This is a genomic window from Marinicrinis sediminis (assembly GCF_042685085.1).
Taxonomy (GTDB): domain Bacteria; phylum Bacillota; class Bacilli; order Paenibacillales; family KCTC-33676; genus Marinicrinis; species Marinicrinis sediminis.
Window position 1 is genome coordinate 173,014 of the sequence record NZ_JBHUMM010000002.1, and the last position, 57,671, is coordinate 230,684.

The 57,671-nt window shown below is 50.2% G+C and carries 55 protein-coding genes and 2 other annotated features (2 of these 57 only partly in view); of the genes, 4 read left to right on the forward strand and 51 right to left on the reverse strand.

Annotated features, from left to right (window positions below; translation table 11 throughout):
* The 17 genes from ruvC to ACFSUC_RS02510 all read right to left on the reverse strand — a co-directional run.
* Window positions 1–147, reverse strand: the beginning of a protein-coding gene (gene ruvC, locus ACFSUC_RS02430; RefSeq protein WP_379927849.1) for a crossover junction endodeoxyribonuclease RuvC. 357 nt of this gene lie to the left of the window's left edge; the window shows 147 of its 504 coding nt (coding positions 1–147); its start codon is at window positions 145–147; the stop codon falls past the left edge of the window.
* A gap of 221 nt (window positions 148–368) precedes the next feature.
* Window positions 369–998, reverse strand: a complete 630-nt coding sequence (locus tag ACFSUC_RS02435; RefSeq protein ID WP_379927850.1) for a BofC C-terminal domain-containing protein — start codon at window positions 996–998, stop codon at window positions 369–371.
* 71 nt (window positions 999–1,069) lie between these two features.
* Window positions 1,070–2,068 (reverse strand): LysM peptidoglycan-binding domain-containing protein, encoded by a 999-nt coding sequence (locus ACFSUC_RS02440; protein WP_379927851.1) that lies wholly within the window; start codon window positions 2,066–2,068, stop codon window positions 1,070–1,072.
* 137 nt (window positions 2,069–2,205) lie between these two features.
* A complete protein-coding gene (ilvE, locus tag ACFSUC_RS02445) occupies window positions 2,206–3,084 on the reverse strand; it encodes a branched-chain-amino-acid transaminase (protein ID WP_379927853.1) in 879 nt (292 codons plus the stop codon).
* Between the two features lie 5 nt (window positions 3,085–3,089).
* Window positions 3,090–3,959 carry a prephenate dehydratase gene (gene pheA / locus ACFSUC_RS02450; RefSeq protein WP_379927854.1) on the reverse strand — a complete coding sequence of 290 codons (870 nt, stop codon included), beginning with the start codon at window positions 3,957–3,959 and terminating at the stop codon, window positions 3,090–3,092.
* Complete coding sequence (gene thrB, locus ACFSUC_RS02455; protein WP_379927856.1) at window positions 3,953–4,924, reverse strand: homoserine kinase; 972 nt, start codon at window positions 4,922–4,924, stop codon at window positions 3,953–3,955. The genes pheA and thrB overlap by 7 nt, the downstream gene beginning before the upstream one ends.
* Entirely contained in the window at window positions 4,921–5,988 is a 1,068-nt protein-coding gene (thrC, locus tag ACFSUC_RS02460; protein ID WP_379927857.1) for a threonine synthase, read from the reverse strand. Before thrC ends, thrB begins: the two co-directional genes overlap by 4 nt.
* Before the next feature lie 97 nt (window positions 5,989–6,085).
* Window positions 6,086–7,372, reverse strand: a complete 1,287-nt coding sequence (locus tag ACFSUC_RS02465; RefSeq protein ID WP_379927858.1) for a homoserine dehydrogenase — start codon at window positions 7,370–7,372, stop codon at window positions 6,086–6,088.
* Window positions 7,373–7,506: 134 nt separating this feature from the next.
* Window positions 7,507–7,968 (reverse strand): ACT domain-containing protein, encoded by a 462-nt coding sequence (locus tag ACFSUC_RS02470; protein WP_379927859.1) that lies wholly within the window; start codon window positions 7,966–7,968, stop codon window positions 7,507–7,509.
* A 132-nt stretch (window positions 7,969–8,100) separates the two neighbouring features.
* Window positions 8,101–9,405, reverse strand: coding sequence for a GTPase ObgE (obgE, locus tag ACFSUC_RS02475; protein ID WP_379927861.1), 1,305 nt, complete (start codon window positions 9,403–9,405; stop codon window positions 8,101–8,103).
* Window positions 9,406–9,414: 9 nt separating this feature from the next.
* Window positions 9,415–10,182 (reverse strand): Spo0B domain-containing protein, encoded by a 768-nt coding sequence (locus ACFSUC_RS02480; RefSeq protein ID WP_379927862.1) that lies wholly within the window; start codon window positions 10,180–10,182, stop codon window positions 9,415–9,417.
* 276 nt (window positions 10,183–10,458) lie between these two features.
* Entirely contained in the window at window positions 10,459–10,755 is a 297-nt protein-coding gene (rpmA, locus tag ACFSUC_RS02485; RefSeq protein WP_379927863.1) for a 50S ribosomal protein L27, read from the reverse strand.
* Window positions 10,749–11,102, reverse strand: a complete 354-nt coding sequence (locus tag ACFSUC_RS02490; protein WP_379927864.1) for a ribosomal-processing cysteine protease Prp — start codon at window positions 11,100–11,102, stop codon at window positions 10,749–10,751. The genes rpmA and ACFSUC_RS02490 overlap by 7 nt, the downstream gene beginning before the upstream one ends.
* A 9-nt stretch (window positions 11,103–11,111) precedes the next feature.
* The gene (gene rplU, locus ACFSUC_RS02495; RefSeq protein ID WP_379927865.1) at window positions 11,112–11,423 is read right to left on the reverse strand and encodes a 50S ribosomal protein L21; all 312 of its coding nucleotides are present in this window, start codon (window positions 11,421–11,423) and stop codon (window positions 11,112–11,114) included.
* A gap of 11 nt (window positions 11,424–11,434) precedes the next feature.
* Window positions 11,435–11,515: a sequence feature (ribosomal protein L21 leader region), on the reverse strand.
* Window positions 11,516–11,544: 29 nt separating this feature from the next.
* Window positions 11,545–12,801 (reverse strand): Rne/Rng family ribonuclease, encoded by a 1,257-nt coding sequence (locus tag ACFSUC_RS02500; RefSeq protein WP_379927866.1) that lies wholly within the window; start codon window positions 12,799–12,801, stop codon window positions 11,545–11,547.
* 158 nt (window positions 12,802–12,959) lie between these two features.
* Window positions 12,960–13,844: a M50 family metallopeptidase gene (locus tag ACFSUC_RS02505; protein WP_379927867.1), complete on the reverse strand. Its 885-nt coding sequence runs from the start codon at window positions 13,842–13,844 to the stop codon at window positions 12,960–12,962.
* The gene (locus ACFSUC_RS02510) at window positions 13,837–14,688 is read right to left on the reverse strand and encodes a peptidoglycan DD-metalloendopeptidase family protein (RefSeq protein ID WP_379927868.1); all 852 of its coding nucleotides are present in this window, start codon (window positions 14,686–14,688) and stop codon (window positions 13,837–13,839) included. Before ACFSUC_RS02510 ends, ACFSUC_RS02505 begins: the two co-directional genes overlap by 8 nt.
* A 149-nt stretch (window positions 14,689–14,837) precedes the next feature.
* Here ACFSUC_RS02510 and ACFSUC_RS02515 point away from each other — a divergent pair, with 149 nt between their 5' ends.
* Complete coding sequence (locus ACFSUC_RS02515) at window positions 14,838–15,161, forward strand: YbjQ family protein (protein WP_379927869.1); 324 nt, start codon at window positions 14,838–14,840, stop codon at window positions 15,159–15,161.
* A 1-nt stretch (window position 15,162) separates the two neighbouring features.
* Window positions 15,163–15,393, forward strand: a complete 231-nt coding sequence (locus ACFSUC_RS02520; RefSeq protein WP_379927870.1) for an HD family phosphohydrolase — start codon at window positions 15,163–15,165, stop codon at window positions 15,391–15,393.
* Between the two features lie 93 nt (window positions 15,394–15,486).
* Here the strand turns inward: ACFSUC_RS02520 and ACFSUC_RS02525 are convergent, their stop codons facing one another.
* The 9 genes from ACFSUC_RS02525 to ACFSUC_RS02565 form a co-directional block, all read right to left on the reverse strand.
* Window positions 15,487–16,638, reverse strand: coding sequence for an FtsW/RodA/SpoVE family cell cycle protein (locus tag ACFSUC_RS02525; RefSeq protein WP_379927871.1), 1,152 nt, complete (start codon window positions 16,636–16,638; stop codon window positions 15,487–15,489).
* A gap of 7 nt (window positions 16,639–16,645) precedes the next feature.
* Complete coding sequence (gene minD, locus ACFSUC_RS02530) at window positions 16,646–17,440, reverse strand: septum site-determining protein MinD (protein WP_379927872.1); 795 nt, start codon at window positions 17,438–17,440, stop codon at window positions 16,646–16,648.
* 5 nt (window positions 17,441–17,445) lie between these two features.
* Window positions 17,446–18,111, reverse strand: a complete 666-nt coding sequence (gene minC, locus ACFSUC_RS02535; RefSeq protein WP_379927873.1) for a septum site-determining protein MinC — start codon at window positions 18,109–18,111, stop codon at window positions 17,446–17,448.
* Between the two features lie 124 nt (window positions 18,112–18,235).
* A complete protein-coding gene (mreD, locus tag ACFSUC_RS02540) occupies window positions 18,236–18,757 on the reverse strand; it encodes a rod shape-determining protein MreD (protein ID WP_379927874.1) in 522 nt (173 codons plus the stop codon).
* On the reverse strand, window positions 18,754–19,632 hold the full coding sequence (mreC, locus tag ACFSUC_RS02545; RefSeq protein ID WP_379927875.1) for a rod shape-determining protein MreC: 879 nt from the start codon (window positions 19,630–19,632) through the stop codon (window positions 18,754–18,756). Before mreC ends, mreD begins: the two co-directional genes overlap by 4 nt.
* A gap of 61 nt (window positions 19,633–19,693) precedes the next feature.
* Window positions 19,694–20,728, reverse strand: coding sequence for a rod shape-determining protein (locus ACFSUC_RS02550; RefSeq protein ID WP_379927876.1), 1,035 nt, complete (start codon window positions 20,726–20,728; stop codon window positions 19,694–19,696).
* Between the two features lie 77 nt (window positions 20,729–20,805).
* A complete protein-coding gene (gene radC, locus ACFSUC_RS02555; RefSeq protein ID WP_379927877.1) occupies window positions 20,806–21,495 on the reverse strand; it encodes a RadC family protein in 690 nt (229 codons plus the stop codon).
* Between the two features lie 45 nt (window positions 21,496–21,540).
* On the reverse strand, window positions 21,541–22,119 hold the full coding sequence (locus ACFSUC_RS02560; RefSeq protein WP_379927878.1) for a Maf family protein: 579 nt from the start codon (window positions 22,117–22,119) through the stop codon (window positions 21,541–21,543).
* A 22-nt stretch (window positions 22,120–22,141) separates the two neighbouring features.
* The gene (locus tag ACFSUC_RS02565) at window positions 22,142–22,387 is read right to left on the reverse strand and encodes a DUF4321 domain-containing protein (protein WP_379927879.1); all 246 of its coding nucleotides are present in this window, start codon (window positions 22,385–22,387) and stop codon (window positions 22,142–22,144) included.
* A gap of 171 nt (window positions 22,388–22,558) precedes the next feature.
* Between ACFSUC_RS02565 and ACFSUC_RS02570 the strand changes: the two genes are divergently transcribed.
* Entirely contained in the window at window positions 22,559–23,986 is a 1,428-nt protein-coding gene (locus tag ACFSUC_RS02570; RefSeq protein WP_379927880.1) for an N-acetylmuramoyl-L-alanine amidase, read from the forward strand.
* Window positions 23,987–24,033: 47 nt separating this feature from the next.
* On the opposite strand, the gene ACFSUC_RS02575 is transcribed toward ACFSUC_RS02570, so the two are convergent.
* The 4 genes from ACFSUC_RS02575 to ACFSUC_RS02590 all read right to left on the reverse strand — a co-directional run bounded on the left by ACFSUC_RS02575 (window position 24,034) and on the right by ACFSUC_RS02590 (window position 30,940).
* A complete protein-coding gene (locus ACFSUC_RS02575) occupies window positions 24,034–25,308 on the reverse strand; it encodes an SPOR domain-containing protein (RefSeq protein ID WP_379927881.1) in 1,275 nt (424 codons plus the stop codon).
* A gap of 162 nt (window positions 25,309–25,470) precedes the next feature.
* Entirely contained in the window at window positions 25,471–26,862 is a 1,392-nt protein-coding gene (gene murC / locus ACFSUC_RS02580; RefSeq protein ID WP_379927883.1) for a UDP-N-acetylmuramate--L-alanine ligase, read from the reverse strand.
* 7 nt (window positions 26,863–26,869) lie between these two features.
* A complete protein-coding gene (locus tag ACFSUC_RS02585; protein WP_379927884.1) occupies window positions 26,870–28,207 on the reverse strand; it encodes a bifunctional folylpolyglutamate synthase/dihydrofolate synthase in 1,338 nt (445 codons plus the stop codon).
* 60 nt (window positions 28,208–28,267) lie between these two features.
* Entirely contained in the window at window positions 28,268–30,940 is a 2,673-nt protein-coding gene (locus ACFSUC_RS02590) for a valine--tRNA ligase (RefSeq protein ID WP_379927885.1), read from the reverse strand.
* Between the two features lie 87 nt (window positions 30,941–31,027).
* Window positions 31,028–31,265: a binding site (T-box leader), on the reverse strand.
* A 249-nt stretch (window positions 31,266–31,514) separates the two neighbouring features.
* Here ACFSUC_RS02590 and ACFSUC_RS02595 point away from each other — a divergent pair.
* Window positions 31,515–31,679 carry a hypothetical protein gene (locus tag ACFSUC_RS02595; protein WP_379927886.1) on the forward strand — a complete coding sequence of 55 codons (165 nt, stop codon included), beginning with the start codon at window positions 31,515–31,517 and terminating at the stop codon, window positions 31,677–31,679.
* Window positions 31,680–31,689: 10 nt separating this feature from the next.
* On the opposite strand, the gene ACFSUC_RS02600 is transcribed toward ACFSUC_RS02595, so the two are convergent.
* The 21 genes from ACFSUC_RS02600 to lon form a co-directional block, all read right to left on the reverse strand.
* Entirely contained in the window at window positions 31,690–32,013 is a 324-nt protein-coding gene (locus tag ACFSUC_RS02600) for a hypothetical protein (RefSeq protein WP_379927887.1), read from the reverse strand.
* Window positions 32,014–32,249: 236 nt separating this feature from the next.
* Entirely contained in the window at window positions 32,250–33,509 is a 1,260-nt protein-coding gene (locus tag ACFSUC_RS02605) for a serine hydrolase domain-containing protein (RefSeq protein ID WP_379927970.1), read from the reverse strand.
* 214 nt (window positions 33,510–33,723) lie between these two features.
* Window positions 33,724–35,742, reverse strand: coding sequence for a carbohydrate-binding module family 20 domain-containing protein (locus ACFSUC_RS02610; RefSeq protein WP_379927888.1), 2,019 nt, complete (start codon window positions 35,740–35,742; stop codon window positions 33,724–33,726).
* 414 nt (window positions 35,743–36,156) lie between these two features.
* Window positions 36,157–37,419, reverse strand: a complete 1,263-nt coding sequence (locus ACFSUC_RS02615; RefSeq protein WP_379927889.1) for a LysM peptidoglycan-binding domain-containing protein — start codon at window positions 37,417–37,419, stop codon at window positions 36,157–36,159.
* A gap of 154 nt (window positions 37,420–37,573) precedes the next feature.
* The gene (locus ACFSUC_RS02620) at window positions 37,574–38,416 is read right to left on the reverse strand and encodes an RluA family pseudouridine synthase (RefSeq protein ID WP_379927890.1); all 843 of its coding nucleotides are present in this window, start codon (window positions 38,414–38,416) and stop codon (window positions 37,574–37,576) included.
* 13 nt (window positions 38,417–38,429) lie between these two features.
* A complete protein-coding gene (gene hemG, locus ACFSUC_RS02625; protein ID WP_379927891.1) occupies window positions 38,430–39,869 on the reverse strand; it encodes a protoporphyrinogen oxidase in 1,440 nt (479 codons plus the stop codon).
* Window positions 39,870–39,872: 3 nt separating this feature from the next.
* Window positions 39,873–40,802, reverse strand: a complete 930-nt coding sequence (gene hemH, locus ACFSUC_RS02630) for a ferrochelatase (protein WP_379927892.1) — start codon at window positions 40,800–40,802, stop codon at window positions 39,873–39,875.
* A gap of 182 nt (window positions 40,803–40,984) precedes the next feature.
* Complete coding sequence (gene hemE / locus ACFSUC_RS02635; protein WP_379927893.1) at window positions 40,985–42,034, reverse strand: uroporphyrinogen decarboxylase; 1,050 nt, start codon at window positions 42,032–42,034, stop codon at window positions 40,985–40,987.
* Between the two features lie 220 nt (window positions 42,035–42,254).
* Window positions 42,255–43,556: a glutamate-1-semialdehyde 2,1-aminomutase gene (hemL, locus tag ACFSUC_RS02640; protein WP_379927894.1), complete on the reverse strand. Its 1,302-nt coding sequence runs from the start codon at window positions 43,554–43,556 to the stop codon at window positions 42,255–42,257.
* Between the two features lie 26 nt (window positions 43,557–43,582).
* The gene (gene hemB, locus ACFSUC_RS02645; protein ID WP_379927895.1) at window positions 43,583–44,581 is read right to left on the reverse strand and encodes a porphobilinogen synthase; all 999 of its coding nucleotides are present in this window, start codon (window positions 44,579–44,581) and stop codon (window positions 43,583–43,585) included.
* 67 nt (window positions 44,582–44,648) lie between these two features.
* On the reverse strand, window positions 44,649–46,202 hold the full coding sequence (gene cobA / locus ACFSUC_RS02650; RefSeq protein ID WP_379927896.1) for a uroporphyrinogen-III C-methyltransferase: 1,554 nt from the start codon (window positions 46,200–46,202) through the stop codon (window positions 44,649–44,651).
* 4 nt (window positions 46,203–46,206) lie between these two features.
* Window positions 46,207–47,151 (reverse strand): hydroxymethylbilane synthase, encoded by a 945-nt coding sequence (gene hemC, locus ACFSUC_RS02655; RefSeq protein WP_379927897.1) that lies wholly within the window; start codon window positions 47,149–47,151, stop codon window positions 46,207–46,209.
* A 2-nt stretch (window positions 47,152–47,153) separates the two neighbouring features.
* Window positions 47,154–47,879 (reverse strand): precorrin-2 dehydrogenase/sirohydrochlorin ferrochelatase family protein, encoded by a 726-nt coding sequence (locus tag ACFSUC_RS02660; protein ID WP_379927898.1) that lies wholly within the window; start codon window positions 47,877–47,879, stop codon window positions 47,154–47,156.
* Window positions 47,880–47,903: 24 nt separating this feature from the next.
* Entirely contained in the window at window positions 47,904–48,725 is an 822-nt protein-coding gene (gene ccsA / locus ACFSUC_RS02665; protein WP_379927899.1) for a cytochrome c biogenesis protein CcsA, read from the reverse strand.
* 20 nt (window positions 48,726–48,745) lie between these two features.
* The gene (hemA, locus tag ACFSUC_RS02670; protein WP_379927900.1) at window positions 48,746–50,191 is read right to left on the reverse strand and encodes a glutamyl-tRNA reductase; all 1,446 of its coding nucleotides are present in this window, start codon (window positions 50,189–50,191) and stop codon (window positions 48,746–48,748) included.
* A 174-nt stretch (window positions 50,192–50,365) separates the two neighbouring features.
* A complete protein-coding gene (locus tag ACFSUC_RS02675; protein WP_379927901.1) occupies window positions 50,366–50,905 on the reverse strand; it encodes a hypothetical protein in 540 nt (179 codons plus the stop codon).
* Window positions 50,906–51,019: 114 nt separating this feature from the next.
* Window positions 51,020–51,421, reverse strand: a complete 402-nt coding sequence (gene speD / locus ACFSUC_RS02680; RefSeq protein ID WP_379927902.1) for an adenosylmethionine decarboxylase — start codon at window positions 51,419–51,421, stop codon at window positions 51,020–51,022.
* 249 nt (window positions 51,422–51,670) lie between these two features.
* On the reverse strand, window positions 51,671–52,267 hold the full coding sequence (locus tag ACFSUC_RS02685; protein WP_379927903.1) for a non-ribosomal peptide synthetase module: 597 nt from the start codon (window positions 52,265–52,267) through the stop codon (window positions 51,671–51,673).
* A gap of 338 nt (window positions 52,268–52,605) precedes the next feature.
* On the reverse strand, window positions 52,606–55,668 hold the full coding sequence (locus ACFSUC_RS02690; protein WP_449288685.1) for an efflux RND transporter permease subunit: 3,063 nt from the start codon (window positions 55,666–55,668) through the stop codon (window positions 52,606–52,608).
* A 244-nt stretch (window positions 55,669–55,912) separates the two neighbouring features.
* Entirely contained in the window at window positions 55,913–56,506 is a 594-nt protein-coding gene (gene yihA / locus ACFSUC_RS02695; protein WP_379927904.1) for a ribosome biogenesis GTP-binding protein YihA/YsxC, read from the reverse strand.
* A protein-coding gene (gene lon, locus ACFSUC_RS02700) for an endopeptidase La (protein WP_379927905.1) crosses the window boundary here: on the reverse strand, window positions 56,503–57,671 show its final stretch. It continues 1,192 nt past the right edge of the window; the window shows 1,169 of its 2,361 coding nt (coding positions 1,193–2,361); the start codon falls outside the window, past its right edge — the gene reads right to left on this strand; the stop codon is at window positions 56,503–56,505. The genes yihA and lon overlap by 4 nt, the downstream gene beginning before the upstream one ends.

Consider the following 57,671-nt stretch of genomic DNA (forward strand, 5'->3'; position numbering starts at 1 on the left):
ATAGATTTGCTTGAGCCGTTCTCCCGACTCTGTATGCGCTTCGGTCTGTATGCACCCATACTGCACTGGAGAGAGCTGATTCCCTTTTTTATCGACAAAGCCAAATCCAACGATGGCAATGCCGGGATCGATGCCTAATATCCTCATGCCTGTCCCTCCCTCTCCCTGTCCACAAGCGAACATATGTATCCTCCCTAACATTATAGCAAATAAGTCTATAAGGGGTCGAGGGTTAAGTGACCTAGTGCCAAGAATCTAAACAGGCAGCAAAAAAGAGTACGTTGCGCAGGAATCGTTCCTCTCACGCAATCGTACTCTTTCTCAGCTTGTATGCTAACGATCATGCTCTACCTTCCGGTCCTTGTTTCTCACAGCTCTTCCTCGGGAAAAACCTCTACGGCATAATCACTGAAAGTCGAGAGCACACTCTCATATTCCTCCAGATCCCGAACCGGAATCCCGTCATAGAGCTGCAAAACGGTGGCTTGCGGCAAACTGCTCTCCAGATATTCAATGTCAATCTGGAAAAAGGTCCGCATCACTTGCTCATCAGAAGGAGGACCATAGAACAGTGACAGGTTTCCCTCTTCATCGATGCCAAAAAAACCAAACTGCTTGCAAGCTGGGGACAGGGCCTCTACTTTCTGCCTGAAGATGATCTCCCCACTCTTGGTTTCCATCATCTCCCAATCGTCATGAGCCTGCCTGATTTCATCCATTTCCGCTTCGTTCAATTGGCCAAGCAACTGTTTTTCTTCTCCGCATACATACTCCTTATGTAAATATACGGTCTTCTCTTCTGCAGATGAATAAGGAGCCATGACAGCCCGATCACGATCCATCGCATCAGAGGCTGACCATACCACAAACCCGCACACGAGCAGACAACCACTAACGCCAATCATGAGTGCCCAGCGGCGTCGTTTGTTTTTTAATTTCTTTTTCAGCTGCTTCAGCCATCTGGAATCAAACACCTCAATCACCTTCCATCCACCCATGACCTGCTCGGTCTGGTCTAAGGTATTTGATACGTATTTTTACCAGAGTGGAGGAAGGGTATGCATGTGATTCATATATTCATCCAGGGTTGGCTAGCTTTTCGTTTCCGATCCTGGTCAATCAAATCCGTGCGGATGTGCCAATTTTTCTTCGCCTTGCTCTTTCGATGCGGCTTCTTTTCTGAGGAAGAGAGTTTGCTGGTTTTTCCAGATTTTTTGCCTTTTGCATCCTTGGATTTATGAGCTGAATGCTCCTCCTCACCCTCTGATTCTGCCGCCCCCTCTTCCTCCTGGTTGAAGGGAGATTGCGATGGATGGTGCGGAGCATAGCCCGGAGCCCAGGACCATTCGTGAATCGGCTGCGGCGTTGGTGGCATCATGAAGTTCGGTACGGAAGGAGGCTGTCCGGGTCCCCCTGTACCTGGCGGCGCCGTGAACGGATACACAGGATGTCCAGGCGGGTTGGCTTGCATGGGAAATTGATGATCGACTGGATATGAGGAATAGGACTGACCCGCTTCGCTCCCTGTCGGTTGGTGAGATGACTGGGCACGGGGCTGAAGCGGAGCAGGCGCCCACGAAAAGAACGAAGGGGCCTGCTGCCTGTGCTGACTGCCGTCGAGCACCCAGGGAAAATCATAGAACGAAGTCGGTGGCGTCGCATAACCCTCTCCCGGGGACGAATCAGATGCTTCTTGCTGATCCTTGTCTGAAGGCTTCTCTTTCGGTTTTACCGCTGAGGCTTCCTCCTCGCTGTCGGCTTCCTCATCCTGATGGTGCTCATCGTATTCTTCATCAAGGGATTCGAATGCATACAGTTCCTCATCCTGTGCATCCGAGTCCGCATCGTCTGAGTCCCGATCCGACGATGCAGTGGACTGAATGCGAGCGCGCTGGGTGCTTTTTGTCAGGACAAGTTGTTCGGAAAAAGCAGGAATTTTCACCTTCATTCCCGGAGCCAGACCATCCCGCACATGCGGATTATAGGTCAGCAGGCGTTCGCTCTCTATTCCGTACTTTTCACTCAATTGCGCCAAGTGTTCTCCGTTTTTCACAATATGAATTTTCAAGGTATACGACCTCCTGTTCGATGCATAGATCCTTCTAATCCATATCTATGCACGAACCGGGCATTTGACCTCAAAAAAATAAAGCTTCATCGGTTTGATAGCCGAGAAGCTTTGATCGATCCCTGGCGGGCTCCAAATTAATACGGTACTTTGACCCCGTCTACATGAACAATTTTGCGGAATTCCTGCAACAGGTGCGTCGTAATCGGGCCCGCTGCTCCTTCACCGATGATGCGTGCATCGACCTCGCGAACGGCAATGACCTCCGCTGCCGTTCCGGTCAGAAACACCTCATCCGCCACATACACGTCATGCAGAGCAAATGGTTCTTCCTTCACTTTATAGCCAAGCTGCTCACACAGTTCCATTATCACGGCCCGTGTAATTCCTTCTAACGCTCCGACATAGCTAGGCGGAGTGGTGAGCACACCATTTTTCACGATGAAAATGTTGTCTCCAGATCCTTCTGCCACATAACCCTGGCTGTTCAGCATCAGCGCTTCCCCGACACCAGCAAGGTTTGCCTGAATTTTAACGAGGATATTGTTCAGGTAATTAAGTGACTTGATCTTCGGGTTCAGGGCATCCGGGACATTGCGCCGCGTTGACACCGAGACGATCTTCAAGCCGTTCAAGTAGTCCTCTTCCTTGTAAATGGCCAGCTGCTCGACAATGATGATCACATTGGCTACAGGGCATCGGCGAGGGTCAAGACCCAGGTTGCCCGCTCCTCTGGAAACGATCAGACGGATATACCCGTTTTTCAGCTGATTGCGCTTCACGGTTTCAACAAGTGCCTGCTCCATCTCTTCGTAGCTGAGCGGAATGTCAAGCATGATCGATTTGGCAGAGTCATACAACCGCTGCAGATGCTCATCACATTTGAAGATGTTGCCCTCATAGATGCGAATCCCTTCGAAAATGCCGTCCCCGTATAAAAAACCGTGATCATACACGGATACCTTTGCATCCTCTTTGCTTACAAATTCTCCATTTAAGTAAATAACCTGTGCCATGGGCACTACACCTCCGATTGTTCTCTTTCATAGCGATAACTCATATAGGAGCCAAATATGCGCACCTGGCACCCAATGGCTTCAATTTCCTGAATCGCAGCCGGGAGCAGAACCGAGTCCAGCGTTTCTTCGATGTCAATGAAGAAGAAGTAGCTGCCCAGTTTCTTCTTGGTAGGTCTGGATTCGATGCGCGACAGGTTGATTCTCCTCCAGGCAAAGGCCGACAGCACCTGGTGCAATGCTCCCGGGTAATCTTCTGGCAGTGTAATCATGATCGTCGTTTTTACCTTTCCCTGCGAATCTCGTTTCGGAGGCTTGCTGCCCACCAGCAGAAACCGGGTGAAGTTATTATGATGATCCTGAATGGTCGGCTGCAGAATGGACAGGCCATATTTTCGCGCAGCCAGCTGGGTCGCAATAGCCGCGATGTCCGGCTGTCCGTATTCCTGAACCATCCTCACGCCTTCAGCGGTACTGCTGACGGTCTCAATCTCGGCATGAGGCAGATGTTCCTTGATAAAAGCGCGACACTGACCGACGGCAACCGGATGAGAGATCACCCGCTTGATTCGCTGCATGTCCCATTCACCATCCTGGGCAATGCCAATCAGGTTCTGGATAGACGGATACACCCATTCTGCGGCAATCGGCAATTCATTGTCGTGCACCAGCATATCCAGATGAAGACTGACCGAGCCATCAATCGTATTCTCGATCGGGATGACACTCAGATCGGTTTCGCCTTTGGAAGTAGCGGCGAAAACATCTCCAATAATTTTGTACGGAATGAAGGCAACGTCCTTGCCTTGAAAAAAATAGCGGGCAGATTCTTCGGACACCGTTCCCTCAGGACCTAAATAAGCGACCTTCAGCATGAATGAATCTCCCCCTTGCTTGCATCAAATGGATGCGGCTCAGCGCTCGGATCTTCCACCACGTACACCCCTTGACCATCAGGTCGGAGCAAGTACGCCTCTGCCGCAATGCCTTCCTGATGCAATCTCCCCAGCATAAAGCGCTCCAGCTCCTCACGTCGGGAACTGTCTGCACGCAAAAAGGCGATCAAGGTAGGTCCTGCACCGCTCAGGGCTACGCCAAGCGCCCCATAGGAGGTCGCCGAGCTCAGGATCTCTTCCATCCCGGGGACGAGTGAAGACCGGTAAGGCTGATGCAAGCGATCTTGCATGCCGGTTGCAATCAGTTCCAGCTCTCCGGTAGCCATAGCGGCAACCAGCAGGGAAGCGTGACTGACATTATAGACCGCATCTTCCCGCGAGAATTGAGCCGGAAGGACGGTTCTGGCCTTTTCGGTTGAAAGTTGAAAATCAGGGACGACAAGCAGGCAGGCCAGATCAGAAGGTGGAGACAAACGGACCACAGATGCACGGTCCTCATCCATCGACGTGACAACCATGCCCCCATAGAGCGCTGCGCCTACATTGTCTGGATGACCTTCCTTCATCGCTGCCATTTGAAACAGCTCGTCGTCGGACAGGGTAGCTCCTGACAGCTCGTTAGCCGCAACCAGTCCGGCAATGATAGCGGCAGCCGAACTGCCCATGCCTCTCGTTAGCGGAATGTCGCTGTATACATCCAGGTCCAGCTCAGGTTGCTGAAAGCCCACCTTGTCAAATACCTGCTGCGCCATCTTGTAAATCAGATTCGACTTCGTCGTCGGGATACCGTTCAAATGATCCCCGTGCAACCGTATAGCCGTGTGTTCACTTATCGACATGCGAACCCATAAATATTGGGGGAGGGCCAGTCCCAAGGAATCAAATCCCGGCCCCATATTAGCGGTGCTGGCAGGCACCCTGACCAAGACGTTGTTCCGACTCATTCCCGTCCACCCAGTTTCTCAATCGCCTGCATAACCGCAGTTTCTGTATCTTCTACAACGAGCGGTTCCGCTGCCACCGCTTCAATCGCATTGTTCGGGTCTTTCAGGCCGTTTCCGGTCAGGACGCAAACCGCGGAATCCCCTTTCTTAAACTGCCCTTGCTTGTGCAGCTTCATCAAGCCCGCGAGAGAAGCTGCAGAAGCCGGTTCCGCAAAGATTCCCTCTGTGCGTGCAAGTAAACGGTACGCATCCAGAATCTCATCATCCGTCACGTAGTTGATTTGTCCGCCGGACTCGTTTGCTGCCTGTACGGCTCCATCCCAGCTGGCCGGATTGCCGATGCGAATCGCGGTCGCCAGCGTCTCCGGATTTTTGATTGGCTCGCCTTTGACAATCGCCATAGCGCCTTCCGCCTCAAAGCCGATCATCTTCGGCAAGCTGCTGGATTTGCCTTGAGCGTGATATTCCTTGAATCCTTTCCAATAGGCCGTGATGTTGCCCGCATTCCCTACCGGGATTGCCAGATAGTCCGGCGCATGACCCAGTTGGTCACACACTTCAAAGGCTGCTGTTTTCTGACCCTCGATCCGATACGGATTGACGGAATTGACCAGCGTAATCGGATGTTTGGCAGTAATGTCGCGCACGATTTCCAGCGCACGGTCGAAGTTGCCTTCGATTGCGATAACCTTCGCGCCATAAATCATCGCCTGAGCCAGTTTACCGAGGGCAATGTTGTTGTTCGGAATCAAGACGATACAGTTCAATCCGCCTCTGGCTGCATAAGCGGCAGCGGCAGCGGATGTGTTGCCTGTGGATGCACACATAATGGTATTGCTGCCTTCCTCCATTGCTTTGGCAACCGCCATCACCATGCCACGGTCCTTGAAGGAACCAGTTGGATTCAACCCTTCATATTTGAAATAAACGTCCATATTCAGCATGTCGGAAATTTTCTCTCCATGAAAGAGAGGTGTATTGCCTTCATGCAATGACAGCATCGGTGTTTTTTCAGTAATCGGAAGCAACGAACGGTAAGTTTCTAATAGTCCTGGATATCTCATGAATCGAATTCCTTTCTGTTTGGGCGTTGAATGAATGATTACTTTTGCAATCTGTATGATTTACAATTGATTAATTGTCCAATGATATACTTTGACGTTAGCCTTCTACGCGGTAGACACTGCGAATTTCGTGGACGACATCCAATCCGTCCAGCGTCTCCAAGACGTTATTCATGCTCGCCTTGGTGGCATCATGCGTAATGATAATGATTTCGGCCGCCGGATTATGCTGGTTCGGATGCTGGAGCACCGATTCCAGACTGACCTCATGCTGCGCGAAAATCTCGGTAATCCTGGCTAGTACACCCGCCTTGTCGGCTACGTGCAGGAGCAGGAAGTTTTTGCATGAGATTTGCTGATCTGTCTTCAGCTTCTTTTCCTTATAGGCAACGGCGCCGGTCTTGCCACTGACGCCCAGCTTGATGTTTTTGCATACGGCAACCAAATCCGCGACAACGGAGGTAGCGGTTGGCATCTCACCCGCGCCCGGTCCGTAAAACATCGTCTCACCAACTGCTTCCCCGTATACATACACGGCATTGAATACCCCGTTGACGGAAGCAAGCGGATGCGTCGCCTTCACCATGGTGGGCTGTACCGTCAGACTGATCGAATCATCCTGACGTTCCGCAATTCCGAGCAGCTTCACTTCATAGCCGAGTCGTTTGCCGTACTGGATATCTTCCTTGGTGACGCTCGTGATCCCTTTCACGGTGACATCATCCATCGATACGTTCGTATGGAAACCAAGCGTACCCAGTATCGCCATCTTGTATGCCGCATCCAGTCCCTCTACATCAGAGGTAGGGTCCGCTTCGGCATAGCCGAGCGCTTGCGCCTCTGCCAGCACATCATCGTAGCTCGCGCCCTCCTGGCTCATCTTCGTCAGGATATAGTTAGTCGTGCCGTTCACGATGCCCATCATCTTCTGAATGCGATCCGAGGAGAAGCCCTCCACGATGGTACGCAAAATAGGGATTCCGCCCGCTACACTTGCTTCATAGAGGACATCACATTGCTGTTTGCGAGCTTCTTCGATCAATTCGGAACCACTGGTCGCCATCAGATCCTTGTTGGCCGTGACCACCTGCTTGCCCTGCCTGAGCGCTTCCATCATCCATGTTTTCGCATGGCCCGTTCCACCCATCACTTCAATAATCACATCGATCTCCGGATGATGAAGCACCTCATATGGATCTTCTGTCAAGACCTCTTCCGGCAAACTTACATCTCTTGGCTTGTTCTTGTCTTTGACGAGAACTTTCACGATCTCCACGGCAGAGCCGATCTTGCGCTGCAGATCATCCTGATGACCTTCGACGATCCGGATGACTCCAGTACCCACTGTACCGAGACCAAGCATCCCCACTTTGATTGGTTTCATATCCACGCCTCCCATATCTCGTATATCTATCTGATCATGCTTTCGACATGCTTCTTCACGTTTCTCTTCAAAGCTGCTCTCTCATTGTAACGCGGATGGAAAAGATTGTGCAACGAGTTTTCCGTTGAAAGGATTCAGTAGGAAGCTGCACCCTGTCCAACCACCTGGACACGCTTGACGCCTTCCTGCTCCTTCAGATCGTGAAGCAGGGCCGACCACTGGGCACCCATTTGCGATGTATCGACCGACATGACCACATTGGCCATACCCTGGAGAGGAATCGTCTGGTTAATCGTCAGTACGTTACCCGAATGTCCGGCGATCATCGACAATACCCGGGAAAGGATCCCCGAACGGTGCATCAGATCGAGTGAGATCGTCACAATTCGTTCCTGCTGCATGTGATTGAGCTCGAAGACGCCATCCTTGTACTTGTAAAATGCACTCCGGCTTAATCCCACCCGCTCCACGGCTTCGTGAACGGTCTGAACTTCACTGTGGGCCAGAAGAGCCTTGGCCTCTATCGTTTTGAGTACGGCTTCCGGCAGTAGATCTTCCCGAACCAGATAATACCGATCCGTATGCTTTTCCGTCACTGGATAACGTCCTTTCTGGAAAGACTCTTGTTTTCGTATAGTGGACATTATAGCGGATTATGCGGGACTCGACAATAGGCACACGCAAAAAAAATCCCTCCAAGGAACAATAAGAACCCGGAGGGATGGACGTTATTCTTTTTCCACAAATTCAAATTCATATTCCCCGATGCGGATGATCATGCCATCCTCGGCTCCCCGATTGCGCAACGCCTTGTCTACGCCCATTTTTCGCATAATGTGGGCAAAGCGTATCACCGCATCATATGAACTCATTTGGCTGCGTTTCAGCAGGTTCTCGATTTTCTCACTTTCCACAACAAAGGTATCATTTTCGCGACGGATGGTGAACTCCGGTCCTTCATCCTTGCGATCCAGCCGGTACACCTTACGTTCTTCCGTCTCTGCCACTTCTTCAACGACGGCCTGCTGCGGAAGTTGATCCAGCAGTTCAGCCAGGTGATAGATCATATCTCTCACACCCTGCTGGGCCACCGCAGAAATCGGAAAAATGCGCGTGTCTCCGCCCTGCTCTGCCAGCTTCTGCTTGAACTGAACCAGCTGTTCTTCCGCCTCCGGCACGTCCATCTTGTTGGCCGCGATAATCTGAGGTCGCTCCGCCAGCTTATCATTGTAGCGATACAACTCGTCATTGATTTTCAGGTAATCGTCAAACGGATCTCTGCCTTCCGTAGCCGCCATATCGATGACATGCAGGATCACACGGGTACGCTCAATGTGCCGTAAGAACTCGTGACCCAGTCCGATGCCTTCACTCGCCCCTTCAATCAGTCCCGGCAGATCAGCCATGACAAAGCTGCGCCCTTCCTCAACCTGCACGACACCCAGATTGGGTGACAGGGTTGTAAAATGATAGGAGGCAATCTTCGGCTTGGCTGCGGATACGACAGACAGCAGGGTCGATTTTCCGACACTCGGAAAGCCTACCAGGCCCACGTCCGCCATCACCTTCAATTCCAGCACAACCCATTTTTCTTCTCCCTCTTCGCCATTCTCAGCGATATACGGAGCCGGGTTCTTCGGTGTGGCAAAGCGAACGTTGCCTCGTCCTCCACGTCCACCCTTCGCAGCGACTACTTCCTGACCATGCTCCACGAGATCGGCCACCACTTCTCCGGTGTCATCATCGACAATGACCGTACCCGGCGGAACTCGCACAACCATATTGTCGGCATTGGCGCCATACTGATTTTTCGGCTTGCCTTTTTCGCCTCTCTTGGCCTTGAAGTGCTTCTGATAGCGGAAATCCACCAGGGTTCGCAAGCCTTCGTCCACTCGGAAGATCACATCTCCGCCTTTTCCTCCGTCTCCACCTGCCGGGCCGCCTTCTGCCACATATTTCTCGCGATGGAAAGAGATCAGTCCGTCTCCACCGTTTCCACCTTTAATGTATATTTTCGTCTTGTCTACAAACATCTCTTCACCTCAATCCAAATTGGCCAATGGAAAATCAATGGTCATCCGATCCCTATCCTCTTCGGATTCCCAATTCATCTGGTATTCATTCTCCACATTGGCCTGTTCCTTCAGTCTCGACCACGATTGCCTCATACCCGGATAGTCCAATTCTCCGATGTATTCCAGTTCCAGCCGGATACCTGCCTCACTCCTCGATACCCGTAAATCACACTCATTCAGTTCACCCATCGTATACCGGGAATGATCTGCCACGGTTTTGACCAGATCGGCTATCAACGCGCTTGCCTTTCCCGGATTTTTCATTTGCGCGACCGGATTCTCGATCTGATCCAGTGCAATATGCAGATCACCGGATTTCCAGTTTAATTTAAGTGCATACAGATCAGCAGCCAGGGTCGGACAGCCCAGCTTGAATATCAGGCTTTCCTCCATCAAACGAAACCGCAGTGCTTCAATGCTCTGTTCCAGCTGCTCCAGCTTGCCGAGCTGCAAATACGCCTTGATCAACTGGATATCATTCAATAAATCATGGCGCTGCATTCGGAATGTATCTTCAAACAACTTGCTCTTGTCCATCATCAGCTTCGTGTAATGGGTATGATGCTGATGGACGATATTTCGATGATTCCTTCTCATCCAATACCACCATAACGCGGCAGTCAATCCCAGCGCGAGTCCCTGGACCCAGACTGACCCATCAATCAATAGAATAAAGGCGATACAACCGATTGCCAAACAGGCAAATGCCATTTGCACTTTAGCCTCTTGATTCATGGTACGTCTCCCCTTTGCTTTCCCATTCGTATGACGTTGCCTCTCGCAAATGGTTTCTCGCTAGATTCGGCTCATATAAGCTCGTCCAAACGATTCTCGGCTCGTTCGTTTTCGACCGGTTCTCCCCGTAATTTTCTTTGACAGTATACCATGTTTGGATGCAAATAGGTAGAAATTTCAGGCCGGATTTCTACTCTGCTCATAGGAAAAACCCGGTGATCTCACCGGGTTTTTAGGGATCTGTCTTATTCCTGAAAACGTTGCACGTTTGGCAAATTAAGCTTGTGCAGCCTGCTCAGCAGGATAAACGCTGACCTTCTTGCGGTCACGTCCCCAACGCTCGAATTTAACAACTCCTTCAACCTTTGCGAACAAAGTGTCGTCAGAGCCAATTCCTACGTTTGTTCCAGGGTGAATCTTCGTTCCTCTTTGACGAACCAGGATGTTGCCCGCTTTTACAAGCTGACCATCCGCACGCTTGGTACCCAGGCGCTTCGCGATGCTGTCGCGACCGTTCTTCGTGGAACCTACCCCTTTTTTGGATGCAAACAATTGCAGGTTCATATTCAACATGGCGTTTTCCCTCCCTCGGATTCAAATTGTATGCGTACATACGCATCATACGATGCTTCAATTCCTTTTAACGTGACAACCATTGAGCGCAACAGCAACTGTGCCTGATCAAATCGCTCCGGATCAGTGACAGCGGGGAGAATCGCAGACAGATATCCGTCTTCGTTCATCTCGGCCTCACAATGAATATCCAGCAGCTCTTCGAGCGCATTTACAGTCCCAATGGAAACGGCTGATACGCCTGCACAGACGATATCCTGTCCCGGGTCTGCATAATGTGCATGCCCGGTAATCTCGTAAGCGATGATATGGTCCTGCGCATTGGTATATACATAGACCTCAATCATGTGAGCCTCTTACGCTTCGATCTTTTCGATCACGACTTTCGTGTAAGGCTGACGATGACCTTGCTTTTTGTGGTAGTTCTTTTTCGGCTTGTATTTGAATACAACAAGCTTTTGTCCTTTTCCGTGCTTTTCTACTTTCGCAGAAACGCTGGCGCCTTCAACCAATGGAGCTCCGGCAACAAGACCTTCTCCCTTGGATACTGCGACAACACGGTCAAACGTTACGGACTCACCTTCACCTGCATTCAATTTCTCGATGAATAATACATCGCCTTCTTGAACTTTGTACTGTTTTCCGCCAGTTTCAATAATTGCGTACATGGCTGCACCTCCTCATATCTCAGACTCGCCCAAGCCAGGTGGAATGAATGATCATTCTCTTGCGTACCTTTTTGGTGCGGTTACAGCATGTGACTCGGCACACACTCAATTAAAGATAATATCATACCTCATCAAGATAGGCAATATGTTTCTGAATCAGGCCGAGACCTGCACAAGTCGGACACGTGCTGTACCCGAGCTCGCTTTTGTGCTCCCTGACTTTCTTGCGCGTCATCTCCAGCAAGCCCAGCTGCGTCCAGCCTACCACAATCGATTTTGTCCGATCCTGTTTCATGCAGGTCTCCAGCTTTTCAAACACGGCCTCGCGATGCGCTTCTTTCTTCATATCAATAAAATCGATGATGATGAGGCCTCCGATATCCCGTACCCTCAGCAGTCTCGCGATCATCTCGGCCGCTTCCAGATTTGTGTGGAATACGGTCTCTTCCAGCTCTACACTGCCCGTATACTTGCCTGTATTCACATCGAAGACCGTGAGAGCCTCCGTATGATCCAGATGAAGATACCCGCCGCTTTTCAACCACACTCGCGGCTGGAAGAGCTGTTCGATCTCTTGCTGAATGCCGAACTTGTCAAACAGGGCATGGTGATTCTCTGCTCGAACCCGACCGGCCAGTTCCGGGGAATAGGAGCTGGTGTACCGAATGACCTCATCCGCTGCCTGCTTGCGATTCAAAATGACCTCTTCAACATCTTCGGTAAACAGATCCCGAACCATCCTCGGAAGCATGTCCAGCTCCTGAAAGATCTGGGCGGGCGCGTCTGCCGATGCTACTGCACGGGAAAGCTGATGCCATCTCTCTCTGAGCTTCTCCAGATCCGTTTGCAGTGAAGTCTCCGCCACGCCGTTTGCCGCGGTACGAAGAATGAGACCTTCTTCGTCCTGCCGGAATTGTTCCCCGAACTGCTTGAGACGCTCCCGCTCCTCCTCCGTTTCAATCTTTCTGGAAACGCCTACATAATCTGCATGCGGCATATAGACGAGCCACCGTCCAGGCAAGGAATAATGGGTCGTGACCCGGGCGCCCTTGGTTCCCAACGGCTCCTTCGTCACCTGCACCAACAGTTCCTGTCCTATCTGAACCAACTGTTCGATAGACGGCTTTTTCTTCGGATGCTTCTCCAAATGAGCAGGGAGCAGATCATCAATATGAAGAAAGGCATTTTTCTTCAGTCCAATATCGACAAAGGCGGCATCCATTCCGGGAAGGACATTGACGATCCTGCCCTTGTAGTAATTGCCGAGCAGTTGACCGTCATATTCATGATCCTCTGCTGCAAATTCAATCAATCTCTCTTGTTCCAGCAAAGCGATTTGCGTACGTTCACGATCCTGTTGCACTACAATCCGTTTCATCCGTTCCACCTCTAGGCTCTTGCTTTGTCCTTACATGGTCATGATCCATCTGGCCACGCCACGTGCATATGTCATCATGTTGCGCGATGCTCCTATTTTCATTCTATCATAATTCCTCTCATAGAGAATGACCGATTGTTCCCAGTCTTCCCGTCCTGTCAGGGAAGACATTGTGAGAACGTTCGTTTCCGCCAGACCGGATCGAAGAACCACTCGATGAGCTTGTGCTCCTTCATCACATGCTGGATATGTCCTTGCGGGCCATACACATAGATCAGATGGCAGGGATCACGCCGAAGCTGTCTGACCGCCATTTCAACCGGGGTATGGACATCTACATAAATGGAAGGTTCTCTCTTAAATCCTGTCTTCCTTCGTTCAGGCACTGTACGAGGCTCGCGCCCTCTGGCAATCAAAAATCGCATAAACCGATAAGGCACATGCTTTAGCGCATAATAGTTGGATACAAATAAAAACAGGGCGATCATCCACAGATGAGGGGAAACGGCCTGGATGGTCAGGCTGTACATCGCGAAGAGAATGAGGAGTCCGCTTAGCAGCAGACCCGTTCCCGCTGTCCATATCAACGCCTGATGAAAGGCAAAAAGGCGGCTAAACCCTGCCTGCAGCAACTTGCCTCCGTCCAGTGGCGCAATCGGGATGAAGTTAAAAAGGGCGATCATCAGATTCGCCTCAATCACATACATTCCCCATGCTTCTCCCCACCACTGCAGCTCCATCATCATCCAGCCAAGCCCGATTAACCAGAAATTTTGAGCCGGTCCAGCCAGGGCGACCACCACTTCCTCCCACAATGGCGGAAAATGCTCCTCCATTTCTGCTACACCTCCAAAGGGGAGAATCTGCACCCGAATCACTTTCCAGCCCAGACTCCTGGCTGCCACGACATGTCCCCACTCATGAATGAGAACTAGTGTAAATAACAGCGTGACTTCCAGAAAAGACCCGGTTAGGATCGACAGCAACAGCGTGAAGGAAAACAACGGGTGGATCGAAACCGAAATCCCTCTCCATTTAATCAAATGCCACCACATCCAGCGGGTCGAGATACGTTTCCTGCTTCACAATAGCGAAAAACAGTCCGTTCTGCTCTTGCTGGCGATCAATGGTTCCAATCTGCTCCCCGCCTTCGATCCAGTCATCCTTCTTGTAGACATCGGCTGTGAAATGGCCATAAACCGAATGAAGCTGGTTGGCATGCTGAATGATGAGGGTGCTTCCGAGTTCTTCTGTTTTCCCTGCAAACATCACTCTGCCCGTATCCATGGCCACCACTGTGCCCGTCTCGTCACGCGGCTTGATCCAGACTCCCTTGCCCGTATCCGAAAAGTCGGCTTCGATCTCCCCAGCCAGTGGGACGAACATTTTTCGCAATGAGCGGGCCGCTGCTTGCTCCGACTGACTGTCTTCCCCCCCGAAACTCGGCAGAAAAGAAGGAGAATCATCGAACCTCTCCGCATACCAGGCTTCCAACTGCTCAAACTGGATGGACTCATGCATCGCCGTTCGAACAAATTGACGGCCGGGTTCGCTCCAGGTAGATTCTGTCTGAAAAAGTATCCATACGAGTATAAACAGCCCGATACAAATGAACAGATGGATGCGAAACCAGGAAAAAACGACCGAATAGGGAGATAACGTATCCGTCCCGCGCCATTTTTTCTTCTGTTCCTGCTTCCACAGCCACTCCGGATCATGAAGGGGTGTATCGGGTTGGTGGTGCATGACATTCGGAGCTTGTGCATACACTTCATCAGTAGTATGTTTTTCATTTCTGCGATTTTGTGAAGCCTGTACCAGCTTCTTCATTCGGGCTTGTCTGCGTATACGAATATGTTCCTTTTGCTGCAATTCGTTTCGATTCATCCTCAACCCTCCGCACGTTCTTCATTCAAGGCTTGTCCCTGTTCCAATTGTATGAGGTTATGACCGGGCATATGACTGTGGTCACTAGGTTTGCGGAAGGCAATGTTTTATAATAAAAAGATGGATATCAGGAAAGGAAGGGGATCAACATGCTCGTTTCCACAACAGAACATCTGGTAGGTTACGAAGTGACAGAAGTGCTGGGCACCTCCTTCGGTGTCGTTGTCCGAGCACGCGGACTTGGCGGGGATATTATGGCTTCCCTGAAGGGACTCGTGGGGGGAGAAGTAAAGCAGTATACCCAGATGATCGAGGATGCCCGCAGACAGGCGCTCGACAGACTGGTTCAGAACGCACATAAAATGGGGGCAGATGCCATTGTGATGATGCGGTTTGACAGTGGGGATGTAGGCAGCAATATGAGCGAGATTGTCGCGTACGGAACCGCTGTAAAAGTCGTCAAAAAGGAATAGCATGCAGATGGTATGGGGTTGGATCATCATCCAGGTTGTGCTCGCTGCCTCGCTCATCATGCTCGGTTATCTGTTTTATGACAAGCGGTACAGACCGAAGAACAAGGGCAATCTGCTCAGCGGTGACCTGCGGCGCACGCATGAGGTATTCCAGGACCCGAAGGATGGCAAATCATATCGGGTTTACTTCAATACCAAGACAGGCGAGCGGGAATATATCGAAGAGCCCTGACGGACGATACCATTTTCTTTGTGTGAACAACAAAAAGGAGCTGTCCCCAAGATTCAGCATCTTGGTGGTACAGCTCCTTTTCTGATAGGGATATTATTCTTCCACAAACATCGACTTCTTCTCCTGATGAACCTTCACACTGAGCACCAGGCCAATCGAAGCCATGTTGATAAGCAGGGAGGTCCCGCCATAGCTGATAAACGGCAAGGTAATCCCGGTGAGCGGCATCAGTCCGATCAGCATGCCGACATTCTCAAACACCTGGAAGACAAACATAGACACGATCCCGATAATCATATAGGCCCCGCTCAGATGGCTAGCCTGCAGGGAGATCAGAATCATCCGATAAATGAGCAAAAAGTAGAGCAGCATCAGCATCGACGATCCGATGAAGCCAAACTCCTCTCCCAGAACGGAAAAGATGGAGTCTGAATACGTGTAAGGCACAAAATGCTTGCTGTTCCATTCGCCCTGCTTGAATCCCTCGCCCGTCAAGCCTCCGGTACCGATGGCAATCTTGGAATGCTTCACATGGTAAATCGCATCAGAGGACACCTTTTCCGGGTAAAGGAAAGTATCTACACGCGTCATCCAGTGGGCTTTTTCCTGTTCCCTCAAGTAGCTTTCCAACTGATCATGATAAGACTGATACAGGAACAAGAAGGAGGCAAAAAAGACGACCGCTACCGTCAGCCCTGCCAGTACGATCTTCAGTCGCAAATTCCCGATCCACAGCATCCCGACCAGGATAACCATGTAAATGATCGCGTTCCCGAGGTCAGGTTGCAGCATCACGACCACAAACGGTACAAAGACGACCATCGTAATCGGCAGCGCATCCTTGAGCAAATCGAGCTGTTCGCCGTTCCTGCGAGCCATGAGCTGCGCCACCAGAATAATAATGGCCAGCTTCATCAATTCCGCAGGCTGAAAGGTAAAACTCCCCAGCTTGATCCAGCCTTTGGCGTTGTTGATCGGCTCTCCGAAAAATAATACATAGATCAATAAGATGAAGCCGATACCATAAATAAACGGACCGGCTTTCGAGAGGATGCGATAATCGATAAACATCGTTGTAAAAAGACCAATGAAGCCGAGTATATACAAAATGACATTTCGCTTGTCGAATCCGGCAAATTTCGCTTGTCCTTCAATGGCACTGTGTATCAACAGTGTACTGATCATCATAAAGCCTACCAGAATCATGATAACCAGCCAATCGACTCTTTTCAGCTTATCCAGCAAAGCATGCTCATCCTATTCCAAAAAACTTTTTAATTTTTTTCATCATGCCTGGTTTGTCTTCCAGCGCCATAAGCGGAACCTGATCTCCAAGAATCCGTCTCGCAATATTGCGATAGGCAATCGCCGCCTTGGAGCTGGGATTCATGACGGTGGGCTCACCCATATTCGCGGCCTTGATGACATGTTCATCATCAGGGACAATGCCCAGCAAGTCAATCGCCAATACCTGGCAGATCTCATCGATATCCAGCATTTCACCTGCCTTGAGCATGTTGGGCCGAATCCGGTTGATGACCAACAGCGGTCCTTCGATCTTCTCCGCCTCGAGAAGCCCAATAATCCGGTCAGCATCCCGAACGGCCGCATTTTCCGGTGTCGTGACGACGATGGCCTTGTCCGCACCTGCCACCGCATTTTTGAATCCCTGTTCAATCCCCGCCGGACAATCAATGATGACATAGTCGTTCTCCAGCTTCAATTGTTCGATGATGACTTTCATCTGCTCCGGTGTCACGGAATGCTTATCCTTTGTCTGTGCAGCAGGCAGCATATACAGTTCGTCAAATCGTTTGTCCTTGATTAACGCCTGCGGCAACCTGCATCGACCTTCCACGACATCCACCAAATCGAAAATGATGCGGTTTTCAAGTCCCATCACCACATCCAGATTGCGCAATCCAATATCTGTATCTACCATACATACTTTCTTCCCTAGCAATGCCAATGCGGTTCCGATGTTCGCAGATGTTGTCGTCTTGCCCACTCCGCCTTTACCAGAAGTGATGACAATGGCCTCTCCCAACTCAATCACACTCCTTTAAATTCCATAGCTCCTGGTCGTATTTTGTATAAATGCGTGATTTTGTTTATTTGCATGCTTCCCTTCTCCAGGTAAGCGAATTCCATGAAGGCTTCGTCAATTCCCCATTCATCTGGCGGGCGACTGATGCAATCCGCAATCCTCAGTTGGGTGGGTCTGAGATGCGAGGCCGCAATGACGGCTTCCTCGTTCCCTTCAGAGCCCGCATGTGCCATGCCTCTTAGTGAACCCATGATCCAGATATCTCCGGTGCATACCAGACTGCCACCCGGATTCACATCGCCGATAAACAGCAGGTTGCCGTGATGATTAATCGTCTGTCCGGATCGAACCATGCCTTTGAGAACCTTTACATTTTTTCCCGATTTGCTGGCTTCTTCCTCGACCTCGGACTCAATCGATTGCACGATCAGATTGCCGCGGCTCTTGAGGATATCCTGGATCTCCTGACGCTCCTGCGGCGAAATGAGCCTTGTCCCAAGCTTGATTTGCACATGAATAATAGGCCCGCTCAAAATCTGCTGATGCGTGTGCTCCAATTTATGTTTGAGCTCTGACAAGAGCTCTTGAAATTCACATTGATCATTAAGCAGAAAGACAAGACCGTCCTTCACACCCTTGATCGTTACGTTTGGTTTGTTTATGGTGGTCATGCAGCAAACTACCTCCCACCTATTAGAATTCTGCCTGCTCTATTCATTTTCCTGCCTGACTTTCTGCAAAAAACACAAGGAAGCACGCATCGCTCGCCTCTGTCTGCCTCTGAAGTGAATGGGATCAGCGATTCCGAACTTCCTTCTGTTCCGATTTTTCGATCATACTGTTAAATGGCAAGTAGATGGCGACTGCAAAAAACAAATTCAGCAAAATGGAAGGGACCATGTGCTGGCTAAATGCCCAGATGATCGATTCCTGATGAATTTGAAACAGTGCATAAATGCTGTATACGGCCACCTCTTCAAACAGCAGAAATGCCGCGATGATCCATATGGACCCGAGAAAGGCGGGCTGCAGTTTCTCTGCATATAATCCGGCTGCATAACCGCACAGTCCCATAACGAATGTATACATGCCCAGCATATGCCCGAAAAAAAGAATATCATACAAGATGCCAAATACGATACCCATCGCCATGCTGTGATGGCGCTTGCCCTTGATTGCGACCATGAGGATAAGCACCAGAACAAAACGAAACGATAGATGAAACAGCCATTCCCGGGGAAATAACCACGGAATCAATGACCCCTCCAAAATAAAAACAAGCAGCACCAGCACCCAGAGCATCTGTTTTCTCATCATTCGCCCAACACATCCGGCATCTCAATGATAAATACTTCCGTCAAGTGCTGGAAGTCTGCAGAAGGTTCGATTTGGGCGGTGTGCGTCAGTCCGAATTCCCCGACATTCCTGGACTTTACAACCCCGATTTCGATTCCTTCCGGGTAAATGCCTCCCTTGCCTGAAGTAACCACGATATCATTTTCCTCCAGGGTGTCCTCGGTCTTGATCTTGGTCATGAGCAGCTTATTCTCTTCCTTGTCATAATTTTCAATAATGCCAAAGGAAGAACCTTCCTTGCCTCTTACCGTTGCAGAGATCCCTTTCAGACGAATCGACTGGTTGTTCAGATCAGTGATGAGCTGAACATTGGAGTGGAACGGGAATACGCGGTTAATGATGCCGATCAGTCCCTGTGGTGTCATGACCGCCATGTTCTCCTTAATCCCGTCTTTTTCTCCGAGGTCGATCTTGATACTTCGATTGTAGGCATCCGGACTTGTCGCGACCACCCTGGCAATTCGATATGTATAGTCATCCTTGGATTTCTGTCTTTCCGTAAAAGCCAGAGCTTCCTTCAGGCGCTCATTCTCGGATTCCAGTGCATTCAATCTGGCCACGTCCTTGGCGTAATGAGCCAATGTTTGTTTCAAAACCTTGTTTTCTTCATACCAGTCCCCGATTTGAGAGACATTGCTGAAGAAACCCGCAACCGCGGAGACAGGCTTGTAGACAAGCCCTTGTGTCCAGCCAATCGTATCCGATATAAATTTTTCAGGCCAAGTAGGGCTTTCCCTTTTCAAAAAGGAAATGCCCATCACCCCAATAAAAAAAATCAAGCTGAAAAGAAGAATGAATAACCGCTTGTTCCCCAAAAACCTAAACAATGTGAACACCTTCCAACTGAATGGCTCTACTTCAATTTCATCTGCAACCTCTTATCAACATGAACCCTGTCTATCTTCTTGAGCGACTGGTCGGACCACTTTTTGTTTTGAACAGATGGATATTTTCCAGGGCTCTTCCCGTGCCAATCGCGACACAATCCAGTGGATTGTCCGCTACAACTACCGGCATGCCCGTTTCATCTGCCAGTAATTTATCCAGATTACGCAGCAAGCCGCCGCCTCCGGTCAGTACAATGCCGCGATCCATAATATCTGCGGACAGCTCAGGCGGACATTTTTCAAGAGTCACCTTGACCGCTTCCACAATACTGTTTACCGTATCGGATAACGCCTCTACGATTTCGTCCGATGTCACAGAGATCGTTTTCGGCAAACCGGTCAGCAAATCTCTTCCCCGAATCTCAATGCTTTCGGTCGGATCCAGCTTCACCGCAGAACCGATCTCCATCTTGATCTGCTCGGATGTCCGCTCTCCGATCATCAGATTGTAATTTTTCTTGATATATTGAATGATCGCCTCATCCATCTCATCACCTGCCACCCGCACAGAGCGGCACGTTACGATGCCTCCAAGCGAAATAACCGCCACCTCGGTCGTCCCGCCCCCGATATCCACGACCATCGAACCGGTAGGTTCCCATACCGGCAGATCGGCCCCGATTGCAGCTGCAAACGGCTCTTCAATCGTGTAGGCTTCTTTGGCTCCTGCCTGACGGGTCGCATCCTCCACAGCACGCTTCTCTACGGCTGTAATGCCAGACGGCACGCACACCATCACATACGGATGACGCGGAAACAGCATCCGCTGCTTCTGTGCTTTGCGGATGAAATATTTGATCATGGTTGCAGTCGTCTCAAAATCGGCAATGACGCCGTCTTTCATCGGTCTGACGGCACGAATGTTGCCCGGTGTCCGTCCAATCATGCGCTTGGCGTCTTCTCCGACAGCCTCTATTGTTTTTGAATCTGTACGAATCGCGACAACGGATGGTTCCCTGACGACGATTCCTCTCCCTTTTACATAGACCAGTGTATTTGCCGTGCCCAAATCAATCCCTAAATCTCTCGTAAAACCACCAAACATGGTCCTTGCTCCTTCCTTATCCTTAAGCATCTCTGTGATGTCTTAAACCCTCTTGTTGTTATTTCTACATATTATTTCTACATATAGCCCTTCTGTTTTAGACTGATAAATTGTTGGTCGCCAATAATAATGTGATCCAGCACCTCGATTCCAATGATTTCCCCTGCGTCCATCAAGCGTTTGGTCATGTCCAGATCCTGAGGACTTGGTTCAGGATCTCCGCTCGGATGGTTATGTACACAGATAATCGAAGCGCTGCTCCTTTTTATGGCGGCACGAAACACTTCTCTTGGATGAACGATAGAAGCATTCAGGCTTCCCATGGATAAGGTTTCTTGTCCCACAACATGATTCTTCGTATTCAGAAACAGGCAAACGAAATGTTCTTTCTGCAAATACCGCAAATCCTCCATCACCAGCATTGCAGCATCCTCCGGTGTTCGGATCACGGGATGTTCGTCCAGACTGGCTCTGGACAATCGTCTGCCAAGCTCAATACTTGCCTTGATTTGCACAGCCTTGGCGGGTCCAATGCCTCGAATGTCGGTTAACTGGTCCACACTCGAATCGACCAGCGCTCGCAGGCCGCCCACTTCGCTGAAAATACGCTGTGCCAAATGAACAGCGGATTCTGACACGGTTCCGGTTCTTAACAGTATAGCTAGCAATTCCGTATTACTGACTGCCTGTGCCCCAAATTGAAGTAATCGCTCGCGGGGTCTATCCTCTAAGGGCACATCGCGCAATGTATAGCGATGTGCTTCCATGGTCATCCTCCACATTCATTTTCATATTCATTTCATTCGTGCTCATCAGGGAATCTCGATGCCAAACTCTCCCAGCATATCGGCCAGCAGTGAAACAGACATGCCCACCACATTAAAATAATCGCCTTCGATTCGATCCACCAGGGCAGCCCCTCTGCCTTGAATGGCATAGGCGCCCGCCTTGTCCATCGGTTCCCCTGTTGCGACATAGCGTCGTATTTGCGCTGCGGACAGCTCTTTCATATAAACCCGAGTACGCTTGTGAGACACCGCTTCTTTGCCGGAAGCTGCGTCCAGGCAGGCAATTCCACTATACACATAGTGGGGGCCTCCCTGCAAAGCGTGCAGCATTTGCTCTGCTTCCTCCGGACTGGACGGTTTACCCAGCTTGCGCTCGTTCAGTACCACGATGGTATCCGAGCCGATGACAATTCCCTCTGTGATCTTCGGATGTGCGCCCAGCACTTCCCGTGCCTTGCGGAATGACAGTTCCTCTACAATCTCACCGGGAGGCAGCGACTCCTCTATGGTTTCATCTGCATGACTGGGAATCACTTCGAAAGAAAGCGACAGCAAGCCCAGCAATTCCTTCCGACGAGGAGAGGAAGACGCTAGAATGATCAAGGTTGGCAGCTCCTTTCCCTGTTTACAACTTGCGGTAAAGCAAAAATGCAACGGCAATCGTCAGCATGGTCAACAGATTTAGTTTGACCTGAATATATAGATCGTATTTAATCAAGTTCAAATCTGCCTTCGGCTCCCATACCATGTCTGCCGTCTTGATCAGAAAGGATAATGCCGACACATTCGACAGCAACTCTGAAAGGATGACACCAGCCAGGCATCCCATACACAAAAAAAGAATGAGCGTCCACGTATTTTTTTTACTCAATGTCTGTCTCCTCTGCCCATGGTTTCAGATATCCTATATTATAAGGGAGAACGTTCGCCAATACAATCAAACCAAAGAAGCATTGCATGAATTTACCAATGAAGGATTCGACCAAATCCAGCAACTTTTTTCCTATCCCGAGGTATACACGTTTTGGGAGGGAAGAAAGATATGAAACTGAAATTAACTACGCTGTTGTTGTCGCTCATCGTCCTCTTAGGTAGTTCGTTGGAGTCATTGTATGCTGCCACGGTGGTGATTGATCCGGGTCACGGGGGGAGAGATCCGGGCGCCATCGGAATCAATGGTTTATATGAGAAAGAAGTGAATCTCTCGATCTCAAAGATGGTAGCCGAGGAATTGCAAAGACGAGGCTATGACATCATCATGACTCGGGATCATGACAAATACTTATCTCTTCAGGATCGTGTAAGCTTTACGAATAAGCAAAAGGCCGATATATTCGTATCGATTCACGCCAATGCGTTTCATTCCAGCTCACTGAAAGGGACCATGGTGTTGTATTATGATGACAACTATCCGCAGGCAAGCTATCCGGCTTCCTGGGAAATGAGACAGCTTACGCCGAAGAGCAAAATGCTGGCCCAATCTGTCCTCAGTGAAGCAGTGTCTCAAACCAATATGGTTAACAAGGGTCTCATTCCAAGTGCGGTGTATGTCGTACGTATGGGTAAAATCCCATCCATCTTGGTAGAAACCGGCTTCTTGTCCAACATGCAAGATGCCACCCGTCTGGCAGACCCGTCCTTCCGAAAGAAGATGGCACTGGCCATCGTCGATGGCATTGAGTCCTATATGCCTCTCAGCTTCCGGGATTTGCGCGGTCACTGGGCGACAGACTCGATCCTCAGACTGAAGGATGAAGGCTATGTCAATGGCGTTGCCGAAAACATATTTCAACCTAATCGGGCCATGACCAGAGCAGAGTTCATGGCATTTATGGATCGTGTCTTCCACTTTGCATCCAAATCTACCGTCACGGTTGCAAGTGCTGAGACCAAAAAATCCGCTGAGACAGAAGGCTCGTCCGTTGATTCTGCACCATCTGCTGAAGAGGTTCAGACCGACAAGCAAGATGGAACCGAAACGAAGCAGCATACCGATTCGCCTGCAAATGAAACCGACAACAGTGAGGATGGAACAGGTCAATCAGAAGGTGAAACTGATGAAGCACCGCCTGTACCAGACACGCCGGTTGAAGAACCTGAATCCATGTCGTACCGTGATTTGACCGAATCCCACTGGGCCTATAAAATTTTGGAGAAGGCAGTCGATTCAAAATATATCAATGGCTATCCAGATGGAACCATCCGACCGAACGATCCGATTTCCAGAGCAGAGGTCTCGGTCATCTTCAACCGAATCTGGGAAGATGGAAAGAGCAATCTCTCTTCTTCGCTTCACAGCTACGTCGATGTACCGCAGCATAAATGGTATGCCCAGGCCATCTATTTGATGCAGGCAGCCGCCATTCTAAACGGCAAGACCATCAACGAATTCAAGCCGCTTGATCATATGACGCGGGCTGAAGCCACCGTCATGCTGGATCGTTATCTTCTGCAATATCAAAAAAACTGAGAAAGACCCATCCGGTCTTCTCAGTTTTTTTCTGTTCTGTTCAGTCCCTACGAAGCAGACAGCGCATTTCTGAGATTTTTCTCCTGCATCATGACGTCCATCATGGCGGTCTGCACCTGCCATAGAAAAGCCCGTGAAGGATTGCGCGTGTATTCGGTCAATGCATTCATGGCCACATTCATCGCTTGATTCATCGTCTGCAAGATGCGTTTGATTTCTTCATTCGCCTGCTGTTCGAGGGAGGTCTCCAGCTTCATCCAGCTTTGATGGGCGGTCTGCATCGTGCGCATCGTCTCCTCTTCAAATGGTGAGGTTTCCGTCGCCTGCAGATGAAGTAGAGACAAATTGGCCATGGATTCCATCATATTGTGATTCTCTTCAAAAAACTGCGTCAGTTCATCCATTTCCGCTCCGCCCCATTTAACTGATGAGAGTGCTGGCAGGCTGTATGTCTTGACGTAGGCCTCCTTGTCTGCCTCTTTCAATATATGACTCAAATACAAGGCATCATCTCGATTCATCGTCACGCCTGCAAATACATGAAACTGTTCTCCCTGCTGCATGGATGCTGCGAATCCGCTTCCTTTCAACTGCTCTACCGCCGTCTGGGCGCCTTCTTCATTGGAAAACACGCCATGTTGCAGCATGATATACGATTGAGCGGGAATGCTTACAGCCTGATCGGTGGATGAGGGGGGCGTCAGGACAGGATTTGAATTTGGATCTGTCCCGGTACCCGTTTCGGTTCCTGAACCTGCTTCCATTCCCGCGGGCATCTGTTCCTGCACGTCTCCATCTGCAGCGATATCAACCGGTGAAGGGGCGGACCCTGTGAACAGCTGCAATACGAAAAAACCGAAAATCGCGCCTGTTGCAATGGCTCCGCCGACGGACAGCAGCAAGGTCATCCAGGGAGCTCCAGGCTTTCCCCTCATTCTCGTCCGTGCCGGTTCCATCTCTACAAATGGATCGTAAGCCTGGTCGGTCACGATAGGTCCGAAACGCATCTCGTCCTGGTCGTCATGTCTGTAAGGGGGCGGTCCCGCACTACCCTGATCTGCGGGATGATCGGGATGATCGGTTTCCTTAATCAATTTCTCCAGCCGCTCTACCTCTGCCTCAAACGGACTGCTCCAGGCTCCAAAGTCCATCGTGTACTGATTCAATCCCGGAGGGTCTTCAACCGGGTGACACGACGGGGTTTCACGAACTTCATAGTCTTCCTTGTTCAGGGGGATGATTTGCTGCTCTGACTTTGAATTTTGCTGTGATTTCGGGTTGTGATCGAAACGGTAGGTAATGGTGGATTTATTCTTTTCCATCTTGTTCTCTCCCTTGTCCATACTTACTATCAGCTTATGATAGAGAACAGGGAAATATGATAGAACAAACAGGCATCTCCCTCTTTGCAAGGAAGATGCCTGTTTGAATGAAATGGATCATGGAATGGAACAGGAAAAGATAGCACCTCGATCCTGATCGATTCAGGAAGAGGATGCCGCTTCCTGGTCTCTCAGTGCCTGGGCCAACGCATGGGACGTCTTCCAGATGTCTCCCGCTCCCATCGTAATGATCAGCTGACCGGGCTGAACGACGTCAAGCAAATGCGTGAGCACTTCTTCCTTGGTCGGAATATAGGTGACATTGGCATTGCTGTTCTCCCGAATCATGTCCACCAGTCGTCTGGAATGCACCCCTTCGATTTCCTTTTCACCTGCAGGGGCATATATATCGGTAATAATGACTTCATCCGCATCATGAAAAGCACGGCTAAACTGATCCAGCAGGAAGAAGGTACGTGAATACCGCTGAGGCTGGAAGATGGCAATGATATGTTTGTCTGTCGATTTGGCTGCACTGACAGTGGCCTGAATCTCAGTCGGGTGATGGGCATAATCATCAATGACCAGAATATCATTGATCTCGCCGAGTACCTGGAATCTGCGTTTTGCCCCGCGGAATTCCTGAATGGCCCTTGCTATGCTTGCAAATGGAATCCCGGCTTCCAGACAAACGATTGTGGCTGCCAGCGCATTGTATACATTGTACAAGCCTGGGATGGACAATTCCATTCTCCCCAGATCTTCTCCCCTGTGCAGCACATGGAAAGCCACCTTGCGGTCTCCGAGCTCAATATCGGTCGCCATATAGTCGGCATCCTGTTCAATGCCATAGGTGGTCACATTCGCCTTCACATCCGGCAGCAGTTCTCTTACATATTCATCGTCGAGACATACGACCGCACCGCCGTCTTCCTTCACCTGACTCAAAAAGGTGGCATAGGCTTTCTTCAGATTGTCAAAATTCCCATCATAATTCTCAAGATGATCCGCTTCGATATTCGTTACAATGGCCATAGCCGGATAATACTTCAGGAAGGACCCGTCGCTCTCGTCCGCTTCAGCCACCACATAATCCCCGTGTCCGGCTTTGGCATTGCTGCCAACATTCATGATCTCGCCGCCAATGATATAGGTCGGGTCGGTACCGCACTGTTCCATGATCAGGGCGATCATGGAAGAGGTTGTCGTTTTGCCGTGTGCACCGGCTACCGCCACGCCTTTCTTCGCATTCATCAGACGGGCCAGCATCTCCGAGCGATGAAGCAGCGGAATATTCAGGCGTTCTGCAGCCTGCAGCTCCACATTGTCTTTGGACAAAGCTGTCGAGAACACAACCATGTCAGCCCCTTCAACATGCGTTTCTTCATGGCCGATATAGATGTGGGCCCCTTTTTCCGCCAGTTTTCTGGTCAATTCCTGCTGGGCAACATCCGATCCGGTTACCCGATATCCCATCTCCAGCATCACTCTTGCAATGGCGCTCATCCCATATCCACCAATGCCAATAAAATGTACGTGCTCTGCTGTGCTCAAGTCCGCCTCACCAGCCTTTTTCAGATTCAGAATGATGCAGGACCCAGCTGCGAATGTCAGAAATCAGATAAAGGGTACCTGATACAACAGCCAAATCCTCTTCCTCTGTTATGTTCATCAGCTCAGACAGCGCCTTCTTCCAGTCCGGCTCTACCTGGACGTCGATATGCGCTGCTTCGGGAAATGTTTCGACCATACGCGCCAACGCTTCCGCCTGCATTTTCTTCCTGAAATCAGGTTCCGTAATGATCAAGGTTTTCACTATAGGTAGTATATGCGTCAAATATTCACGATGATTCTTCGTATCCAGCATTCCGAACAGAAAATGGACGTTTCGATCCGGATACAGCTCCTGTATCGCTTGCACCAATGCCTGTGCCCCTTCGGGATTATGCGCCCCGTCAATTAGCAAGGGAGGATCTGCCGAGAGCATCTCCATTCGGCCGGGCCAAAAGGCTTCCTTCAGTCCCTGGTGCAAATCCTCATCCTCGATGACCGCTGCATAGTATTGGCGCAGCACCTCGAGCACCATTACAGCCGCCGCCGCATTTTTCACCTGAAAGCTGCCCTTCATGGAAAGCTGCAAATTCGGAATATCTCGGAACGGACCGCTGAAATGAAATGCTGATCCCGCTTCACTACTTGTGGCTCCTGATGTATGAAATGCGTCATGAATAAAATAGCAGGAGCTCTTTTTCTCCGCTGCGACCGATTTCAATACGCGAATGACCTCGGGATGCTCTGCCGTGCTGACAAGCGGAACGCCCGGTTTGATAATGCCCGCTTTTTCGGAAGCGATCTGTGTAAGCGTGTCTCCAAGGATGTCCATATGGTCCATGCCGACATTCGTAATCGCCGTAACGATGGGAATGACGACATTGGTTGAATCCAGTCTGCCGCCAAGGCCCGTCTCCATGACGACATAATGGGGGTACGTATGCTTGGCAAAGTACAGGATGGACAAGGCCGTAACGACCTCGAACATCGTAGGAGACCCCAGTTCCGTCTGTGCAATCTGTTCCACGACAGGTTGAAGCTGATTGGCAAGATGAAGGACATCATCATCCGCGATATCCTGTCCGTTATACTGAATACGGTTCGTAAACCGCTCGATATAAGGGGATGTAAAACTCCCTACGTCATAGCCGCTCTGCTGCAAAACCTGGGCAATCATGCGGCAGGTTGAGCCTTTGCCATTTGTGCCGGCCACATGGATGACCTTCAACCTTCTCTCCGGTCTGCCAAAGGCCTCCATCAGGGCTTCCATCCGTTTTAGTCCCGGCTTGATCCCAAACGGGATCAGGGAATGTATCCATTCAACTGCTTCTTCGTACGCGTGCAGCATTTGACCAACACCTTTAAATAAAATAAACACCTGGGATGCGAACAAACTTTTACGATGCGATCAGGATTGTTGGAGCTCTTTCATCTCAGCCAATCGCTGCAGCACTTTGTCACGCTTTTCCGTGTAATCCGCTTGCTTGGCCTTTTCTTCCTCGATGACCTTCGCAGGCGCTTTGGCGACGAAATTTTCATTTGCGAGCTTCTTCTCGACCCGTTCCACTTCCTTGTCCAGGGATTGAAGCTCTTTTTGCAGCCTTGCGATCTCCTGTTCAATATCGATCAGGCCGGCAAGCGGCAAGTAAATTTCTGCACCGGTCACGATGGCCGTCATCGACTGATCGGGCGCTTCGACTTCCAGCCCCATTTCCAGATGACTCGTGCCACAGAAACGGATGATGTATTCTTCATTTTTGCGTAAAATGTCAGCCGCGCGCGTCTGGGTTGCTTTGAGAGACATCTCAATCTTGCGGCTCATCGGTGCGTTCACTTCACCCCGTATATTTCGAACCGCTCCAATGACATTTTTGAGCAGTTCCATTTGCTCCACTGCATCCGCATCCTCGAGACTGGAGGAATAGATCGGCCAGGCTGCCTGCACAAGAGTTTCTCCTTCATGAGGCAGATGCTGCCAGATTTCCTCACTGATAAACGGCATGAACGGATGAATGAGACGCATGGTCTGATCCAGCGCATAAGCCAGTACCGATTGGGTCGTACGCTTCGCCTGCTCGTTTTCGCCATACAGGTTGATCTTGGCAAATTCAATATACCAGTCGCACAAATCGTCCCAAATGAAGTTGTACAGGAGACGACCGACTTCTCCAAATTCATATTGATCCATCAGACGGGTTACGTCTTTCACAGTTTCATTCAGTCGATGCAAGATCCAGCGATCGGCCGTCTCGAGATTTCCACTCAGATCGATGTCCGATGCTTTGAAATCCTGCAAATTCATCAGCGCAAATCGTGATGCATTCCAAATTTTGTTCGCAAAGTTTCGGGTTTGCTCCACCTTTTCCCAGCGGAAGCGCAAATCCTGTCCCGGTGTGCTGCCTGTCGAAATCATGAAGCGCATGGCATCTGCGCCATACTTCTCAATGACCTCTAGCGGATCGACGCCGTTGCCGAGCGATTTGGACATCTTGCGCCCATCTGCATCCCGAACCAGACCGTGGATGAGCACATCCTGAAACGGAATCGTATCGGTGAATTCCAGCGCGGTGAAGATCATGCGCGCGACCCAGAAATAGATGATGTCATAGCCGGTTACGAGCACATTGGTTGGATAGAACCGTTTGAGATCCTCTGTCTGTTCCGGCCAGCCCAACGTTGAAAACGGCCAAAGTGCCGAGCTGAACCATGTATCCAGCACGTCCTGATCCTGACGGATATTCGTACTCTGACAGCTCGAGCAAGCCTGCGCCTCGTCTCTGGAGATCGTGGCTTCCCCGCAATCCTCACAGTACCATGCCGGAATCCGGTGTCCCCACCACAGCTGGCGAGAGATACACCAGTCTCTGACATTCTCGATCCAGTGCAGGTATATTTTCTCGAAGCGATCCGGGACAAACTGCACGCCTTTGCCTGACTTTTGCGCCTCAATCGCCCGCTCCGCCAGCGGCTTCATCTTCACAAACCACTGGGTGGACAAATACGGCTCCACGACCGCTCCACTTCGTTCACTGTGACCTACCTGATGAACATGCTCCTCAATCTGAATGAGCACCCCTTGCTCCTGCAGGTCTTGCACAATCTGCTTGCGGCATTCGAAGCGGTCTAGGCCCTGGTAAGGCCCGGCTTGACTGTTCATAGTCCCGCCTTCGTCCATCACGAGAATTTGCGGCAGCTCATGACGATTTCCTACCTCGAAATCATTCGGATCATGCGCAGGTGTAATCTTGACCGCCCCGCTGCCAAATTCCTTCTCAACGTATTCATCTGCCACAATCGGAATCTCGCGATTGACAATCGGCAACGTCAATGTCTTGCCAATCATATGCTGGTAACGCTCATCTTCCGGATGAACCGCTACGGCCGTATCGCCCAGCATCGTCTCCGGTCGAGTGGTCGCCACGACGATATGTCCACTGCCGTCAGATAACGGATATTTCAAGTGATACAGCTTGCCCTGGACTTCCTTGTATTCGACCTCAATATCAGACAGCGCTGTTCTCGCTGCTGGGTCCCAGTTGATGATATATTTGCCCCGATAGATCAATCCTTTTTCATACAGACGAACGAACACTTCCCGTACGGCCTTCGACAACCCTTCATCCAGCGTAAAGCGCTCCCTGGAGTAATCCAGTGAGAGCCCCAGCTTGTTCCACTGGGCGCGAATGGTATCGGCATAATGTTCCTTCCAGTCCCATACCTTTTCCAGAAACTTCTCTCTCCCCAGATCATAGCGGGAGACGCCTTCCTCTTCACGCAATTTTTGCTCGACCTTCGTCTGAGTGGCAATGCCAGCGTGATCGGTACCAGGCAGCCACAGCGTATCATATCCTTGCATCCGCTTCGTTCTCACCAGAATATCCTGTAGTGTGAAATCGAGCGCATGACCAATATGAAGCATACCGGTTACATTCGGGGGCGGGATCACAATGGTATAGGTTTCCTTGTCCTTGCGGTCTCCTGCCTTGAAAAAATCATTTTCCGTCCAATACGCCCCCCATTTCTGCTCGGCTTCCTTGGGGTTGTACGTAGTGGGCATGGAGATTTGCGGTTGTTCGCTCATGAATGGAGCCTCCTCGTGCATCATGTCTTTTCTGTGTATCAAATGTTAAATAACAGGGTGAAAAATATACAAAAAAACCTCCCGTCCGCAAAGGACGAAAGGTTCTGCTTCCGTGGTACCACCTTTATTCCGACCCCGTATACAGATCAGGTCGGCACTCGAACGCAGATAACGGCTGCGAACCGGCTCAAGCTTGCGCGCAATCTGCTGCTCACTCAAGCAACTCTAGGGCGACTTCGGCAGATACATCCTGTGGAATCTCTCAGCGCTGCAATTCCACTCTCTGAAGGGTTCACTGCTTACTACTCCCGTTCTCCGTTATTTTTCAATTTCACTTTCAAGTTCATTTCAAGTTCACTATTACTTGATTGATTCGGCTGCTGTCTTGCTTGATAACGTTGCTGCTATTGCGTCTATCATTCATATGATAACCGTGTTCAAGTCCAGAGTCAATAAGCGAATGTCCGGATGATGTGTGAAGGGTTCTCATCCATCTCATGCGTGCATATATCTAATAAGCGGATTCCGTGTTCCTAAAGCGTCATGTCCAACTTCTGCAAAGGAGGATTCCATCATGCATCAATGGTGGCTGAAGATACGCCTGTCTCTGCGTGCCGTCATCTTCCCGCTGATCTGCATCCAATTTTTTCGCACGCTGCTCTTCCCGACTCCTTTTGATGTGTTTATCCTGTTCGTTCTCTTTTTGGCTTATCTGGGCTTTCTGTTGCAGGTGTATTGAGTCTCGGGGATTACCAGTCCCACTTGCCTTTCCCGAGGCCAATCTTTTGCTCCAGCAGGTTCATCAAGGACTGCTTTTGAGGTTGCAGCGCGTCTGTTGTACAGACCGACTCCGGCTTGAAATGCAGTTCTTTTGCTTTAGCCAGGCTCGTCTCACTCAAATTATTGGTCGTTTCTGCGTGTTCAAAACAAGGTGGTGCAATATACGTGCTGTGCGTACGCTCCAGAATAATTCTCGTATCTCCTGGAGGCTCCGTCTCCACTTCAATGAACATCGCCGCGATCATGCCGATCACAAGCACAGCCGGCAGTCCGATCAGCCATCCTTTTTTCATCTCTCGCTCACTCCAGTTCCTTCGAGCAGGTACGTGAAATGTCTCCTGCTGCAATCTTGATCAGAGACATCATATCATACCCCCTGCCCTCAAGCTATGGACGAGAAGTGAACGGCGCTCCCCAAGCCGAGCGGATCAATACCATCGCCTGTCTTGTTTATAGCCTGACGGGATATGAGCAGACTTCTTTCTCTGTCCTACTGTCTTTCTGTCTTTCTGTCTAGCTGTCTAGCTGTCTATTGAAGAAGAAGGTTGCTTTCAAAATCAGCAAGCATTTGATTAATCTTCGTCTCCAAACCTCCGCGTTGCATGGAATCCCCAATATTGGTAAGGAAGATGGCAATCGTATCCTGGTCCGATTTCAAACGGATTAAACTGGTGAAGTCAACCGTATGACCAGTATGATATATCCATCCTTTCGCATCATTTATATTCCATCCATATCCATAGCCTTCCCCGTTTACCGCCTGCTCGGGTGTCAACATGCGCGCATAACTTTCCTCAGACAAGCCTTCTTTCCTGAGGATGGCCAGTCCCCACTTGTGAAGATCTTCCGCTGACGCATACAACCCTCCAGCAGAATAAAACACCGAGGCATCATACTCCATGAACGGGGATGCTTCGGCCTTTCCATCATATTCATACCCCTTTGCAAACGGCTCTTGTTTGCGGTCTTTTTCCAAATACCCCGTGTGGTTCAGCTCCAGCGGTCCCAAGATGCGCTGCTGCACATAATCCGCGTAGGACATTCCGGATGCCTTCTCTATCAGCGCACCCAGTACCACGTAGCCGGTATTGCTGTAATGATACCCCTTTCCCGGGTGAACGGGCTTTGTTTGCGCATCCAGTGCAAATTGGAGTAGCTTCTGAGCAGTCACTCCTTGTGTCCACCGTATCAATTCGAGCTGTTCCATTTGTCCGATCTCAGCCACATAATCTCCAAGTCCAGCGGTATGGGTAACCAACTGATGAATGGTCATCCCATTGTTCACAACAGGATGATCGATATAATCCGATACAGGATCATTCACATTCAGCTTTCCTTCCTCCTGCAAGGCGAGTATGGCGTAAGCTGTAAAGGCCTTGGATAAAGAACCGATGCGAAAGACGGTATCGGTCGTATTCGGCACTCGCTCTTCCATATCGGCATCTCCGTATGCCCGGGAAAACAGGACATCTTCTCCCCTAGCAAACAAGATGACCCCGTTGAACTTTCTTTCCGTCAGAAACGTATCCAGCTCGGAAAAGCGCTCACGCATGGCCGGATCATCCATCTTCTCGGAAATCTTCTCTTTCTTGCCGTCATCCTGCTCCGAAGTAGGGTCCGCTTCGTTCACAGGGACGGAGATCGAAGTCGGGGCGGGGGGTGAAACTTCTTCATTGGACGAGTGTTTGTTCTGTTCATTGTTGCATGCTCCCAGTACGGACAGGATGACGACAAGTAGGATTAGTAGTGCAAAAGACTGCACTCGTTTTTTCCTGGTTGCTGTGTTCATTGTAGGCAATACACACACCTCTTTCCTGAATATGTATATCTCCTTATACGATTGTCATTGAAAGAGGTTTCATTATATATATTACCAGATCTAGATGAACTCCAATAAAAATCCCTCCTGACAGTTCCTTGCGCAAGTAAGAAGCACCTGCAAACAAGGGATAACAACTGTGCAGAAGGGAGGGTACAACACGCAAGTCCATGCAATGAATTAATTAGAAGCTGACATTTACAACTGGATTACTGGCAGATACGGTATAGGTTCGATTTCCACCGCTCTGCCACTGGACATTATTATTGGCATCCTTTTTGATCGCCTTGAATTCAATGGCTTGTCCGGCAGGCAAATCAACCGTAAAGGTCCAGGTCGGATAATTCGTTGTGCTTCCTGGGCCCAGGGCTTGAGCCGTATTCCAGTTCCCCAATTCGGAGGTATTGCCGACGAGGTATACATTTTGCCCCCAGGTCGTGGTCGCATTTTGAATGTTAAAGGTCACCGTAACCGTATTCCCCGGGTTGGTCGTTCCCGGCTTGGTAGCGGTTACAACCCCGTCCTTGATCCAGGCATCCTGGGTTACCAGATAGCCGGGATTCTGTGAAGCCGGAACTTGCTGGCCATTGCTGTTGAAGATGACGCTGGCCTGATCCCATCCGTTGATGGTATAGGCATACCAGCCATCTCCCTCAGAGGTCATGGCCACGCCCGGCCAGGCAGCGCCTTCTCGGGTTGGCGTCACAGAATCATCATAATAATACATATTTGGGGTTCCCCATCCGTCCGGTTTGTAGAAGTGAACGGTCAAGTCCCCTCCAGGGGTTACCACACCGGATTCATAGAGAACCGCAATTTGTCCACCGCCCAGATTACCCGTCAATCTTCCATTAGAGACGGTGAAGGTTCCGCCGCCGCTGGCCTTGTTCTGATAAGTGCCATTTGCGAGGTTTGTCGGAGAATCAATATATGCATTGCCTCCGAGATTGATAATCGCCGTTCCTTTCGTTCCACGATCTACGATGAGGATTTCATTCCCCTGCGTGCGCATATATTCATTTTGTCCGACCATCGCGTTGTGGAATTGATTGATAGCCTTCACATCCGGGTCCTTCCACAGGTTGTCCCCTGGTTGACCGAGACTGGAAGCAAACTTGCCTCCTCCCGCCGGGCGGTTGAAGAACAGGGAAGTCGTACCGGAACGTGCTGCGATCATGGCCCAGCCCATCTTGAGCTGCCAGTCGCTCATGTAGGTAGATTCGTTTCCGTCGTTCGCATAGGTATCATGCGATTCTACCCAGGTAACCAGCTTGGACGGGCTGACTCCGCTCGAACCGTAATCTACCAGGTTGTTCACACTCTTGTTGCTATGATGACCAACCGCATTTCGGATTCGGTGCCCATAGCTGGATGGCGTCACACTCATGTAATTGGCGTACCCGGCAAAATTGTCCGCGCCCCCTTGCAGTACCTCTCCATACAAGTACAGGTTGTTGGCATTGTTGAGGGAACCGAATACACGCGGCCAGAAATTGGAGCCAGCTGGATCATTCGGAAGCTCGATATGCTTCGCTGCATCGAAACGGAATCCATCCGCACCGAGACTAATGGCATCATTGAGGAAGTTAATGATCATGTTTTGCAGTTCCTGATTGGAAGTGTTCAAATCAGGCAGACCGATGCCCCACTGTGTCACCTGCCATCTGTCATTGTAGTTTTCAATACCTCGGGCTTCATGCCAGAAGTACGGATTGTTCTTGATGGCCGGATCTACATTGTTGGCTGGCGTATACTGCAAGCCACCACCCCCGGCATTTCCGGTATGATTAGCTACGACATCAACGATAATGCTGATTCCGTATTGTTCTGCTTCCTCACACAATCTCTTGAACTGATTGCGATCTCCTAACTGATTGTTGCCAATATAGAAGTTGGTTGGCTGGTAGAGTACCCACCAGTAACTGCCACCCATCGTCGGTTCCTTGGTGCCTTGAATCGGGGATGTTTGAATCGACTTGAAGCCTGCCGCTGCTATTGCAGGCAGATTGTTGGTAATGCTGTCAAAGGACCAGTTCCATGCATGGAAAATCAGACCGTCTTTCGTCTGTGCCGGCAATCCATAATTCGTCGCTGCCTGTACCTGCTGCTGAGGCGGTTCCGCGATAGGAACGACACCCCACGTCTGCAGCATCATAACCGCTGCTAATATTACACTCCATACTGCTTTTTTTCCGAATTTCATCCTCTTACCCCTTTCATTTGTTAGTTTGCCTGTGCCTGCTGATACATCCAACTCGTACATTTCGCACTGCCGCAAATAATTTTTTAAATGCACCGAGTCATGAATGCGCTTACAGACCTATGGACAATACATCCTTTGGACTCTATAAATCTGCTTCATCCCTCCTTATAATAAAAATATACAGCTCAACACGGTGTCTGCTCCCTGCCTGTCCTTCCCAAATCCACAGAATGGAAAACGCTTTCTTGATTCCATTTAGTAAACCGGTTTCTTTATTTATTACATATATAATATCATTTAATGAAAATAATAGTCAAGTTATTCTACTAATAAATAAAAGAGAGTACAGCGGGAAACTGTACTCTCTTCATGCTCTAAAGTGTATTCTACTTGTCTCGTGACACTCATCCCCGGTTATCCGAGGGATGGAATATACAAGATTTGCCCTTCTTCGATGTGATCCTGCTCCAGGCGATTATAGAGCAACAATTCCCGCGGGTTCATCTCATAGCGTTCTGCAATCGTGTCGATGGTATCCTGCTTTTGCACGATACACAGTCGCATCCGCTTGAATTCATCCTGCTCCTGACGCTGGCTCAGGAACAGACTTTTCCATGCAGCACCGCTGCTGCTTTCATCTTCCGTTGACGCATTGCCTGCCTGGATGTCGTCTGCTGCGGCGTCTTGCTCTTCCTGGCCTTGCTCGTCAAAAGGCTGATCTTCTCTATGTATGAGCGATTTGAGGCCTTTCATCAGTCCCTTTTTCTCCGGGACTTCCTCGGTCACTTCTGCCGCTTCCTCTTTCTTCGAACCAAAGGCAATTTTCATTTTCTTGCCCTTCTCCGGCTGTGGTTCTACCTGCTCTTGCTCTGCGGCTTCCTCATTCAACATCGGATTCGGCTGGTTCATCTCATTCGCTTCCTGCATTGCTTTATTGAATTTCTCAGCAGCTTCATTCATCACTTCTGATTGTTCATTCGCTGGAGCCTTTTCCTTACCCTTTTCCATGACAGAATCGGGTTTGTTGTCATCCTTTTTGGCAGGTGCTTGTTTGGGCATTTCTTTCTTGGCTTCCTGCTTGGGTTCTTCTTTTTTCTCCGGCTTTTTGGCAGGCGGTTTTTCCTCCACCTGCTGTCCGATGGAAGGGGTATCCTGATTGGCCGGAAGCTTTTCTCCTCGCAAGGCGGCCTGATCTTCCTCATTCGATACCTGATCAGCATTTGACAAGGCACTGGTTTGAGCCTCTGCCTGATCGCCTGCACGGCTGTATTCCCTCTCCGTTTCTTTCCATACCTCATCCGCTTCCGAAGTACGCAGCATTTCAATGCCATCGAGCGACAGCACCCCTGTTACACTCAAGCTGCGCGGATTCACCAGATCGATGTCAAAATGGTCGATGTCCACCTTTAATTCATCAAGACTCGTAATCCGGCTCATTGGCAGCGTAATTTCAACCGGGATCTCGTGCTGCAGCTTTTGCAGACTTCTATTTTCGGAAACGGTATAGGCACCGCTTAGCAGTAAATGACCTTTTAAAACCGCTTGTTCGGCTTGGGACATGACTTCAATTTTAGGCAGCAGTTCGATTTCTTCAATTTGCTCCAGTCCGTCCAGTTGCTGCTGCAATTGCACTCGCTCGTAAATATCAAACCGCAATCCTTTTGGGTCACCGGTCACCGCTATTCCTCCCTTCTCCATGTCTACTCTGTACATATATATGAGAAAGGAAGGAGAGCATGACTAAATATTTTTCTCCAAATAGGAAGATGTACACCATGATGCCCGTTTTGTGGACACCGAAATGAAAATGAACGCTCAAAAAGCATTTCATCTAACCTCGAAGCACATCGAGCAAATTTTGCATATCGTGCGGCAGTCCTGCTTCTACCTGTATGCTTTCTCTGCTCCAAGGATGCATAAATTGAAGGCGCTGTCCATGCAAGGCCTGTCTCCTGAATGTGCCCACGGGCTTTCCGCCATACAAGGTATCTCCAATTAGCGGGTGGCCGAGATGCTGCATATGAACCCGAATCTGATGGGTACGTCCGGTCTCCAGCTGCAATTGCACAAAAGCGGCCTTTTCAAATGATTCCAACACCGTATAGTGGGTCACAGCCTCCTGTCCGGTTGGCGACACCCTCCTGCGTGTTGCATGGTGACGATCCCGACCTATCGCAGCTGAAATGGTTCCTTGTTCAGGCAAGCGCCAGCTTCCCGAACATAGAGCCACATACATGCGGTCAATCGCTTTGTTGCGCATATCCTCATCCAGTACCAGCCCCGCCCATTCATTCTTGGCATACAAAACAGGACCTGTGGTATCCAGGTCCAGTCGATGAATATGTTTCACGGCACACCTTTGCCCGGTCATGACGTAATGGCCAGCCACCCGATTCGCAAGCGTGTCCAGATCCTCAGGTGAGGAGGGATGAACGGCTACACCTGCCGGCTTGTTGACGACCAGGCAAAAATCATCCTCATAGCACACATCCAGCTCTTCGTAGGAAGGCTCGAAGCCATCATCCTGTTCCACAAACAGATGGAGTTTGATCAGCCCTTTCTCCTGTCTGATTCCATCCCGGGCACGCAATCGGCGCAGCCATTTCTCAGGCCATTGTCCAGGCCATTGGGATTCATCGATCAACAGCCACTCACCGGCTCTGCGCATGTGCATCGCTCATTTCTCTCTAAGTTTCATTCAACCGTTCAACAAGTTCCTCGGCCGCTTCCTTTCCTTGTGCGATACAATCCGGCAATCCGACTCCCTCAAAGGTCGCTCCGGTCATGCGGGTCATCGGATATTGGCTGGAAAGGGCCTCTCTCGCCTGCTGCATTCGTTCCCGATGTCCAATCGGATATTGCGGGAGTGAACGCTTCAAATGGGTTACCTCACTGAACAGCGGTGCTGCCTGGATGTCCATCAGTTCCGCGACATCCCGTCGTACCGCAGCAACCAGCTCTTCATCGGTCATGGATGCATATCGCTGATCGCCGGATCTGCCGACGTAGCAACGAAGGAGAATGCGACCGTCCTGCGCCGTGTGCGGCCATTTCACAGATGTCCAGGTGCAGGCTGTAATGAATCGCCCTTCTGTACGGGGAATGACAAACCCTGAGCCCTCATACGGAATCCGGGCGGTATTCGCCTCATAGGCCAGGACCACGTTGGCAACCGAGACGTATTCCATGTCCGCAAATGTCTGTACAGCAGGCACATCGGGGAAGAGTCTGGACAAGCCATAACCGGGTACCGTCACGATCAGAGCATCAGCCGTGAGCTGCTCTGGCCCGCTTTCACCTGTTACATGCACGATCTGTTGGCTTCCTTGTGTTTCAATGGCCTGTACATCGGTCTGCATACGGAATTCAACCTTCTGTTCCAACGCTTGCTCCAGCGCTTCCACGAGTGTGGACAAACCGTTGCGAAACGTAAGGAAGGTGGTGTTCTTGGCATAGTCCGGGAGACGATCTGAGGCTTGCGTTTGCTTGCGGCTCTGTACCATGCCCATAATCAGGCTGCGATATTTCTGTTCCAACTGCTGGAATTGCGGAAAAGTCGCACCGAGACTGAGCTTGTACGTATCCCCTGCATAAATGCCTGCTAGCAGCGGTTCCGCGATATTGTCCAGTACCTCGCGCCCCAGTCTCCGTTCAATAAAATGACCGAGTGACTCATCTCCGGCTGTTTTCTTCCGTGGCAATATGAGATCCATCGCCGCCCTTGCCTTGCCCTTCATCGAGATGAGGTTGGTCGAGATAAACGGTCTTACCTGAGTCGGAATCCCCAGCACGAGCCCCGGAGGCATCAGCTTCAGCTTGCCTTTTTGCAAAATATAGTTTTTGCGTGCCTTCGGATTGGTTGCGACCAGCTCCTGCTCAAGATTCAGTTCCCTGGCCAGTTCGATCATGGGCAGTTTTCGGGCCAGAAAGGAGTCTGGACCTTTCTCAATGACGAACCCCTGCTTGCGCAAGGTTTCGATTTTGCCACCCAGCTGTTTTCCTTTGTCCAGGATTGTGATATGTACCGGAATGCCGGCTTCCCTGGCTTTTTTTCCAGCATAAAAGGCGGCACTCAAACCGGTGATGCCGCCTCCCACAATGATCAACTGTTTGGTTTGCTTTGTCATGACTTATCCCTCCAGTTGCTCGTAAATAGCCTCCGCCAGACATTGCATATAGCGTGGATCGGAGTTCAAGGACGCTGTCCGTTCCAGCTGCGCTCCAAGCTCTTCAGCGAGCTGCTTGCACTCGATATCAATATCGTACAGCACTTCCAGATGATCAGAAACAAATCCAATTGGACAAATAAGCAAGTGCTTCTCTCCCTCTTCCTTCACCAAGCGCTCGATATCTTCCAGAATATCCGGGCCCAGCCACGGAACGCCTGTCTGTCCGGCGCTCTGCCAGGAAAATTGCCAGTTCGCAAGGCCGGTTCTGGCCGCGATCGCTTCCGACGTTTCCATCAGTTGCTGCGGATACGGGTCATTCATTTCCAGAATCCGTGCCGGCAAACTGTGCGCACTGAACAGCACCTTGACGTTCGATTTGTCTACCTGAAACTTTTGCAAAGCCGTTTCCACTCTCTCTACAAGCGCCGTGAGCAGCTCTGGCTGTAGATGATAGCTCTCTACGAACTGGATGTTCAGATCATGTTTGGCCGCCTGCTCCTTCGCCCGTTTGATATAGCTGCCTACGCTCATCGTGGAATAATGGGGAGCCAGTACGATGCCAACTGCCTGCGTGATGCCGTCCGCTGCCATTTGATCTATGCCGTCTTCAATGAACGGCGCAGCATGCTTGAGGCCCTGATAGCATACAAAAGAGCGGTCCGGAAACTGATCATTCAGCTTCTTCTGCAAGTTGGCTACCTGATCATTGGTATGCTGTCGAAGTGGAAAAAAACCGCCCACAATGGCATCATAACGGTCCGTCAGTTCTTTCAACTGCTCCGGTGAAGGGGGATTCCCCCGGCGAATGTGTGTGTAGTACGCTTCCACCTGATCCAGGCTTTCCGGTGTTCCATATGACATGACGAGTACACCGATTTTCGATTCGGACATGCTGCTTCCTCCTTAAGACCTGTTGGTTGCATTCGATCTGTATATGAACCCTCTGTGCATTGCTCTCAGTGCTCTGCTTTCCGTGCTTTTCTTTCTGTACTTTTCTTTCCGTGCTTTTCTCAGTTCTCAACTTTCAGCTATCCGCTATCGACTTGCACCTCGCAGGCAAGTTAGTCGGGCCATTACTTGGTTTGTTGAATCGCCTCTGCGGAGTAGGTCTGTATATATTCTGTCAGAATCCGCAACTTGTCGAGGGATGCCTCTGGGAACAGGCCATGACCAAGATTGAAAATATGTCCCGGCTGCTGTAGCCCTTCATCGATAATCTGTTTGGCAGCTGCATGAATGACCTCTTGCGGGGCCATGAGCAAGGTCGGGTCCAGATTGCCCTGAATGGTGAAACGATGTCCCGTTCGTTTGCGCGCCTCAGGAATAGGGACTCTCCAGTCCACCCCGACAACATCTGCTTTCAGACCGGACAAGGTCGGAAGCAGTTCACCCGAGCTCACTCCCGGAAAATAAATGGTGGCCACTTCTTCCGCTTCCAGTGCATTGAAAATCCGCTCAATGGTAGGAAGGACGAAGCGTTTGAAATCCGGTGCAGACAAGGCGCCTACCCAACTGTCAAATACTTGAACCGCTTTGGCACCTGCTGCAATGTGCGCCTTCAAATACGTGATCACCATATCGCCAAGTTTTTGCATCAGGAGAAACCAGACTTCAGGATGACTGTACATCAGTTCCTTCGTGCGCAAGTAGTTTTTGGATGGTCTGCCTTCAATGATATAACTGGCAATGGTAAAAGGCGCACCCGCAAAGGTAATGAGCGGAATGTCCAACTCACGATCCAGAATCCGGATGGTTTCAATCACATGACCGAGATCCCCTTCCACATCAATCGGCTTCAATGCCTCTACATCTGCAGCCTGTCTGATTGGATTCTCAATGACGGGACCAATGTTTTTAACGATATCAAAATCAATCCCGATTGACGCGACCGGATTCATAATATCGGAATAGAGAATGGCAGCATCCACGCCAAGCTTTCGAACCGGCATCAAGGTCACTTCAGCAGCCAGCTCCGGCTGTTGGCAAATTTCGAGCAAGGAATATTTCTCTTTGATTTTTCGGTATTCCGGGTCATATCGACCAGCCTGACGCATGTACCAAACTGGGGTATGCGTGACCGGTTCCTTTCGGCAGGCTCGCAGAAAAGTGTCATTAAAGGTCATTGAAGGATTCCTCTTTCTGTAGCGGGTATAGTCTTATTCGTCTCGTCATGCATGTCTTCCGTACCACGATCATTTATGTTCCATTATGCCCTTTTTTATGCATGGTCACAACGACTTAAGGCTCACTTTATCTTACAAATTCATGAACAAAGCTTTGACATGGATGCATGCATGAGAAAAAGAAGTCAGGACAGGCTGACTTCTCGGGTCATTCTCTTCATTACAGACGTTTTAGCGCCTCGCGGTGAGCTTCGATCGTCTGCTCAATATCCGAAGCGGTGTGAGCCGTAGATACAAACATGCCTTCGTACTGGGAAGGCGCGATGGATACACCGAGATCCAGCAAATGGCCAAAATACGCGGCGAAGCACTTCAGGTCAGAGGTACTAGCAGTCTCATAGTTCACGACATCCTGATCGGTGAAGAACGGGCAAACCATGGAACCTACCCGATTGATCGTACATGCCATGCCTTTTTCTGCGGCGTTCTGACGAAAGCCTTCCTCCAGCCTGGCACCTTTCTGTTCCAGTTCCTCATACACACCGGGTTCACCCAGCTTCATGAGGGTGGTATATCCCGCGACCATCGCAAGCGGATTGCCGGACAACGTGCCCGCCTGATAAATCGGTCCACTTGGTGCCACCTGCTCCATAATCTCACGCTTGCCGCCGTAAGCGCCGACCGGAAGGCCGCCGCCGATCACTTTGCCCAGACAGGTCAGATCCGGCGTTACGCCGAAACGTCCCTGTGCACTGTTCAAGCCGACTCGGAAGCCTGTCATGACTTCATCAAAAATCAGCAAGGAACCATAGCGCTCAGTGATCGTCCGCAGTCCTTGCAGAAAGCCTTCTGCTGGTGGTACAACACCCATGTTGCCCGCAACCGGCTCCACGATGACCGCGGCAATCTCCTCGCCAAACTGATCAAAGGCCAGCTTCACAGAAGCCAAATCATTATAAGGGACGGTAATCGTATGGGCCGCTGTGGCTTCCGTCACACCTGGACTGTCGGGCAGACCCAGTGTAGCCACACCCGATCCGGCTTTGATTAGCAGGGAATCCGCGTGCCCGTGATAGCACCCTTCAAATTTAAGTATTTTGTTTCGCTTGGTATAGCCGCGTGCAAGACGGAGGGCGCTCATCGTCGCTTCCGTACCTGAATTCACCATGCGAACCACTTCGATGGAAGGAACACGATCCACGACCAGCTGGGCCATGCTCGTTTCGAGTTCAGTAGGCGCGCCAAAGCTGGTGCCGCGTTCTGCCGTCTGCTTGATCGCCTCTACCACTTCAGGATGTGCATGTCCGAGAATCAGGGGTCCCCATGAGCCGATGTAGTCAAGGTACGTGTTGCCGTCGATATCCCAGATACGCGATCCCTTGCCCTTTTCAATAAAGGGAGGGGTGAGCGATACGGACTTAAAGGCCCGTACCGGGCTGTTTACGCCACCTGGAATGATTTTTTTGGCCGCTTCAAAGGCCTCTCTGGATTTCGTATCGATTCGTTTTGGTTGTTGCGTCATCTCTTCACTCCCTGTCCGTATCTGATTCAATGCCGACCGGTCTGCAACCATCTGGCCGCATCCTTGGCATGGTAAGTCAAGATCAGGTCTGCACCTGCCCGTTTGAAAGAGAGCAAGGTTTCCATCACGATGGCTTCCTCCTGGATCCATCCCTTCTCCGCAGCTGCCTTCACCATCGAATATTCGGCACTGACATTATAGACCGCGATAGGGAGGTCAAATTCATCACGGAGCTGCCGCACCACATCCATGTAGGAAAGGCCGGGCTTTACCATGAGAATGTCTGCCCCTTCTTCCGCATCTGACCGCGCTTCCCGCATGGCTTCTCTGCTGTTTGCAGGGTCCATCTGGTAGGTTTTGCGATCCCCGAACTGCGGAGCGGAATGCGCCGCATCCCGAAACGGCCCATAATAGGCTGATGCATACTTGACGGCATAGGACATGATCGGAATGTGGGCATATCCTGCCTGGTCGAGTCCTTCACGAATCGCATGCACGAACCCGTCCATCATATTGGACGGAGCGATGATATCAGCTCCCGCCTCCGCTTGGGAGACAGCGGTTTTGACGAGCAGATCCAATGATGCATCATTCACGATGATAGCATGTCCATGCCCGCAGCTTTCGACTACCCCGCAATGACCATGCGTCGTGTACTGACAGAGACAGGTATCGGCAATAACGAGACAATCCGGTGCCAGCTCCTTGATTTTTCGGGTGGCCTGCTGGACGATGCCATCGGCAGCAAACGCAGAAGTTCCGATCTCATCCTTGTGATCGGGCACGCCAAACAGCAAAACGGCTTCAATACCGAGTTCCGTTACTTCCTTGATTTCCTGCTCCAGTCTGTCCAGTGAAAAATGATAGACACCCGGCATGGACGGGATTTCATGTTGTATCCCCTCCCCTGCCGTTACAAATATCGGATAGATCAAGTCCTGTACCGTCAGTCGATGCTCTCTAACCACGCTTCGCAGCGCAGAGGTATTGCGCAGTCTGCGGTGTCTGTGTACCGGGTAGCTCATTGAATCTGCTCCTTTCTGACTTTCCTATCATTCCATTTTCGATTTCTCTGTTGACCCTCTCATGTTCTCAGCTGGTCGTTGCATCTATGTGACGACCTTGTCCGGACATCACTTCAATGAAGGAGTCCAGTGTGGCCTCATCTGCGATCATATTGACTTCCAGGCCAACTTCCTGTGCCGTTTGAGCCGTAATCGGCCCAATACAAGCGATATCCAGTCCCTTTGTCAGCGCTTTGACATCTCTTCCCTTGGCTTTGAGCAATTCAGCAAAATGACGAACAGTCGAAGAGCTTGCAAAGGAAAGGATATGCAGTTCTTTCTGTTCAAGCAGATGAATCAACTCGTCCGCCTGCTCCACACACGGCACGGGTTCATAGATGTTGATCTCATCCACGACCAGCCCCTGCGAGATCATTTGTTCAGAAAGCCATTTTCTTGACAGGCTGGACTTTGGAAACAGGACCTTTTGCTCCTTCTCAACCCGCGTGGCTATGGCCGCCCATACGCCCTCCTGCTGGTATTGATCCGGAACCGCCTCTGGTATGATTCCTCTGGCGTTTAATTCCTCTGTTGTCTTCGGTCCCACTGACACCATTTTGGCACGATGCAGCTTGCGAATATCGATGCCCTCTCGCTTGAGCGCGTCAAAGAAATATTCAACCGCATTCACGGATGTAAATACGATCCAGTCGTACGTCTCCAACTGACCGAGCGCCTGCCTCATTTTTATCTGCTCCTGTTCAGAAGAAACAGGTTCCAGCCTCAGAAGCGGCAATTCATAAGGTTCTCCACCCAGTTCATCAATTTTCTGTACGAGCTCGCTGGCCTGCTCTCTGGAGCGGGTGACCAGGATGCGTTTTCCGAATAAAGGAAGCTTCTCATACCAGGCCAGCTGTTCACGGAGCTTGACCACATCTCCGACGATGATAACGGCTGGCGCCTTGAAATTCGCCAGTCTTACTTTCTCGGCAATATCAGCCAGCGTTCCAACCAGGGTTTCCTGTTCCACCCGTGTACCCCAACGGATCAATGCCACGGGTGTACTGGCGGCTCTGCCATTTTTCTGAAGTTGCTCGCTGATGTATTCAATCTTCGCGACACCCATTAGAAAAATAAGGGTGTCTGAAGCAGTCGACACCTTTTCCCAATTGATCGTGGAATCGAGCTTCTCAGGCTTCTCATGACCCGTCACAACAGTAAAGGAAGTGTTGTATTCGCGGTGTGTGACCGGAATCCCGGCATAAGTCGGCACGGCAATGGCCGAAGTGATTCCCGGTATAATCTCATACGGCACTTCGTGCTGCACGAGCAGGTGAGCTTCCTCTCCCACTCGGCCGAACACACTCGGGTCCCCGCCCTTCAAGCGGGTGACCGTCTTGCCCTGCAGAGCCAAATCCACGAGCAGCTGATTGATTTCCTCCTGCTTCATGGTATGGCGATCCGGCAGCTTGCCCACGTAGATTTTCTCCACGCCGGGTCTGGCGTAAGCAAGCAGTCGAGGACTCGCCAATCGATCATAGACAATTGCATCCGATTTGAGAATGGCTTCCAGTCCTTTTACGGTGATCAGCTTTGGATCTCCGGGTCCGGCTCCAACCAGATATACTCTCCCTGTCTTCAATTCATCATCCCCTAAAACGTTCCAGAATGCGTTGTGCCCCTTGGGCCATCAGTTCATCCGCAATCGCAAGCCCCAGCTGTACCGGGTCTGTACCCTGCTTCGTGGACTTCAATATCTGACTGGTGTCCGGGTCTCCAATCAAGCCCGTGCACGTAATGAGACCTTCCTCATCCGTCCCTTCATTTCCCACCGTCGCATACGCCCCGATCGGGACCTGACAGCCACCGTTGCAGGCAGCGAGGAAAGTCCGCTCTGCCGTCACAGCCGTCACTGTCTGAGGATGGTGGTAGAGCCTCAGCAAGGCCAACAGCTCCTCATCATCTTCCCGGCATTCAATCCCCAGCGCTCCCTGTCCAACCGCAGGTACACTAATTTCTACGGGCAGGAACTGATGCACCCGATCTTCCCATCCCATCCGCTTTAATCCGGCTGCGGCCAGTACGATGGCGTCGAAACCTTCAGTCTGAAGTTTTTTGATGCGTGTATCTATATTTCCCCGAATCCATTTCACTTCCAATTCAGGACGGTAGGCTTTGATTTGCGCCATTCTTCTCAAGCTGCTCGTTCCGACGACGGCACCTTCAGGCAAGTCATCGAGTTGAGCGCCATTTTTGGTAATCAGGCAATCCCGCGGGTCTTCGCGCTCCGGAATCGCACCGAGGACGAATCCCTCACGCAGTTCTGCCGGCACATCCTTCATACTATGTACGGCGATATCGATTTCCTTATCGTAGAGCGCCTGCTCTATTTCTTTCACAAACAGACCTTTTCCGCCCACCTTGGAAAGGGTGACGTCCAAAATCTGATCCCCTTTGGTCACGATTTTCTTAATGCCAAACTCAAACGAAAATCCATGTTTCTCACACAGTGCTTGCAAATCCTTGATCACGTGCTCGGTTTGAGTCATAGCCAGTGCGCTCTGTCTTGTTCCTACGATTATGTTGCGCATATTCAACCTCCTCTTCCTTCTCTGTCTCTTTCTACTCTGCCTTTTTCTTCTCTGCCTATTTCCATTGTATCCCTATCAAGCGAAACCGTGCGGGAAAGCTCTGCTTCCAGCTCTTGCCTGACCTTCGGCCATTCCCCATTCTCCACACGCGTTAGAATATCCTCCGTAACGACACGGGCAAGCAGTTCTTTTTTGCTTGCCGCATCCTGCACCTGATGTTTCACACGCTCTCGAAATGCATGCAGCCACGCCACATATGGTTCATAGCATGCGCCATACTGCTCGGACAGCCGTTTCGAAATGAGTTGGGTCAGCTTCGGACTTGCCCCATTGGTGGTGACGGCGAGCTGCAGCAGTCCACGCTGGACAACAGCGGGAAATCGGACATCTCCTTCAGCGGCCTGATGGGCCGCATTCACCCAGATCCCTGATGCTCTGGCATCCTCCGCAACCTCCCGATTCAACTCCGCCTGGTCCGTGGCGATGACCACGAGGGAAGAACCCTCGATATCCCCTTTGCGGTACGGCCTTTCTTCCAGCCACAATCGGCCTTCCGTCGCCCACTGGTGAAATGCGGGATCGCAAACAGGCGCAATGACAACAAGTTCCGCACCATAGAAAAGCAATTCCTGCGCTCTACGCGCAGCCACTTTCCCTGCTCCGACTATTGTACACCTTTTGCCAGACAAGTCCAAAAAGACCGGAAAGCCTGCTGCTTGTTCTCGCACATCCATCACATCCATACTCGTATGTTAGTGTAGGGAAGAAACATAATTCACCACAAACAGGTTCAAGAGCAACACCCCGCTGCAGCATACGTTCAGCCATGCTCTCCGTTTGCCGGACGTGCCCCGCCGATAATGGAGCAATACATAGACGACATACATGATCAGCAGTCCAATGGTGCTGCCCACCTTCACATCCATCAGCATCGACAAATCTCCGATAATGATAATCCAGATCAAGGCGAACAGCAGCGAGAGGACCAGCAGACCTGCGCCCGCCACCACACTGCGAAACGCATAGGCATCAATACGATCCAGACTCGGCAGCTTGTTCAGCAGGGCAGACCATTTTTTTTGCTTCAATTTCCGATGCAGAAACAGATAGGTGCCCGAGAAAATAGCGCCGAGTGCAAAGATGGAATAGCCGGAAAGGGCAAACAAAATATGAATAAAAATAAACGGCTCTTCCTGATGCCATTCGGCCGTCGATTCGATCGCAGCTGCCGGATTGAAAAACAGGGACGACAACAAGAAGCAGAACGCCGACACACTTACAAAAAAGAAGATCCAGTCCATCCGAAAGACTAGGAGCAAGATCAATGACAACGTTCCCAGAATCCAGGCCAGAAAAAACAAGGTTTCAAACATGCTGTACACCGGTATATAGGTGGTCGCGGAAACCCTGAAGATAAAAAAAAGGCTCTGGAGTACCCAGACAAAAGTAAGCAACCCTGTGCCTACTTGCTTGGCAAGCGGATTTTTTCTTCCGAAAAGGTCCGCTGAAAAAAACAAGAGGCTCAGGGCATACATATAGACCATGAAATTATAAAAGGTTTGTTCAAAAACCATCGCTTATCTCAACCCGCTTCCTATGTTCGGGCTAAAACCGGATTCGTTTGGGGAAAGGTGAACAGGGTTCTCTCATCCTTTGGCTCGCCCTTTGGCTCGCCCTGCGGCTCGTCGACTGGCTTGTCAATCTCCGTTGCCCTTTGCTTCTTCTCTGCAAACTGGCGGTTCGCGAGCGCCAACTTCTCTTCACGGGATTCGAGCACGTCCTCGAGCGCAAAAAACTTGGTAAACAGTTCAATGCTCTCGTGGCTGTTCTTGTCTGTCGCCATTTCCTTCAGGTTCAAGATCGGATCATGCATCATCTGATTGACGATGCTCTTCGTCAGCTTGCGAATGACTTTCTTCTCGCGCTCATCCAGGTCAGGGAGCTTGTTGAACATGCTCTCCATTGTCTCCTGATGTATACGAGCGGCTTTTTCCTGCAGTGCGCGAATTACAGGCGTCACGCCGAGCGTCTTGTACCACTGTTCAAAAGCCAGAATTTCCGTATGAATCATATCATATATTTTAGCAGCTTCCTGCTTTCTCTGCTCCAGATTACTCTCCACAATTCCTTCGAGATCATCAATATCGTAAAGGAAAACATTCTCCACATGATGAACATCCGGATCAATATCGCGGGGTACTGCAATATCGATGAAGAAGATCGGTCGAGCCTTGCGGTTTCTCATGGCCTGCTCTACCTCATCACGGGTGAGTACCGCCTGCTTCGAACCGGTAGAACTGATGACAATGTCTGCATCTGCGAGCGTCTCCTGCAATCGATCCATCCCGGTTGCCTTGCCCTGGAATCGGCTGGCCAGCTCTTCAGCGCGTTCGACTGTACGATTGACGACCGTGACCTGATTGGCCCCATTTTCCACCATGTACTTGACAGTCAGCTCACTCATTTTGCCTGCGCCCACAATCAGCACATGCTTGTTCTGAAAGTGTCCGAAGATGCGTTTGGCCAGTTCCACAGCTGCATAGCTAACACTGACGGCATTTTCCCCGATAGACGTTTCAGAATGAGCCCGCTTGGCTAGTGTGATCCCTTGCTTGAAGAGCATATTGAACAGCGTACCCGTTGCCTTTTGCTGCTGGGCAGTCAAGAAAGCATCCCGCACCTGACCGAGAATCTGTGTTTCGCCAATGACCATGGAGTCCAGACCCGAGGTGACCTTGAATAGGTGCTCGATCGCATCATGGTCTTCATATATATACAGATGCTGTGTGAACTGCTCACGCGGGATACCGAACCAGTTTTCCATAAACGTTCTGATATGATATCCGCACACTTGCATGCGATCCACTACCGCATAGATTTCCGTTCGATTACAGGTGGACACGATGACACATTCCAAGATGCTCTTGGTTTGCTTGAGTATGCCCAGTGCTTCGGTCAAACGCTGCTCAGGCAGTGAAAACTTCTCACGAATCTCCACAGGAGCAGTCCGATAGTTCAACCCTACAGCTAAAATGTGCATGTGATTCCCACCTTTCTGTTGAAATAACAATTCTCATTATAGCATAACTCGACTAGCTTCTAGACAGAAAATATGAAGAAAGTTAGAACCTTTCGTGACGACCAAAGGCTCTCCCTTTCTTCACATAGTATGTGTTTTTACCTAAATTGACATACTTTCCCTTGCCGCATTCCGTCAGGATTCCGCGCCATACTGCTGAAGCTGTTTCAGCCGATTGCTCAGATCCGCATCTGCCTGCTGCATCGCTTCGACTTCTGAGGCATAGAGATGACCATCTGAAGCCATCATCTTCCGATAGGATGCAAACAGAGGATCATAGGCATCTGCGAGCTGTTGCAGACCCTCCTGTTCGGTAGCAGACAGTTCTCTGGCTCCTGCGATTTGCAGGCGGAGAATGAACGCCATAAGCTCCTGAAGTGATGCAAGTGAGGATAGCTTGCCGCCGGCTGTCGAACGAACGAGCCGTTCATGGACATAGTGAGCCGCATAGGCGGTCTGTTTCAGCATGTCCAGCTCTTCCGTGCTTCGCAGTCGTGCGGTATCATCGAGATGATGACCGAGCATTTCAATTTGAAACAAGGAAACCTCGTACAGCATTTGCATGGCGTCCTCTCCATCATCACCCGCACTTAGCATATGGCGAAGCTGATACACCGGAACGAGGATCAGCACTGCGATCACCGTGCCTGCCAACATTTTTTTAAATCGAGTCAAGACCATTCCCTCCCCGGACCATGAACTTGTACGTTCCATTCTCATTGTATGGGGAGGGCAGAAAATAAATAACCATGGATGCAAGCATCCATGGTTACCCAACATTGGCTATCATTATTTTACAGTTTGCACTAGCTTACAAACCGGTTCTTCAACCGTCAGTTCGCCAAGTCCACGTACTAGTTTTTTCGCATATACTCGGTCAGGCTGCAGCACAGCAATCAGAGAATCGATCGCAATTTGCGGATCGACCGTTTCACCACAAGTGTAGCAATCAATGGCTGCAAATCCTTTCTCAGGATACGTATGAATCGAGAGATGACTTTCTGAGAGTAAAACGAGTACCGTTGCCCCTTGCGGCTCGAATTGTTTTCCTTGTACAGATAAAACTGTAGCACCAGATGCTTCTGCCGCCTCTACCATTTGAGCTTCCAACCATTCTGCGTCGTTCAATTTCTCAAATTGAACTCCCCAAGTATCAACAGCAACGTGTCTTCCGAAAGTTGAGTATTCCATCTTTCGGTTTCCCCCTTCCTAGGAATAAAATAAACTGGATTTCATCCACTAGGACCTACGTCATTCACTTCTCGAGGGAATATACTCTCGCAACATATAATGTCCTGAGATTCCTGAGTGAATCCTGGTTCCTATTCAAATAACGTCAACGAAGAATAAAATAACATCTATCGGCGATAATTGCAAGACTTTTTACAAAAAAATTAAAAAAACCTTTTCCTGAAAAGGAAAAGGTCTTGGATTCAAAATTCAAGCTTCGAGCGCAAACAGTTGCTGTGCAAGGGTGTACAGTTGCTGATCCAGTTCAACTCGCGCCTGCGCATGCATCTGCTGATTGCGCAGATCCAGCAGACGGTCTACTTCCGTGCGCAAAAGCTCAATTTCCGCTTCTGCCTGGAGCTGCATATATTGTTCCTCCAGCAAGGCAGCGGTATGCTTGTAGGCATAAACGAGCCGTTCTTCTCCCGCTTTATGCTCCACAATCTGTACGACACAGCCATGCTTGTATTCATAAGCCATCACATAAGCAGGATAAATACGATGTACCAATGCGTCCCCTTTATACTTGCTGAGAGCTTTACGCATCGTGTTTGCCAGTTTCAAATTGGTGAATCGGCATGATCCGTTCAACTCGTAATAAGATTCCTTGCGTTCAAAAGACAATGTAACATGTTCACTAGAATCGAAATCGTGGATCCCAACCTCCTGATCTCCGTTTTCGTACACTTTCGTTTGCAGCGCAATCTGTTGGTTCAGACCCGCAAACAAATCCACAAACTCCAGCAATTCGGCTTCCGTTAGTTTTAAGCAGGTCTTGACATAAACTGTCTCTAACCGCCTAGCCATAAAAATCCCTCGATTCTGTTTTTTGGAAAAGGCGCTTTGTTTTCAAAGACTTCTCTTCAATAAACATTATACTACAGGTGATTGGAATATTCCTACTGCTCCACATTGCGAATTTACACAAAATTGAAGAAATCATGCAATGCCGCATTATTAACCGAATAAAACCGTTGAAATGCTCTGCCATTCGTTTAAATTCAAATACAGAGACCCTGCCCCGAACACGAATTGTACGTGCAGGGCAGGGTCTCTCTAAATGATACAGGGTTTGATTCAGTTAGATGAATCCATGGCATGAATCCATTGTATCGTTCCGTATGATGATTTCTTGGCAGACTGCCTTATTTCTGAGCCGCTCTTTCCTTGCGAATTGAACGGTAAAACGCAATCTCATACATGACTGGTACAAACAGAAGGGTGAGCAATGTAGAGGTGGTCAAGCCGCCGATGACGACGACCGCCAGCCCTTTGGAAATCAATCCCCCTTCCGGCGTAGAGAAGGCAAGTGGCAGCAGTGCAGCGACCGTAGCAAAGGCCGTCATCAGAATCGGTCGAATCCGAGTCTTGCCTGCCTCAACCAGTGCTTCACGGATCGGCTTGCCTTCCTCTCTGTTCTGGTTCACCCGATCCACGAGTACGATCGCATTGGTTACAACGATCCCCACGAGCATCAGGAAGCCGATCATGGCACTCATGGAAAGCGGCTCATTGGCCAGCACCAAACCAACGACAGCGCCAATCGGTACAAACAGCAATGAAGTGAGGATGACAAATGGCAATCTGGCTTTACCGAAGAAAATAAGCATTGTCAGATACACCAGACCGATCGCAATGACAATGGCGACCAACAAATCCTGCAAGGTCTGGGCAGTTTCATCTGAGCCGCCGCCTGCTTCAAAACTGACCCCTTCCGGCAGGTCCAGCTCCTGAACGGCTTCCTTCACTTCCGCAGATACCCCAAACGTATCGTTGCCAATGATCTGGGCGGAAATGCGGGCAAACACCCGCTCATCGAGCTTCTGTATTTGTGTGACGACGTCTTCCTGCTTCACCTCAGCAATTTCCTTCAGGGCAATTGGCCCCTGCTGAGTGAACAGTTGCAGGTTCTCCAGCTCTTCCTGACTGGAGAGCTCACGGTCATACGTAATCTCGATTTCGCGATTCTCTCCATTCAATTCATAGGGCCCAACTTGAATTGGCTGGGTTTGCTCACTGATCAGCCCGAGCACCTGGAACGGCGAAACACCTGTTTCCCTGACTTTCGACGCATCCAGCTCCACGGTCCACTGGGCTTGTTTTTCCTGCATGTTGTTGGTCACATACTTCAGATCGGATCGCTCAGTCAGATATTGTTCAACCTGAGACGCCGCTTCAGTCAAACGATTCGAATCGCTGGCAAACAGGTCGATGTCGATGGTATTGTTTGACGGTGGTCCCGATGTGTTCATCTCCATCACACTGATGACAGCTTCAGGCTGTATACGCTCCGCAATCTCTGCAAACTCCCCTTCAATCTCCGGAATCGCCTGATCGATATCGACATCCTCAGCAAGCTCCACAAAAAATTGCAGTCGATTTGCTTTGGCCGATGAGGTCATATAATCATACGTACCGATAGCAGCGAAAACTTTCGGATAGCTCTCTTCCTGCTCCATCAGTCGCTCTTCCAGCTTGATGGACAGCTCATTGCTTGCCTCAAGTGGTGTAGAGGCAGGCAGGTTCACTTCGGCAGAGATGAGCTTCTGCTTCTCATTGGGCAGGAAGACAAATCCAAGAGATGGAACTGGAATGAGCGCGACCACGAGAAGAACAATCGCTATCCCGATTGAAATCCATTTGTGATTCAGCGACCAGCGAAGGGTTTTCTCATAGCCTCTAACGTATCTGCCTTCCTTCTCAGGCGTATCCTTGACCCGCTTGAAGGAAAATCTCGACAGCACCGGAATGACCGTTACCGCGACCACGAGAGAAGCGAGAAGTGCGATGACGACCGTCAGGGCAAACGGAAGAAAGAACGCTCCGGTAATGCCCCCCACCAGCCCCAGTGGCATAAAGACCACGATAGAAGTCAATGTAGAAGACAGGATCGGGCTGATCATCTGTTTCGTACCGGCATAGGTCAGTTCGGAACGATTTCCGTTTGGCTGCAAACGAATTTTGCGATACACATTCTCAATGACGATAATACTGTCATCCACGACCCGGCCGACCGCCACGGCCATGCCAGCCAGACTCATAATGTTCAGCGTGTAGCCGAGCCATTTGAGGAAAATCGCGGCAATGAGCAGGGAAAGCGGGATCGAGATGATGGCAATCAGGGTTGCACGAATGTTACGCAGGAACAGCAGAACCGCCAGTGAAGCAAACAGGGCCCCAAACAAGCCTTTCTCAACCAGCTCGCTGATGGACAGCTGAATGCCTTCTGCCTGGTCAAAGGTCGTCACATATTCGATCTTGTCTGTATACGTATCCAGCGCCTCAAATACGCGCTCCACGACTTCCACGGTGTTCGCATTCTGCTTCTTGTTGATCAGCAGGGAGACACTGTCCTTCATATTGTATCGGAAGTATTCGGACTTCTCGTTGACTTCCTCAAAGGTAGCCAGATCGCCTAACTGAACTGTCCCGCCCGTCACCGGGGAAGTGAAGCGAATAGCCTCGATCTGCTCGAGGGTTGACAGCTTCTCACTCACTTTGACGGGGATGACGATCGATTCCGTGTCCACGGTCCCCGCTGGGAAGGAGAAGTAGGAAGATTGAATAGCTTCCTTGATGGCATTCAATCCGACGCCATTCTGAAGCGCCTGCTGCTTGTTCACCTCAAGACGGAGGAATTGCTGGGGAACGGCGGAAATCCCGACACTGTTTACCCCTTCAATCTTTTGAAGCTCCGGCTTCAATTCATTCTGCACCCACTCATCTACTGGGCCTTCTCCTACAGGGAACAAAGCCATGCTTACGACCGGAATCGCACCAAACGAGAAGCGATCCACACTGGTGGTAATGTCTTCAGGCAGGGAAACCTTGGAGAAGATTTCATTCACCTGCTGGGAGGCTTGCTCCATGTCATGTCCGAACGGATAGGTGAGCTGAATACGGGAGACACTCTCCATGGATTGACTGGTCATGGAATCCAGATCCTCCAGGCCCTTGAACTCTTTCTCCAGCACAGTCGTTACTTTGTTGTCCACGTCACCTGGTGATGCCCCCGGGTAAATAACGGTGACCGACAGTTGTGGGGCTTCGATGTCAGGAAGCAGGTCTGTTTTCAGTGTCTGAAATGAAAACACACCTACTCCAAGCAGCAGGATACTTAATATGAGGATGGCTGCCGGGTTTTTTAAACTAAAACGGGCTAAAAACTGCATGTTTAATTCCTCCAATTGAATTGATGGCTTCTCCATGCCTCTCAGGCTCCCTTGCGCAACCTGGTGCATGAATCTGATTTCTAGTCTTATTGTATATACTTTGTATAATGTTTGTCAATAGTTTTCTTGTTTACAAGGAAAGACAGCCTGTCATACCTTTATGTTCATCAGTTTGGCATTAGAACCTGTCGGGTTATTCGCATAGACGCTATCCATTTTCAGGGCCGGATCACGGAACACTCGACAAAAAAACCGCAGCTGTCATCCCAGCTGCGGTCATTCATTCTGCTTGTTTATAAAAGGATTGGATAACGTCCCAAAGTTCATCCCGACCCATACCGGATTCAGAGGAAAACAATACGAGCGGGTCTTGTTTTCTACGTCCAATCGTTTGTTCAATCTGCCGGACATGTGCGCCCCATTTGTTTTTGGAGATTTTGTCTGCTTTTGTGGCTACAATGATGCACGGGATATTGAAATGGAGCATCCAGTCGTACATTAACTGATCATCTTTGGATGGCGCATGCCGGATGTCGAGAACGAGTAATACCGCTTTCAGCGGCTCCCGGTTCAACAAGTAGGCCTCGATCATTTTCCCCCACTTTTGCCGTTCGCTCTTAGACACTTTCGCATAACCGTATCCCGGAAAATCAACAAAGTAAATTTCGTCATTGATTCTGTAATAATTAAGTTGCTGTGTTTTTCCAGGCTGAGAGCTTGTCCTCGCCAGATTTTTACGCTGGATCAGTTTATTAATCAGCGAGGACTTGCCTACGTTAGAGCGCCCTGCCAGCGCAAACTCTGGCAAGGCATCATCCGGATACTGGTCAGGTCCTACCGCCGAAATGATAAATTCGCTCTGATGAATTTTCATGTTGCTGTCTCTCCTTCGGGAGAAGGATGCGAGGCAGATACAAAAGCATGCTTCAGCACTTCATCCATATGGGCAACCGGAATAAAGGTCATCTCACCCTTTACACTTTCCGGAATGTCCTTCAGGTCCTTCTCATTGTCTTTGGGCAACAAGACCGTTGTAATCCCCGCCCGATGGGCTGCAAGCGACTTCTCCTTCAACCCGCCGATGGGAAGCACTCTGCCGCGCAGCGTAATTTCCCCGGTCATGGCGACTTTACGGGAAACTTGTACCTGGCTGAGCAGCGAGATCATGGCAGTCGCCATCGTTATTCCTGCAGAAGGTCCGTCCTTTGGAATGGCGCCTTCCGGAATATGAATATGAATATCTTTCGTCTCAAACAAGCTTTCATCAATTTGGAACTGGCTTGCTCTCGAGCGAGCGTAGCTTAAGGCGGCCTGCGCGGATTCCTTCATGACATCGCCGAGCTTGCCGGTAAGGGTCAATTTCCCTTTGCCCGGCAGCAGCGCTGCTTCAATCGTCAGGGTATCTCCGCCTACTTCCGTCCAGGCAAGTCCTGTTACACTGCCAATCTGATCCTCTTCCTCTGCCATTCCATATCGAAATTTCTCAGGTCCGAGATATTCCGGGAGATCAGTCGGCGTAATCTGTACTTTCTCCAGGCTCGTGTCCGATACAATCGCCTTGGCGGCTTTTCGTGACAGGGAGGCCATCTGCTGCTCCAGATTGCGAACACCGGCTTCACGGGTATACTCCCGAACGACCTTGAGCAGGGTATCTTCCTGCACATCGAGCTGCGTTTCTTCCAGTCCGTGATCACGTTTTTGCTTCGGCAATAAATACTTCTGGGCAATTTGCAGCTTTTCAGGCTCGGTATAACCGGAAATATAGAGCACTTCCATCCGATCCAGCAATGGACGAGGAATGGTATGAATAGCATTGGCTGTCGTAATAAACATCACATTGGACAGATCAAACGGCAGTTCTATAAAATGATCGCTGAACGTGGCATTTTGCTCCGGGTCCAGCACCTCCAGCAGGGCCGAGGCAGGATCTCCTCTGAAATCCATCGACATTTTATCAATCTCATCCAGCAGAAATACCGGGTTGTTCGTGCCGGCTGTTTTCATGCCCTGAATGATACGGCCTGGCATCGCGCCGACAT

Coding starts and splice junctions, on each gene's coding strand:
- ACFSUC_RS02600 (WP_379927887.1), bottom strand. CDS start 32,013: ATGAAAAAAGGATGGCTGATCGGACTGCCGGCTGTGCTTGTGATCGGC.
- minC (WP_379927873.1), bottom strand. CDS start 18,111: ATGACCACCATAAACAAACCAAACGTAACGATCAAGGGTGTGAAGGAC.
- ACFSUC_RS02570 (WP_379927880.1), top strand. CDS start 22,559: ATGAAACTGAAATTAACTACGCTGTTGTTGTCGCTCATCGTCCTCTTA.
- ACFSUC_RS02435 (WP_379927850.1), bottom strand. CDS start 998: ATGGGTGGATGGAAGGTGATTGAGGTGTTTGATTCCAGATGGCTGAAG.
- ACFSUC_RS02550 (WP_379927876.1), bottom strand. CDS start 20,728: ATGTTTGGTGGTTTTACGAGAGATTTAGGGATTGATTTGGGCACGGCA.
- ACFSUC_RS02605 (WP_379927970.1), bottom strand. CDS start 33,509: ATGAACACAGCAACCAGGAAAAAACGAGTGCAGTCTTTTGCACTACTA.
- radC (WP_379927877.1), bottom strand. CDS start 21,495: ATGGAAGCACATCGCTATACATTGCGCGATGTGCCCTTAGAGGATAGA.
- hemA (WP_379927900.1), bottom strand. CDS start 50,191: ATGCACATTTTAGCTGTAGGGTTGAACTATCGGACTGCTCCTGTGGAG.
- hemL (WP_379927894.1), bottom strand. CDS start 43,556: ATGACGCAACAACCAAAACGAATCGATACGAAATCCAGAGAGGCCTTT.
- obgE (WP_379927861.1), bottom strand. CDS start 9,405: ATGTTTGTAGACAAGACGAAAATATACATTAAAGGTGGAAACGGTGGA.
- ilvE (WP_379927853.1), bottom strand. CDS start 3,084: ATGGCACAGGTTATTTACTTAAATGGAGAATTTGTAAGCAAAGAGGAT.
- rplU (WP_379927865.1), bottom strand. CDS start 11,423: ATGTACGCAATTATTGAAACTGGCGGAAAACAGTACAAAGTTCAAGAA.
- ACFSUC_RS02585 (WP_379927884.1), bottom strand. CDS start 28,207: ATGCTGCACGCGTACGAAGAAGCAGTTGAATGGATACATTCCCTGATC.
- ACFSUC_RS02515 (WP_379927869.1), top strand. CDS start 14,838: ATGCTCGTTTCCACAACAGAACATCTGGTAGGTTACGAAGTGACAGAA.
- ACFSUC_RS02575 (WP_379927881.1), bottom strand. CDS start 25,308: ATGGAAAAGAATAAATCCACCATTACCTACCGTTTCGATCACAACCCG.
- ACFSUC_RS02500 (WP_379927866.1), bottom strand. CDS start 12,801: ATGAAACGGATTGTAGTGCAACAGGATCGTGAACGTACGCAAATCGCT.
- ccsA (WP_379927899.1), bottom strand. CDS start 48,725: ATGGTTTTTGAACAAACCTTTTATAATTTCATGGTCTATATGTATGCC.
- thrB (WP_379927856.1), bottom strand. CDS start 4,924: ATGAGTCGGAACAACGTCTTGGTCAGGGTGCCTGCCAGCACCGCTAAT.
- ACFSUC_RS02490 (WP_379927864.1), bottom strand. CDS start 11,102: ATGATTGAGGTCTATGTATATACCAATGCGCAGGACCATATCATCGCT.
- rpmA (WP_379927863.1), bottom strand. CDS start 10,755: ATGTTGAATATGAACCTGCAATTGTTTGCATCCAAAAAAGGGGTAGGT.
- ACFSUC_RS02620 (WP_379927890.1), bottom strand. CDS start 38,416: ATGCACATGCGCAGAGCCGGTGAGTGGCTGTTGATCGATGAATCCCAA.
- ACFSUC_RS02595 (WP_379927886.1), top strand. CDS start 31,515: ATGCATCAATGGTGGCTGAAGATACGCCTGTCTCTGCGTGCCGTCATC.
- speD (WP_379927902.1), bottom strand. CDS start 51,421: ATGGAATACTCAACTTTCGGAAGACACGTTGCTGTTGATACTTGGGGA.
- ACFSUC_RS02590 (WP_379927885.1), bottom strand. CDS start 30,940: ATGAGCGAACAACCGCAAATCTCCATGCCCACTACGTACAACCCCAAG.
- hemE (WP_379927893.1), bottom strand. CDS start 42,034: ATGACCTTTAATGACACTTTTCTGCGAGCCTGCCGAAAGGAACCGGTC.
- ACFSUC_RS02690 (WP_449288685.1), bottom strand. CDS start 55,668: ATGGAGAAGCCATCAATTCAATTGGAGGAATTAAACATGCAGTTTTTA.
- hemG (WP_379927891.1), bottom strand. CDS start 39,869: ATGACAAAGCAAACCAAACAGTTGATCATTGTGGGAGGCGGCATCACC.
- ACFSUC_RS02685 (WP_379927903.1), bottom strand. CDS start 52,267: ATGGCTAGGCGGTTAGAGACAGTTTATGTCAAGACCTGCTTAAAACTA.
- pheA (WP_379927854.1), bottom strand. CDS start 3,959: ATGCTGAAGGTCGCTTATTTAGGTCCTGAGGGAACGGTGTCCGAAGAA.
- ACFSUC_RS02480 (WP_379927862.1), bottom strand. CDS start 10,182: ATGAATCAAGAGGCTAAAGTGCAAATGGCATTTGCCTGTTTGGCAATC.
- yihA (WP_379927904.1), bottom strand. CDS start 56,506: ATGAAAATTCATCAGAGCGAATTTATCATTTCGGCGGTAGGACCTGAC.
- hemC (WP_379927897.1), bottom strand. CDS start 47,151: ATGCGCAACATAATCGTAGGAACAAGACAGAGCGCACTGGCTATGACT.
- mreD (WP_379927874.1), bottom strand. CDS start 18,757: ATGATGAGAAAACAGATGCTCTGGGTGCTGGTGCTGCTTGTTTTTATT.
- ACFSUC_RS02520 (WP_379927870.1), top strand. CDS start 15,163: ATGCAGATGGTATGGGGTTGGATCATCATCCAGGTTGTGCTCGCTGCC.
- ACFSUC_RS02510 (WP_379927868.1), bottom strand. CDS start 14,688: ATGAATCGAAACGAATTGCAGCAAAAGGAACATATTCGTATACGCAGA.
- ACFSUC_RS02610 (WP_379927888.1), bottom strand. CDS start 35,742: ATGAAATTCGGAAAAAAAGCAGTATGGAGTGTAATATTAGCAGCGGTT.
- ACFSUC_RS02465 (WP_379927858.1), bottom strand. CDS start 7,372: ATGAAACCAATCAAAGTGGGGATGCTTGGTCTCGGTACAGTGGGTACT.
- hemB (WP_379927895.1), bottom strand. CDS start 44,581: ATGAGCTACCCGGTACACAGACACCGCAGACTGCGCAATACCTCTGCG.
- hemH (WP_379927892.1), bottom strand. CDS start 40,802: ATGTCCGAATCGAAAATCGGTGTACTCGTCATGTCATATGGAACACCG.
- thrC (WP_379927857.1), bottom strand. CDS start 5,988: ATGAGATATCCAGGACTATTAGAAACTTACCGTTCGTTGCTTCCGATT.